Annotated in this window: 45 protein-coding genes, 1 pseudogene and 1 riboswitch (2 of these 47 cut by a window edge); of the genes and pseudogenes, 28 read left to right on the forward strand and 18 right to left on the reverse strand. The window is 37.3% G+C overall.

What is annotated here, in order from left to right:
• Positions 1 to 238 carry the beginning of a sensor histidine kinase gene (locus tag ACXACQ_RS17025; protein ID WP_474977169.1) on the reverse strand. The gene continues 554 nt to the left of window position 1, outside the view, so only the first 238 of its 792 coding nucleotides appear in the window; it begins with the start codon at positions 236 to 238; the stop codon falls past the left edge of the window.
• Positions 239 to 838: 600 nt separating this feature from the next.
• On the opposite strand from ACXACQ_RS17025, the gene ACXACQ_RS17030 reads away from it, so the two are divergent.
• The 5 genes from ACXACQ_RS17030 to ACXACQ_RS17050 all read left to right on the forward strand — a co-directional run bounded on the left by ACXACQ_RS17030 (position 839) and on the right by ACXACQ_RS17050 (position 10,255).
• A complete protein-coding gene (locus ACXACQ_RS17030) occupies positions 839 to 1,384 on the forward strand; it encodes an RNA polymerase sigma factor (RefSeq protein ID WP_474977170.1) in 546 nt (181 codons plus the stop codon).
• 121 nt (positions 1,385 to 1,505) lie between these two features.
• Positions 1,506 to 2,627 carry a FecR family protein gene (locus tag ACXACQ_RS17035; protein ID WP_474977171.1) on the forward strand — a complete coding sequence of 374 codons (1,122 nt, stop codon included), beginning with the start codon at positions 1,506 to 1,508 and terminating at the stop codon, positions 2,625 to 2,627.
• A gap of 177 nt (positions 2,628 to 2,804) precedes the next feature.
• Complete coding sequence (locus tag ACXACQ_RS17040; protein ID WP_474977172.1) at positions 2,805 to 6,308, forward strand: SusC/RagA family TonB-linked outer membrane protein; 3,504 nt, start codon at positions 2,805 to 2,807, stop codon at positions 6,306 to 6,308.
• Between the two features lie 67 nt (positions 6,309 to 6,375).
• Entirely contained in the window at positions 6,376 to 7,728 is a 1,353-nt protein-coding gene (locus tag ACXACQ_RS17045) for a RagB/SusD family nutrient uptake outer membrane protein (protein ID WP_474977173.1), read from the forward strand.
• Positions 7,729 to 7,744: 16 nt separating this feature from the next.
• Positions 7,745 to 10,255 carry a zinc-dependent metalloprotease gene (locus tag ACXACQ_RS17050; RefSeq protein WP_474977174.1) on the forward strand — a complete coding sequence of 837 codons (2,511 nt, stop codon included), beginning with the start codon at positions 7,745 to 7,747 and terminating at the stop codon, positions 10,253 to 10,255.
• Positions 10,256 to 10,407: 152 nt separating this feature from the next.
• Here ACXACQ_RS17050 and ACXACQ_RS17055 read toward each other — a convergent pair whose 3' ends face one another.
• The gene (locus ACXACQ_RS17055) at positions 10,408 to 11,388 is read right to left on the reverse strand and encodes a helix-turn-helix domain-containing protein (protein WP_474977175.1); all 981 of its coding nucleotides are present in this window, start codon (positions 11,386 to 11,388) and stop codon (positions 10,408 to 10,410) included.
• Between the two features lie 127 nt (positions 11,389 to 11,515).
• On the opposite strand from ACXACQ_RS17055, the gene ACXACQ_RS17060 reads away from it, so the two are divergent.
• From ACXACQ_RS17060 to ACXACQ_RS17090, 7 genes are all read left to right on the forward strand, one after another.
• The gene (locus ACXACQ_RS17060) at positions 11,516 to 13,903 is read left to right on the forward strand and encodes a TonB-dependent receptor (protein WP_474977176.1); all 2,388 of its coding nucleotides are present in this window, start codon (positions 11,516 to 11,518) and stop codon (positions 13,901 to 13,903) included.
• Between the two features lie 25 nt (positions 13,904 to 13,928).
• Positions 13,929 to 15,221, forward strand: a complete 1,293-nt coding sequence (locus tag ACXACQ_RS17065; RefSeq protein WP_474977177.1) for a DUF4374 domain-containing protein — start codon at positions 13,929 to 13,931, stop codon at positions 15,219 to 15,221.
• Positions 15,222 to 15,333: 112 nt separating this feature from the next.
• Complete coding sequence (locus ACXACQ_RS17070; protein WP_474977178.1) at positions 15,334 to 16,845, forward strand: ankyrin repeat domain-containing protein; 1,512 nt, start codon at positions 15,334 to 15,336, stop codon at positions 16,843 to 16,845.
• A gap of 7 nt (positions 16,846 to 16,852) precedes the next feature.
• On the forward strand, positions 16,853 to 17,338 hold the full coding sequence (locus ACXACQ_RS17075; RefSeq protein WP_474977179.1) for a DUF2271 domain-containing protein: 486 nt from the start codon (positions 16,853 to 16,855) through the stop codon (positions 17,336 to 17,338).
• Positions 17,339 to 17,370: 32 nt separating this feature from the next.
• Positions 17,371 to 19,575 carry a PepSY domain-containing protein gene (locus ACXACQ_RS17080; protein WP_474977180.1) on the forward strand — a complete coding sequence of 735 codons (2,205 nt, stop codon included), beginning with the start codon at positions 17,371 to 17,373 and terminating at the stop codon, positions 19,573 to 19,575.
• The gene (locus ACXACQ_RS17085) at positions 19,575 to 20,411 is read left to right on the forward strand and encodes an alpha/beta hydrolase (protein WP_474977181.1); all 837 of its coding nucleotides are present in this window, start codon (positions 19,575 to 19,577) and stop codon (positions 20,409 to 20,411) included. The genes ACXACQ_RS17080 and ACXACQ_RS17085 overlap by 1 nt, the downstream gene beginning before the upstream one ends.
• Positions 20,412 to 20,617: 206 nt before the next feature.
• The gene (locus tag ACXACQ_RS17090) at positions 20,618 to 23,482 is read left to right on the forward strand and encodes an eCIS core domain-containing protein (RefSeq protein ID WP_474977182.1); all 2,865 of its coding nucleotides are present in this window, start codon (positions 20,618 to 20,620) and stop codon (positions 23,480 to 23,482) included.
• A gap of 87 nt (positions 23,483 to 23,569) precedes the next feature.
• On the opposite strand, the gene ACXACQ_RS17095 is transcribed toward ACXACQ_RS17090, so the two are convergent.
• Complete coding sequence (locus ACXACQ_RS17095) at positions 23,570 to 24,202, reverse strand: DUF1349 domain-containing protein (RefSeq protein ID WP_474977183.1); 633 nt, start codon at positions 24,200 to 24,202, stop codon at positions 23,570 to 23,572.
• Positions 24,203 to 24,392: 190 nt separating this feature from the next.
• Between ACXACQ_RS17095 and ACXACQ_RS17100 the strand changes: the two genes are divergently transcribed.
• On the forward strand, positions 24,393 to 25,154 hold the full coding sequence (locus ACXACQ_RS17100; protein WP_474977184.1) for a response regulator transcription factor: 762 nt from the start codon (positions 24,393 to 24,395) through the stop codon (positions 25,152 to 25,154).
• Positions 25,155 to 25,348: 194 nt separating this feature from the next.
• Here ACXACQ_RS17100 and ACXACQ_RS17105 read toward each other — a convergent pair whose 3' ends face one another.
• Positions 25,349 to 25,594 carry a hypothetical protein gene (locus ACXACQ_RS17105; RefSeq protein WP_474977185.1) on the reverse strand — a complete coding sequence of 82 codons (246 nt, stop codon included), beginning with the start codon at positions 25,592 to 25,594 and terminating at the stop codon, positions 25,349 to 25,351.
• Between the two features lie 447 nt (positions 25,595 to 26,041).
• Here ACXACQ_RS17105 and ACXACQ_RS17110 point away from each other — a divergent pair, with 447 nt between their 5' ends.
• The 11 genes from ACXACQ_RS17110 to ACXACQ_RS17160 all read left to right on the forward strand — a co-directional run bounded on the left by ACXACQ_RS17110 (position 26,042) and on the right by ACXACQ_RS17160 (position 38,796).
• Entirely contained in the window at positions 26,042 to 26,710 is a 669-nt protein-coding gene (locus ACXACQ_RS17110) for a class I SAM-dependent methyltransferase (protein WP_474977186.1), read from the forward strand.
• A gap of 205 nt (positions 26,711 to 26,915) precedes the next feature.
• Positions 26,916 to 27,710 carry an alpha/beta hydrolase gene (locus ACXACQ_RS17115; RefSeq protein ID WP_474977187.1) on the forward strand — a complete coding sequence of 265 codons (795 nt, stop codon included), beginning with the start codon at positions 26,916 to 26,918 and terminating at the stop codon, positions 27,708 to 27,710.
• On the forward strand, positions 27,694 to 28,278 hold the full coding sequence (locus ACXACQ_RS17120; RefSeq protein ID WP_474977188.1) for a hypothetical protein: 585 nt from the start codon (positions 27,694 to 27,696) through the stop codon (positions 28,276 to 28,278). Before ACXACQ_RS17115 ends, ACXACQ_RS17120 begins: the two co-directional genes overlap by 17 nt.
• A 128-nt stretch (positions 28,279 to 28,406) precedes the next feature.
• Positions 28,407 to 29,312: an SDR family NAD(P)-dependent oxidoreductase gene (locus tag ACXACQ_RS17125; protein ID WP_474977189.1), complete on the forward strand. Its 906-nt coding sequence runs from the start codon at positions 28,407 to 28,409 to the stop codon at positions 29,310 to 29,312.
• Between the two features lie 33 nt (positions 29,313 to 29,345).
• A complete protein-coding gene (locus ACXACQ_RS17130) occupies positions 29,346 to 30,137 on the forward strand; it encodes a helix-turn-helix domain-containing protein (RefSeq protein ID WP_474977190.1) in 792 nt (263 codons plus the stop codon).
• 156 nt (positions 30,138 to 30,293) lie between these two features.
• The gene (locus ACXACQ_RS17135; protein WP_474977191.1) at positions 30,294 to 30,860 is read left to right on the forward strand and encodes a Crp/Fnr family transcriptional regulator; all 567 of its coding nucleotides are present in this window, start codon (positions 30,294 to 30,296) and stop codon (positions 30,858 to 30,860) included.
• Between the two features lie 94 nt (positions 30,861 to 30,954).
• Positions 30,955 to 31,344 (forward strand): RidA family protein, encoded by a 390-nt coding sequence (locus ACXACQ_RS17140; RefSeq protein WP_474977192.1) that lies wholly within the window; start codon positions 30,955 to 30,957, stop codon positions 31,342 to 31,344.
• A 306-nt stretch (positions 31,345 to 31,650) separates the two neighbouring features.
• Positions 31,651 to 35,496, forward strand: coding sequence for a carbohydrate-binding protein (locus ACXACQ_RS17145; protein WP_474977193.1), 3,846 nt, complete (start codon positions 31,651 to 31,653; stop codon positions 35,494 to 35,496).
• 403 nt (positions 35,497 to 35,899) lie between these two features.
• The gene (locus tag ACXACQ_RS17150) at positions 35,900 to 36,754 is read left to right on the forward strand and encodes a DUF4349 domain-containing protein (RefSeq protein WP_474977194.1); all 855 of its coding nucleotides are present in this window, start codon (positions 35,900 to 35,902) and stop codon (positions 36,752 to 36,754) included.
• Between the two features lie 174 nt (positions 36,755 to 36,928).
• Complete coding sequence (locus ACXACQ_RS17155) at positions 36,929 to 37,756, forward strand: alpha/beta hydrolase (RefSeq protein WP_474977195.1); 828 nt, start codon at positions 36,929 to 36,931, stop codon at positions 37,754 to 37,756.
• A 77-nt stretch (positions 37,757 to 37,833) separates the two neighbouring features.
• On the forward strand, positions 37,834 to 38,796 hold the full coding sequence (locus tag ACXACQ_RS17160) for an alpha/beta fold hydrolase (RefSeq protein ID WP_474977196.1): 963 nt from the start codon (positions 37,834 to 37,836) through the stop codon (positions 38,794 to 38,796).
• A 368-nt stretch (positions 38,797 to 39,164) separates the two neighbouring features.
• On the opposite strand, the gene ACXACQ_RS17165 is transcribed toward ACXACQ_RS17160, so the two are convergent.
• The 14 genes and pseudogenes from ACXACQ_RS17165 to ACXACQ_RS17230 all read right to left on the reverse strand — a co-directional run bounded on the left by ACXACQ_RS17165 (position 39,165) and on the right by ACXACQ_RS17230 (position 53,916).
• Positions 39,165 to 40,514 carry a DUF3526 domain-containing protein gene (locus tag ACXACQ_RS17165; RefSeq protein WP_474977197.1) on the reverse strand — a complete coding sequence of 450 codons (1,350 nt, stop codon included), beginning with the start codon at positions 40,512 to 40,514 and terminating at the stop codon, positions 39,165 to 39,167.
• Entirely contained in the window at positions 40,511 to 41,953 is a 1,443-nt protein-coding gene (locus ACXACQ_RS17170; protein WP_474977198.1) for an ABC transporter permease, read from the reverse strand. The genes ACXACQ_RS17165 and ACXACQ_RS17170 overlap by 4 nt, the downstream gene beginning before the upstream one ends.
• Positions 41,954 to 41,956: 3 nt before the next feature.
• On the reverse strand, positions 41,957 to 44,455 hold the full coding sequence (locus tag ACXACQ_RS17175) for a TonB-dependent siderophore receptor (RefSeq protein WP_474977199.1): 2,499 nt from the start codon (positions 44,453 to 44,455) through the stop codon (positions 41,957 to 41,959).
• A 4-nt stretch (positions 44,456 to 44,459) separates the two neighbouring features.
• Positions 44,460 to 45,152, reverse strand: a complete 693-nt coding sequence (locus ACXACQ_RS17180; protein ID WP_474977200.1) for an ABC transporter ATP-binding protein — start codon at positions 45,150 to 45,152, stop codon at positions 44,460 to 44,462.
• A gap of 95 nt (positions 45,153 to 45,247) precedes the next feature.
• Entirely contained in the window at positions 45,248 to 45,571 is a 324-nt protein-coding gene (locus tag ACXACQ_RS17185) for a hypothetical protein (RefSeq protein WP_474977201.1), read from the reverse strand.
• A 107-nt stretch (positions 45,572 to 45,678) separates the two neighbouring features.
• Positions 45,679 to 46,449, reverse strand: coding sequence for a DJ-1/PfpI family protein (locus ACXACQ_RS17190; RefSeq protein WP_474977202.1), 771 nt, complete (start codon positions 46,447 to 46,449; stop codon positions 45,679 to 45,681).
• Positions 46,450 to 46,504: 55 nt separating this feature from the next.
• Positions 46,505 to 47,533, reverse strand: a complete 1,029-nt coding sequence (locus ACXACQ_RS17195) for a cytochrome-c peroxidase (protein WP_474977203.1) — start codon at positions 47,531 to 47,533, stop codon at positions 46,505 to 46,507.
• Between the two features lie 19 nt (positions 47,534 to 47,552).
• Positions 47,553 to 48,356: an MbnP family protein gene (locus ACXACQ_RS17200; RefSeq protein ID WP_474977204.1), complete on the reverse strand. Its 804-nt coding sequence runs from the start codon at positions 48,354 to 48,356 to the stop codon at positions 47,553 to 47,555.
• 113 nt (positions 48,357 to 48,469) lie between these two features.
• A complete protein-coding gene (locus ACXACQ_RS17205; protein ID WP_474977205.1) occupies positions 48,470 to 48,769 on the reverse strand; it encodes a hypothetical protein in 300 nt (99 codons plus the stop codon).
• A 177-nt stretch (positions 48,770 to 48,946) separates the two neighbouring features.
• Positions 48,947 to 49,075, reverse strand: a pseudogene (locus tag ACXACQ_RS17210) (hypothetical protein); the annotation flags it as partial.
• Between the two features lie 205 nt (positions 49,076 to 49,280).
• Entirely contained in the window at positions 49,281 to 49,688 is a 408-nt protein-coding gene (locus ACXACQ_RS17215) for an acyl-CoA thioesterase (protein ID WP_474977206.1), read from the reverse strand.
• Positions 49,689 to 49,695: 7 nt separating this feature from the next.
• Entirely contained in the window at positions 49,696 to 49,935 is a 240-nt protein-coding gene (locus ACXACQ_RS17220; protein ID WP_474977207.1) for a cysteine-rich CWC family protein, read from the reverse strand.
• A gap of 132 nt (positions 49,936 to 50,067) precedes the next feature.
• Positions 50,068 to 51,561 (reverse strand): PepSY domain-containing protein, encoded by a 1,494-nt coding sequence (locus ACXACQ_RS17225; RefSeq protein WP_474977208.1) that lies wholly within the window; start codon positions 51,559 to 51,561, stop codon positions 50,068 to 50,070.
• A complete protein-coding gene (locus tag ACXACQ_RS17230; RefSeq protein ID WP_474977209.1) occupies positions 51,562 to 53,916 on the reverse strand; it encodes a TonB-dependent siderophore receptor in 2,355 nt (784 codons plus the stop codon). It abuts the gene before it with no gap.
• A gap of 252 nt (positions 53,917 to 54,168) precedes the next feature.
• A riboswitch (cobalamin riboswitch) is annotated at positions 54,169 to 54,354 on the reverse strand.
• A gap of 377 nt (positions 54,355 to 54,731) precedes the next feature.
• On the opposite strand from ACXACQ_RS17230, the gene ACXACQ_RS17235 reads away from it, so the two are divergent.
• From ACXACQ_RS17235 to ACXACQ_RS17250, 4 genes are all read left to right on the forward strand, one after another.
• On the forward strand, positions 54,732 to 55,706 hold the full coding sequence (locus ACXACQ_RS17235) for a dipeptidase (RefSeq protein ID WP_474977210.1): 975 nt from the start codon (positions 54,732 to 54,734) through the stop codon (positions 55,704 to 55,706).
• An 80-nt stretch (positions 55,707 to 55,786) separates the two neighbouring features.
• Positions 55,787 to 56,491, forward strand: a complete 705-nt coding sequence (locus ACXACQ_RS17240) for a hypothetical protein (RefSeq protein WP_474977211.1) — start codon at positions 55,787 to 55,789, stop codon at positions 56,489 to 56,491.
• 1 nt (position 56,492) lies between these two features.
• Positions 56,493 to 57,362 (forward strand): hypothetical protein, encoded by an 870-nt coding sequence (locus tag ACXACQ_RS17245; RefSeq protein ID WP_474977212.1) that lies wholly within the window; start codon positions 56,493 to 56,495, stop codon positions 57,360 to 57,362.
• Between the two features lie 187 nt (positions 57,363 to 57,549).
• Positions 57,550 to 57,671: the 5' portion of an oxidoreductase gene (locus ACXACQ_RS17250; RefSeq protein WP_474977213.1), read on the forward strand. The gene runs 688 nt beyond the window's last position; 122 of the gene's 810 nt are visible here — the first part of the coding sequence; it begins with the start codon at positions 57,550 to 57,552; the stop codon falls past the right edge of the window.

Here is a 57,671-nt window from a genome sequence, read left to right on the forward strand (position 1 = left end):
GAGATGCTATCTGTGCGGTGAACTTTTCTCCTTCAGTCTCTTTAAGCCTTTGATTTACTGCCAACAAGGTAGATGTAACAATAGAAACAATCAACATTAATAGTCCATTTATTTTAATAACTGGTTGCACTGTAGCCAACAAAGGGCTGGATTCGGCCAGCTGATGAGGACTGAACCCCGTAAATGAAATAATAAAGCCTGACACAGAGAATACTAGCAAGATCGATAATGCCAGCAATACAAAGTATGTTTTATATTTTTTCGCAAATAAAAACCTGGGTATGAGTATGAAATAATTGAAATAGAAAATAATAATAAGTACAACACTAAGCATTAATGGAGGGAAGAAAGAAAGGACATCAGCATTAGGAAGTATAGAATGGTATACTTGCCGGGTTAAAAAAAAAGGGACCATCAAGAGTAAACACCATCCCAGAATATGTATCTTAATTATTAATAAGTTCTTTTTCACCGCTATATCTCGTTATTCTACAAATCAAAAATCTAAAATTAATTTCAGCAAACAAACGCGATGTAATTGATGATTTTGTAGAGGAAATATAGGCATGATACATAGTGTTAATCAAAGCCAGCACCATAGTTCCATCACATTAGCTAGGGCTTAATTGGTTATTTTTTGCCACTAAAATTTTATTTTAATTATTGGTATTGAAATTATTATTTTGCTGATAATGAATCACTTTATATTTTCACTTTCTGACTTTCACTGTATTTTAATTAATTTAATAAGCTGTTTATGAGATAGTTTGCGTAATTCCATATTATCGTATTGTTAAATAATTTTACTAATTTTAAGCGTTGATAGAGGCTTATTTTATTGAAAGAGAATTTACTTTTAGCGAAGATAGCGGAGAGAGATAAGGTTGCTTTCCATAGTTTGTTCGACATCTTTTATAAGGAGTTGGTAACATACGCCTATAAGCATCTCTACGATCAGGCTGAAAGTGAGGATTTGGTACAGGAAGTGTACATATACATTTGGGAAAATGCTACCAAACTACAGGTGCATACCAATATGAGAAGTTATATGTATACGATGGTTCGCAATAGATGCATCAATAAATTAAAAAGCCTATCGGTAGTAGATTATGATCATGCTATAGATCTCAATAGCATTTTTGATGACATAGCCGTTTTTCCTGCCTTTGAAGAGAATGAAGAAGATATTTATAGTTTAGTAATGGCTGTCATCAACACTTTCCCTGAAAAAATGAGGGAAATTTTCCTTCTTAGAGTAAAGCATAATTACAAATACCAACAGATTGCCGAGCATAGTGGCGTTTCTGTAAATACAGTAAAAACACAGCTCAAGCGTGCCAAAGAAAAGATCAACAAGATGGTTTTTTCCTCTTTCTTCTTCTGATTTAACTGCGTTAAGACAATTTATTTCCTTTCTTTTTAGAAAAAAGTAAAATTTCTTGTCACCCATTTTTCCTCTTTAGTTGTCATACCCACAAACGACTACTATACACTACATCTGAAAGATGGATTTTAAACTAATAATTAGGAAAATAGAAGGGCGGTTGTCTGCTGAGGAGCAAAGGATATTTGATCGTTGGTATGATGAATCGGAAGATCACCGGAAGTACTTTCAAAAGGTGAGTTCTGGTTATGATAAGCCAGTCCCACCAATAGATAAAGGCAAAGCTTGGTTCAAGCTACAGCAGGAGATTACAGTACCTCCGAAGCCTAGCCATAAATGGAGATATAGTGTGGCAGCCAGCCTCATACTTTTGGCTATGGCGGGTCTTACCTTTTTTATAATTCAAAAAGATAGTACAAATAAGGTAACAGAAAAAATCATTGCCGCTGGTACCGATAAGGCTATACTTACACTGGCAGATGGTACAGAAATAGACTTGCAAAACGGACAGCCATATAGTGCCCACGGTGTTACCAGTAATGGAGAGTCTATAAAATATGCAGGTCAGGCTCAGAAGTTAGAATATAACTATCTCACTATACCCAGAGGAGGTGAATTTTACTTGGAGTTATCTGATAGTACCAAGGTCTGGTTAAATGCTGATAGCCGCATAAAATACCCCACAGCTTTTATTGCAGGACAGCCCCGTAGAGTAGAACTAGTATATGGAGAAGCTTATTTTGATGTTTCTCCGAGTGCACAAAATCATGGAGACCATTTTATAGTAGCTACAGGAGCTCAGGAAGTAGAAGTGCTGGGTACGGAGTTTAATATCAGGGCTTACAAAGAAGAAGGGAATACCATTACCACGTTGGTAGAAGGGCATGTGGAGCTTGATGCGGAAGGCAAGAAAACAGATATGCACCCCAAAGATCAGGTGACTTTTAATTACAAAGACAAGGTATTCAACAAGAAGGTGGTAGCAGTTCATGATTATATATCATGGAAAGATGGCTTTTTTAGTTTTAATGAAAGCACCTTGGAAAGTATAACGGAAAACCTAAATAGGTGGTACGATGTACAAATTGTATTTGAAGATGAGGAGGTGAAAAATATAAAATTTAATGGAGTATTTAGCCGCGATTTAGGGCTTAACAAGATTTTAAATCTACTGGCAAAAACGAGTAATATAACTTATGAAATAAACAACAACCAAATAGAATTAAAGAAAAAAGGGGAATAAGTTCAGATCTCTTACCATACAAAACTTTTCCCCTTTGATTAATTATATCATAACTAATCTTAATTATTCAAATTTATGAAAATTAAATTTACCGGTTCCCTTTTTGCCCTGGCAAAAAGAGTGGTGCCCCCTAAGGTGGGTTCCGTATTTTTATTAGTTTGCACCTGTGTCTTTAGTTTGGCAATTAAAGTTTCAGCTCAGGATGCTAACATATCAATACCCGAAACCAGGCAGTATTCTACTACCCAGGTCTTCGATCTTATCAAGAAACAGACGAATTATACATTTGTTTACAGATCTGATCTTTTTAACGGTCAGCCATCAGTAAATATTTCAGAAGGTTACATTAAAACTGCTGATTTACTGAAGCTAAGCCTTGGAGATAAATTCTCCTATGAGTACTCGGCAGAGGATAACAGCATTGTAATTACACCTAGGCCTGCGGACAAAGAAAACCTACAATCAGGAGCTAGTCATAATCAGGTACACCAAGTATCTGGTGTAGTTGGCGAAGAGTCGGGAGAAACCCTTGCAGGAGTATCTGTGATTATTCAAGGGGAGGGAAGAGGTACCATTACAGACGCGAATGGACGCTATACTTTAAATGCGCCCTCAAACAAAAACCTTATCTACTCTTTTTTAGGGTATGAAAGGGTAGAATTACCCGTAGGTAATCGTACAGAGATGAACGTTACACTCAAAGAGAGTCTCACCACACTAAGTGAGGTAACGGTTGTTTCTACAGGGTATCAAAAAATAGATCCTAATAAAGTGACAGGCTCTTACGAACTTATCAGTTCTGTGGATTTACAGGAAAGCCCCTCGATAGACATTATCGATAGGTTACAAGGTAAAGTGCCAGGCGTAAGATTCGATGCAGTTAACAATACCGTTTCTATAAGAGGACCTAACACATTCTATACAAGCTCTGCACCACTTATTGTAATTGATGGTTTTCCGGCTATTGATCAGAGTTTAAGTGCAACCCCAGGAACTGATTTTAATAATATTGGTAAAACATCCAATAACTCAGTGTTAAGTACCTTCAACATTAATGATATTGAGAGTATTTCATTTTTAAAAGATGCCTCTGCGGCCTCTATCTGGGGATCGAGAGCGGCAAATGGCGTAATTGTGATTACTACAAAAAAAGGAAAGAAAAACTCTGCTCCGGTATTTAACTTCAGCGCTACGGCCACGTATGCTAAGCCTTCAAATCTGGATGATTTGAATAGAATGAGCAGTAAAGAATATATCGATTTTGAAACCGAGCTATTTGACAATAACTTTTTCCCTGATCCTTATTCTGCCTGGAGATATCAAAATGGTAGTCAGGCATCTAATTATATGTTTCAGGCGCAAAGAGGTGAAATAACTGAGGCAGAACTAGATGCTCGGATAAATGAATTATCTCAAGTTAATAATAATGATCAGATAGAAGAGTATTTATTACAGCCAAGTGTTACCCAGCAGTACAACCTATCAATTAACGGAGGTTCCGATAATAGTACATACTATGTATCAGGAAATTACTCTTCTAATAGACCTTCTTTTAAAAGTAATTGGTCTGAGCAATATGCCATTACAGCTAATTATAATACTTCCTTTTTTAACGACAAGGTCTCATTACAGACGGGTATTAACCATACCTACTCTACAGACGAAGTAAACACAGGTGCAATTGCCTCAATTTCAGAAGGACCTTTTGGATTACGACCTTACGACTTACTTGTAGATGAAAATGGAAATGCCATAGACAGAGATATTCTTTTTACCTCCGATGTAATAGAAGATTTTGAATCACAAGGCTATCTGCCTTGGAGCTATAATTCTATAGACGAGCTTGATAACTCCAGCTCCACATTTAACAAAAACAGAACTAGGATTAATGCTATGCTCAGTGGTGATATCACTTCTTGGGCCAAGTTATCCGTTTCTGGTATGCTACAAAGAAATTCAACAGAAGTAGTAGAATATTATGATGAAGATAGCTATGAAATGAGAAGCCTTATTAACGAAGGTACCACTATTAATGAGGCCACAGGGCAGTTAGTGTATGGGGTACCTGTAGGTGGTAGATATGAAGCTGGTAATACATTTACTTCTGATTATACAATGAGAGCTCAGTTGGACATTGACAAAAACTGGAACAACATCCATCAACTGACAGCAATAGCTGGTACTGAAATAAGACAATCTAAAGGCCGTGGTTATAATATGGTAAGATACGGATACGATAAAGAATCTTCTACCACCGTAGTGGTTAATCCTACCACACCTTATGCCACCATTTATGGTAGTACCGCCACGCTAACAGGTTTTGATAGATCCATTTACAGATCTATTAACAGATACTTATCATACTATGGCAATGCCAGCTATAGCTATTTACAAAAGTATTTTATCAGTGGAAGTATTCGTTTTGATGATACTAACATGATAGGGGTAGATAAAAGAAACAGAGCTATTCCTTTATGGTCCACTGGTCTTAGATGGAATGCTAAAGCAGAAGACTTCTTGATCAATGTGAATTGGCTTAGTCTGTTAAATGTAAGGACATCTTATGGTACAGGAGGCTCATCTCCGGCCAACAATACAGGTGTTTTAAGAACATTGTATACCGTAGGTGGTACAGATTATTACAGTGGGCTTCCATATGGTTATATAGGATCTCCCGGTAATAGGGATTTTGGTTGGGAAACCACCAAAACATTAAATGCAGGTTTCGAAATAGGAGTTTTTGATTCTCGCATTAACTTAAGTTTTGATATTTACAAAAAATGGTCTAAAGGCATACTTGCTAATGTACCCTACAATGGTACTTACGGATGGACTAACCTCACCTACAACACAGGAGACATGGAAAGTAATGGATATGAATTGGCAATTAACGCATATCCTATAAAAACAAGAGACTTTTCATGGTTAACTAACTTCAATATTTCATACAATACCAATGAAGTTACGGATAGCCGATTTGATGATAACGTGGCATTAGCTGAGAATTTTATTTCATCGGGCAATCCTGTAGATAATTTAATGGTTTATAAATGGGCAGGCTTAGATGAAACTGGTCAATCGCAAGTTTATGATGAGGACGGCAACATAGTACCTTCTACAGATTTTGAAGTAACGGGCAATGACTTGGTATACGCAGGCCGTACTACCCCTACACATTTTGGAGGTTTCACTAACACCTTTAGGTATAAAAACCTGAGTCTATTGGTAAGAATTACATATGACATGGGCCATAAAGCATTGAAAAGAGATATCAGCACATCATATTACCCTACCTCAGGCTATTTTTCCGACTTTCTTGGCACCAGTAAAAAGCTAACTGAGAGATGGAGAGAGGAAGGCGATGAAGCATTTACTGATGTACCGGGTATTTTGAATAGCAATACAAATAGTATTAATAGATACAAACAAGCAGATATTAATGTGATTGACGCTGATAATATTCGTTTAGCTCAAGTTTCACTTTCTTATATACTTCCATCTGCAGCGATCGCTAAAATCAAGTATATCAGATCAGCCACCATTACTGCATCAGCGAATAACCTAGGACCGATTTGGGTGAAAAATGATGAAGGTATAGATCCTCTATATATTTTTCAGGGATCATATTCAAGTTTAGCTCCTGCAGCTAACTACTCGCTAGGATTAAATATTTCATTTTAAAGCCATGTAGAAAGAGGTGTGTGTCTTAGGACATTCATTATGGCTAATTAAAATTAAAAATATACACATGAAAAGAATAATATACAGTCTGGCACTTTTAGCCGCACTTACCGTAAGTGGGTGTCGCGATTACGTAGAGGTTGAAGACCCTACTCAGCGGGAATTGAAGTATACAGAAGATTACCAATACTTAATGAATTATACGTCAAGGTTAGAGGGGGCTTGTCAAGCTCCGCTTGTAGCTTCTGACGATGTAGAATTTGTAGGAGAGCCTATTCAGAATAGTCTTACTGAGGTAATCGCATCTATTTATAAATGGGCAGAGAATATATATGCTGAAGATCAGCAAGATAATGATTGGCAGGCATTATATCAGCAGCTATACACTATCAACTCTGTAACAGATGGAGTTATGAGCAGCGAAGGAGGCACAGATGAAGAAAAACAGCAAATATTAGCACAGGCCAAAGTACACAGAGCGTTTGCCTATTTCTGTCTTGTAAATATGTACGCCAAGCAGTACAATGTGAGTACAGCCGCTACAGATTTAGGCGTGCCTTTGTTAACCAAACCAGACTTGTTTGCATCATTAGAAAGAGCATCTGTGCAGGCAGTGTATGACCAGATCTTCACAGACATGGAAGAGGCATTAGAAGTGTTGCCTGATTTTCAGGAGAATTCATTTTTGCCAGGCAGAGCTGGAACATTGGCACTGATGGCCAGAGTTTATTTACAGATGAGTGACTATGATAATGCCTTAACTTATGCTAATGAGGCATTAGCATTGCAAAATACGCTAAATAACCTGGCAGATTATGAAGCAGCTCCAACTACTTACCCTGTTAAGTATAGTGACCCTGAAATTATGTTATCGAAATCATTTAATGCCCCTCTTAGCGCAACTCCTGTCAATCATCAGCTTTTAGATTTATTTGAGGAAGGTGATCTTAGATATGAGTTATTTACCGCCCCTGCCAGCAACTTTTATTGGGAGTTTGAAGGTCGCGGTTATTGGAAACCTAGCCTTGTATACCAAGGAACCTATGCAGGTCCTTCTGTACCTGAAATGTTGTTAATAAGAGCGGAATGCCTAGCTCGTAACGGTAACGATAAAGAAGCGATTGATGCCCTTAATGAACTAAGGGTAGCCCGATTCGCACCGGAAGATTATGAAGACCTTCAGGTAGGTGAAAACACCTTACAAACCGTGCTGAATGAAAGAAGGCGCGAGCTTTTTTGCACAGGCCTGAGGTGGTTTGACCTTAAACGTTTGAATCAGGAGCCTCAATTTGCTATTACCATAGAACGTGAGTTCTTAGGAGAAAATTATGTGCTAGAGCCTAATAGCAATGAATACGTATTTCAGATAGCGCCAATTTATAGAAGGCAAAATGCTGAAATAGAAAAAAATCCCAGATAAATTTTAAGTCATATACATGTATAAATTGAAATATACTTTAGCATTATGTATCGTGCTGGCAGTTAGCACTTTGTCTATTGCGCAGAAAAAAGACAGTGCTAATAAGGATAAAGAGCAAGCAGCTAAGAAAGATTCTGCTAATACAGCCAAAACAGTAAAGATTAAAAAATTTGAAGATGTTATAAAGCCAGAAATGGAAAGAGGAGGGGGCTTTATCAAGACCTATATTGATAACGATAACTTCAAATATTTTTTTCAGATTCCTGATAGCATTTTTGGCAGAGACATATTGGTAGTAAATCGTATTGCTCAGGCATCTACAGATATGCGTAATGGACAGTTTGGACTAGTAGGAGATGAAATAGGGGAGTCTGTATACAGGTTTGAAAAAGGCCCTAGAGACAATGTGTTTATGAGAAGAATTTCTTTTAATGAATACAATGCAGATTCTACAAATGCCATGTATCAAAGTGTTTTAAAGAACAATGTGCAGGCCATTGTAAAAGCATTTCCTATTGCTGCTTTTGGCAAAGATTCATCTTCTGTAGTGCTGGATGTAACAGAGTTTTTAAACAGTGATAATAATGTGCTGTACTTTGAAAACCAAAAGCTAAAAGACCGTGCAGGAATGGGAGCACAGCAAAATGACAGAAGTTACGTCAAGTATGTGAGGTCTTACAGTTCTAACCTAGAAATAAGAGCTTTGAAGACTTATTCTGCAGGCATGAATCCTACCTCCACAGAATACACCGTGGAGCTTAACTCTTCTTTTGTATTACTTCCCAAAGAGCCTATGCGCCCAAGGTTGGTGGATGAAAGAGTGGGATATTTTGCCGTGGGCTATCGTGACTTTGGAGTGGAGCCTCAGGGGGTAGAAATAAGGAAGATGATTAAAAGGTGGAGGCTGGAGCCTAAAGCAGGAGATGAGGAAAAATACCTGGCCGGAGAGTTGGTGGAGCCTAAAAAGCCTATTGTTTTTTATATTGATCCTGCTACACCTAAAAAGTGGGTGCCATACCTTATTCAAGGTGTAAACGACTGGGAAAAAGCCTTTGAGGTAGTAGGATTTAAAAATGCGATTTATGCAAGAGAAGCTCCTAGTTATGAAGAAGATAGTACCTGGAGTTTAGATAATGCTAAATACTCTGCCATTATCTACAGGCCTTCTGAGATAGCTAACGCTATGGGACCAAGCATTTCTGATCCAAGAAGTGGTGAAATTATAGAAAGTCATATTTTTTGGTATCATAATGTGGCAAAGGTGCTGCACGATTGGTACATGGTACAGTGTGCAGCTATCGACCCTGAAGCCAGAAAACCAGAATTTGACGATCAGCTAATGGGTGAGCTCATCCGTTTTGTGTCCTCGCATGAGGTAGGCCATACCTTAGGTTTGCTTCATAACTTTGGAGCCAGCAGTACTACGCCCGTAGAGAAGCTGAGAGACAAAGAATGGCTAGATGAGCATGGACATACCACTTCTATAATGGATTATGCTCGTTTTAACTATGTAGCACAGCCAGAAGATAGCATAAGTAAAAATGGTATCTATCCTCGGATTAATGACTACGATAAATGGGCCCTGTACTGGGGCTATAAGTGGAGACCTGAGTTCAAAGATGAGGTAGAAGAACAAAAAGCTCTGGTTAAATTAGTCACCGATACTCTGGCTCAGAATAAAAGACTTTGGTTTGGAAATGAAATGGAACCCATGGATCCAAGAAGTCAAAACGAAGACCTTGGAGATGATGCCATGCTAGCCAGTGAATATGGCATTAAAAATCTAAAAAGGATAACACCGCACCTGCTAGAATGGAATACCACAGATTATAAAGGATTTACTGCTGCTTCAGATGCCTATGCGGCCGTTTATAGTCAGTATTTCAGATACATTTTACATGTTATGAAAAATGTAGGAGGAGTTTATCATGACGTGCGAGTAGGACTAAACACAGGGCCAGAGTATACTCACGTGGAATATGATAAGCAAAAACGTGCCATAGTTTTTTTGCATAAGCATGTTTTTGAAACACCCATGTGGCTTAATCAGAAGAACATCTTTGATAAGGTTCCTAATTCATTCGGCATAGAGATAGGTAACCTACAAAAGGATGTGATAGATGCCCTTATAAAAAGATTCAGAATATCTACAATGATGAATAACACCTTAGAAGACCCTAATCAATCTTATTCATTTAGTGAAATGCTGGGCGATATGAATAAAGGTATTTTCAGAGAGTTACATAATGGTGAAAGTGTAGATTTCTACAGAAGAAATTTGCAAAAAACGTACGTGAGCAGGCTTTTACTTCAAGTAACTACCGAAGAGAACCCAGGTTTAATAGTAGGTATGTTCCAGTATCAGCACTACTTATCGGATATGAAAGGCATGATAGTAGATGAACTAATGAAAGAGCTGAAAATGATAGACAAGGTAAAAAAGAGTAACAAGATAGATGATCTTACTCGTATTCACCTAGAACAAATGTCTATTGATATAAGAAAGAAATTAGACATTAATGATTAATTACTATTATTTATAAGAAAAGGTCGGCTTAGATTTTAAGTCGGCCTTTTTTTGTCATAAAAGTATCTTGCCTCACTATTACCCTTACACTACACACTGTAGTGAAGCGCTTAAACATCCTTACAACCTCGTATTATGAACTCAAAATAATCTTATTGTCGTGATTTCATTTGACTGGGCGATGCACCATAATATTTTTTAAAAGAAGTAATAAAATGCGGTATGCTGCCGTAGCCAAGCGTTGCTGCTATTTCATTAATCTTTTGGGTCTTCAGTAGCGCCAAAGCTTCTTTCATTTTTAAATCTATTATATGGCTTCTAATAGTCGACCCATATACTTTTTTAAAGCCTTTTTTTAACTGCGCTTCATTGAGCATAACTTCTCTAGCCAACTCTTTTATAGTAGGAGTTTCTCTAAAGTTAACTTCCATATAATAATGCGCACGTTTGATCTTATTTAGCGTATCCGAGCTTATATCGCTATAGGTAAGCTCATTCTCTTGCTCATAGCAATATAAGGTGAGTAAAAATTCCTTCAGCTTTAAATCCAGATAATGCGTTCTTTCCTTCAAGCGCCAGTCATACTTTACCATTTCACTAACTATATGATGAAGAGGAAAATTAATATAATAATTCATCTCCCCAATTAAAGGCTTATTGGCTTCTATCGCTTGATGAAACTTACTGTTGAGCAACCATACATCTCCTTTCATAAGGCTTTTGAAATAAGCGTATGAAAATACTATAATCGTATACTCTGTCTCTTCATTTTTTGGCATTAAGATATTTAGTCGAGAATCTTTTCCATAGCCTAGCTTAAGAAAACCAGGATGCGAGGAATGACTAAGCTGATCAGCAGTATCAGTTATGGTAGGATTTTTACCTTTTAGCAAGTAGATGATTTTTATATACTCACCGTCAATATTAAAAATATCTATAATGTCTTTATTGTGCTGAAAAGACGTTTGCACTATGCAAATCTCTGATGAATAGGTGAGGGTCGTGTTTATTTTAACTCCGTTCTTTTCTACTTTAATCTCTTGGGTCTGTAGCTGTTCCTTTACAGCTGCACTGTTCAAATCAATATCAAATAATGTAATATCTTCTGTTTTTATCTGCGACTTTATGAGCATAGTACCTTTTCCATAACTTTTTCATCCAAAACCGAATCAATTCCCACAGTATGTGAATTTAGATTTGCAATATTATTTAAAATTAGTCTAAATAAACTTAATCGCAATATAGTAAATTTTTATTCCTGTGAAAACCATCTTTCTGAGTACATTTTTTATCGTAATATGTTGTCTGCCAGCGTGGTCTCAAAAAGATGCTACAGTAAGCGGAGTGGTGTCATCTACCGAAGGAGAACCCATTGCAGATGCTTATATATTTTTAGATAAAACCAATATTTCTAGCGTAAGTACTGAAAAAGGTAAATATCAATTTAAAGTACCCCAAGGTGACTACACTATGATGTGCTCTGTACTAGGGTTCGAAAAGCAAATCATTCAGGTAAAAGTTACTTCAGGAGAAAGCGTAGTACATCATTTTAAATTAGTAAGGAAAGATCAGGTACTAGATGAGGTTGAAATTAAGGGCAAATCAATCATCCAAGAAGTAAAAGAATCAGCCTATAACGTAGCTACCATAGATTCAAAACCACTAGCCAACCGCACGGTTGACTTATCTGAAGCTATGGAAAAGACAGCAGGGGTAAAGATCAGAAGATCAGGCGGTGTTGGTTCTAACACATCAGTTATGCTCAATGGTTTCACGGGTAAGCACGTAAAAATATTCATTGACGGGGTACCTATGAACACTTATGGGTCTGCATTCCAAATTAACAATATACCCATTAACCTAGCAGAACGAATAGAAATATACAAAGGTGTGGTACCTGTAGAATTAGGAGCCGATGCCTTAGGCGGAGCCATTAATATCATCACCAAAAAAACATCTTCCACTTATTTGGATGCTTCGTATTCTTATGGATCATTTAACACTCATAAGTCTAATATTAACTTCGGCATTACCGGAAAAAAAGGCCTATCGCTAAGCGTAAATGCTTTCCAAAATTACTCTGATAACAACTATAAGATAAAAACACAACTATTGCAGCTAGAAGAAGAGGGCAAATCAGCTGTTTATACTGATGAAGAATATTGGTTCAGGCGTTTTCATGACACCTACCACAATGAGGCTATAGTAGGTAAAGTAGGTGTGCAAGGCAAAAGCTGGGCTGACCGATTGATGGCAGGATTCACCTATGCCCAAGAGTATAAAGAGGTACAAAATGGTAACCTAATGAAAAGGGCATATGGTGGTATAGTAAGAGAGTCTGACACTAAAGCCGCATCATTAGAATATTTTAAGAATAACCTCTTCACCAAAAACTTGGATTTAAAGCTGAGTGCCAACTACAGCCATGCCAGCAATAATAATGTAGATACACTAGCTCGTCTTTACAATTGGAAAGGAGAATACATGAATCAGGTGAAAAAAGGCGAATATCAGTATACACTATCCGAATACAACAACAACACAGGTGTGGTTACTGCTAACCTCAAGTATGCCATAGGTGACAAGCACCTGATATCCATCAACAACTTGTACAGCACTTTTACAAGAACAGCACGCAATGAGGTAGGTGAGGCTTCTATGTCAGCTGCTGACTCTATAAAAAAGGAAAACGTAAAAGATGTATTGGGTATTTCTTATCAATACAAGATAAACGAGAAATGGAGCGTTTCTGCCTTCCAAAAAAACTATTTTGTATCAGTTACAGGTCCAGTAGATACGGTTACTATTGCTTCTAACAGCTCACGTTACATATCTCAAAAAAGAACTTTCAACACCACCGGTTATGGACTTATCACTAACTACAAATTAAGACCTGCTGTTTTACTAAAACTGTCTTATGAAAAGACAGTAAGAGTACCCAATGCTACCGAATTATTTGGTGATGAACTCTTAGAAATAGGTACTGCTTCGCTAGATCCAGAAGTTAGTCAGAATATAAACTTCAATGTGGTATACAGTCCTGAATTGCCATCTGGCAAACATCAAGTATATGTAGATGCAGGCTTCATATACAGAAATACAAAGGATTTTATTAGAAGAATGATAGATACCGAAGTAGCATCTGCCAGCTATACCAACCATGGCAAGGTAAGAACATTAGGCTTGGATTTGGAAGCCCACTATGCTTACAGGAAAAAGCTCACACTAGGAGCTGCTGTTACCTACCAAAATATCATGAATATGGAGAAGTATGATGAGCTGGGCCGTGAATCTATCATTTACAAAGACCCAATGCCCAACAAACCTATATTCTTTATGAATGCCGACTTGGGGTACAAAATCAATAATTTCATAAAAGCAGGCAATACCCTCACATGCACCTATTATCTCAACTTTATGGATAAGTTTTATAGAAACTTTGAGAGTTTAGGCAGCAAAAGCAGCAAGTTATTTATTGATCAACAGCTATCTCATGATATAGGATTTACCTATGTAATGGCCAGTGGAAAATATAACCTCGGGTTTGAGGCCAGAAATATTACTAACGAAATGCTCTATGATAATTTCAGTCTTCAAAAACCGGGAAGAAGCTTCTCAATGAAGGCCAGATATTTTTTTAGCAAATAATAAATTTTAAACTTTCAATTTAACTATGCAAATATTTACAAACGAACTACGGAGGCGATTTGGAGCCTACGGATTATTAAGCCTGTTTGCTTTACTTATAATGGCCTGCAGTGATGATGATCCAGCTCCTGAGCAAATAGAAACTGGAGCCGAAACCTTCTTTTTATCTGCTTCTGGCACTGCTTCAGGCCAAGCCGCTGATTATATATTAAGCACTGATAGCTTGCAGTCCGGAGAGCTCAGCATTGCTGGTAATGGTATTGAGCTGTCATCTTCAGGTTATAGATGGATATTTAAAGATGATAATTCAGTAGCTGTAGGGTTAATTTACAATCAAGGAGACCCTGGTACTGGCTTGGCATATAAGCTAGACACTTCTGGCTTACAGAAAGTGGGGGAATTTCAAATTACCTCAAGGTTTACTTCATATGGTTTCTTTGAAAATTATGCTATTACTAGCGTTGGAGGTCAGGCTCTAGAAGGATCTGAAGATGAAGATGGAGCAGTTTTCAATTTCTTTGATACTGAAAATGGTATGTCTTTAAGTACAAAAGCCATACATACTCATGGTATTTTAGGTAACGACCAACAAGTAACTTTTTCTGGTATCGTAGATATGGGTAATGGCCAGTTCCTTACAGGAGCAGTAGCATCAGCACCTAAAGACCCTGAAGCCGGAGGCGGCAGTAGCACAGGAGAAGTGAGCTACCCCGATAGCTGCTGGGTAGTAGCCTTTGATGAGAACCTTGAAATTCAAAATATATACAGATCTGGCCAGTTGAGCTACTCTTCTGGTAGATTCCGTTCTCAGTACTATTCACAAATTAGCAAAGATGATGATGGTAATGTATACGTTTTCTCTGGTGCATATGAATCAACATCTACCAAGCCTGCGGGAGCTATCCGTATTAATGAAGGAGCTAGTACTTTTGACGACAGCTACTATTTTAATATAGAAGAAGAGTCTGGTGGCTACCACTTCAGAAATGTATGGCACATTACAGATGATTACTTCATGTTAGAATTTTATAACGAAAAAGAATTTACAACCAATACAGCGGCTACTCAATATGGCATTGTTAAAATGTCAACCAAAACATTTAGCTGGTTAGGTGGAGACATTCCTTCAAAAGAAACTATTGCTGATTACGGCCTACCTACATCATATGAAGGCAAACTGTATTTCCCTATTACCACTAACGATGGACAGTATCCAGCTATATATATGGTAGATCCGGCTACAGCTACTGCTACCAAAGGACTTACCGTTGTTTGTAACTCTTTAGAAGCTGTGGGCTTATTAAAAACTGATAACTAACATTTTTTATGGTGTTATTGCTCGCCTATGACGTTTACAACATCTTCATACTTATGATTTCCTCATAATACATAGGCGGCAATAGCCCATAAAATATTAATGATATAAAGCCATGCAAAAACTAATTTTAAGTGCTTTTTTAGTTCTTATTCTAGCTGTTACTAACCTAAAGGCTCAGGATAAAAACATATTCTTAGATAGAGCCTATTGGCAAGAAACTCCATCTTTAAACGATGTAAAAGATAAAATAAAAGCAGGTAATGATCCTGTTGCTTTCAACTCGTTTAAATTCAACGGCATTATGTATGCCTTACTTGCTGAAGTGCCTTCAGAGACTATAATTTATCTCATGGAGAATTATAGTAAAAACATTCATGAGCTTACTCACGATGGTAGAAATTACCTGCATTGGGCTGCTATGGGTGGCAAAATGGAAGTAATAAAATACTTGATAGATCATAAAGTAAAGGTTGATTTGGTGGATGACCACGGTTATACAGTCATCACATTTGCGGCTATTACTGCGCAGACAAATCCTGAAGTATATGATTACTTAATCGCTCATGGTGCTAATATTACTGACACCAACCACGAAGGAGCTAACTCATTACTATTGCTTACACCGCATCTTAAAGATGACGCCATGATTAATTATTTTGTAAGCAAAGGACTTAGCTTAAAAGATAAAGACAACGATGGCAATGGCGTGTTTTACTACACTGCCAAAACTGGCAATAAAGAGATGATGGACCTCCTGATAAAGAAAGGAGTTGACTATAAGAGCAAAAATAAAATAGGTGGTAATGCTATGATAGCAGCTAGCCAAGGTACCAGAAGAGGTACTAACGACCTTTCTGTATTTCAATACTTAGAGGCAAAAGGCATTAAGCCCAATGTAGTTACTAAAGAGGGAACCACACCACTGCACGCTGTAGCCGCCAAAGCTAAAGACATTGAAGTAGTAAAATACTTCTTAGATAAAGGAGTGAAAGCAGATCAGCAAGATGCTGAAGGCAATACAGCCTTAATAAATGCTGCTGCAAGAAATACCTTAGACATAGTAAAGCTTATCGAAAGCAAAAGCAAGGACATCAACCTACAAAACAAAGCCGGAGAAACAGCCCTTTTTGCAGCTGTTAAAGGAAACTCAACAGAGGTTGTGGATTTTCTAATCAGCGAGGGTGCTAAAACAAATCTCACAGACAAAGCCGAGAACAGCATAGGTCATTATTTAATAAGCTCATATAGAACCGGTGGCCGAGGTGGTGCTGACAACAGTGATTTTGATACAAAAGCAACTTTACTAAAGAAAAATGGCCTAGACCCCAAACAGAAACAAGCTAATGGAAATACACTGCTGCACTTGGCAGTAGAGAAAAATAGTCTTCCACTAGTGAAAAAGGTAGTGGCTATGGGAGTAAACATCAATGAAGCCAATAATGAAGGAACCACTCCGTTACAAATTGCTGCCATGAAAGCCACTGATACGTCTGTACTAAAATACTTGGTAGAACAGGGCGCTGACAAGAAGGTTAAAACCGATTTTGATGAATCTGTTTTTGACTTGGCAAGTGAAAACGAAGTTTTATCAGAAAATCAAACAGATATACAGTTCTTAAAATAAATAACACATGGTTAAGGTACTTAAAGTTATATGTTTACTCGTAATTAGTGTTGGTTTAGTAAGTTGGTCTTATGTGAAATCTACCTCAGATTCATATAAGTGTATGGTTCAGCTGATTAACTATGAAGGAGAGGCTGCATATGTAGCTGTCTCTTTAATCAACCCAGAAGGGAAATATGAAAAAACCCTGCATGTAATGGGTAAAGATGAGGAGTGGTACCCTGATCTGGCTAGTTGGTATACCTTTTTTGAAACCAATAGTGAGGTAGATGGGACCAGCAGTGCTAGCATTTCTGGAGGAGAGCGCAGGGTATGTGTATTGAATATAGACCAAGATAAGCTGGATGCAGGTTATAAAATACGCTTTGAAACCGCTGTAGAAGAACAAAAATATTATGAACAAGACCTTGAAATTCCTTTAACTAAGGAGGGGCTTCAGGGTAAGTTTGATGGTAAGGGGTATATCCGTTATATAAGAATTATACCCGGTTAATTGGGAAAGGACTTATTCTTTTTTAAATCATTATGATTATTTCTATATGGAGATACAGCCACTTGGTTTTGGCTGTATCTTCTTTTGTTTTTATCGTCATTGCCGCTATTACTGGCATTATACTTTCATTTGAACCTATCTCGTACCAACTTACAGACTACAAAGTAAGTGGTGCTGCACATATCTCTGTAGCCGAAGCACTGAAAGAGATTGACCATCAGTATGATGAAATTTTCAACCTCAAAGTAGACCAAAATGGCCTAGTAAGTGTATCAGCTATTGACAAAGAGGGCAATATGGGTAATTTCTATATTAATCCTTTCGATGGTAATAAAATAGGAGAGGTAGAAGATCAATTACCTCTATTCGAATTTGCCACCAGCTTGCACCGGTCCTTATTTCTTAAAAGCACTGGTCGCTTTTTTATAGGACTTTGTTCTTTTTGCCTTTTGCTGATCGCTATTACTGGAGTTATTCTTATTGTAAAAAGGCAGCAAGGCATAAGGTATTTTCTTAACAAAATCATAAGAGATAATTTTTATCAATACTATCACGTATACTTAGGCAGACTGGCGTTAATACCAATACTTATTATCAGTATTACAGGTTCATACCTGTTTTTACAGCGGTTTTCAATCATTCCTGAAGCCAGTCAACCTTCTTACGACCTGGATTATGAAAACTTAAAAGAAGAGCTCGCTATAAGCCCAACGCAATTCCCTATATTCCAATCTGTATCACTGGAAGAGCTTCGATCTTTAGAGTTTCCATTTTCACCCGATGTAGAAGATTATTACACCATAAAACTCCAAAATAAAGAATTGCTAATTAACCAATTTACTGGTGAAATATTAGCCGAGTCAGCTTACCCAATGGTCAGCCTCTTGGCCGACCTCAGCCTGATGCTGCACACCGGTAGAGGCAGCATCTGGTGGCCCGTAATTCTAGCATTATCAGCAGTAAGTATTTTGTTCTTCGTCTATTCGGGTTTTGTACTCACCTTTAAACGAAAAGCTGTAAAAATTAAAAACCATTTAAAGAAAGACCATTGTAAATACATCATCTTGGTAGGGTCAGAGACCGGAAGCACCATACCTTTTGCCATGCAACTGCATCAGCAGCTACTAGAAAATGGAGAGTTATCATACATAACAGAAATGAATAAATATGAGCACTTCAAAAGCATGGAGTACCTCATAATAATAACTTCTACCTATGGACAAGGAGAGGCTCCTGCCAATGCCAATAAGTTCATGCAGAGATTCCAACAGTATGCGCCCACGCATAGTGCCAAATACTCAGTGGTGGGATTTGGCTCATTAGCTTATCCAGACTATTGTCAGTTCGCTATCGAAGTAGATCAAATGCTGGCGCAGACTCAAACCACTAACCAATTGACTCCTCTGCATAATATTAACAACCGCTCATGGGAAGCCTTTAGACAATGGGCTCGTCATTTCGCAGAAGCCTCTAACCTGAGTATAGCTTTACCAGCTAAAAACCCTGTAGAACTAAAAGCTAAAAAGACATTATCATTTGAAGTTATAGATAAAACAGATGCTAAAACCAGCCCAGATGACACATTTTTGATAGAGCTGGCTTACAGTGCAAATGACATTAAATCTGGTGACTTGATTGGCATTTACCCTCCCGAAGAACATGAGCGCTTGTATTCTATGGCCGTTATGCCTCAGGGCAATATTTTACTAAGCGTAAAAAGACATAAGCTTGGAGTATGCTCTAATTATCTCAATGATTTAAACATTGGAGAAAAGATAGAAGGAACAATAATAAAAAATAAGAACTTCCATTTTCCTACAAAAGCCAAGCGCGTAATACTCATAGGTACCGGCACAGGTTTAGCTCCGTTTTTAGGAATGATGTCTCAAAATGCTAAACAGATAGAAACACATTTATACTGGGGAGCAAGAACTGAAAACTCCCTATTGCTTTACCAATCACATATCAATAACGCCTTAAAAGAAGGACGACTTAAAAGCTTTAAACCTGCCTACTCCAGAACTAACACCGCTAAAACATATGTACAAGACCTGATTTATAAAGATGAAGCCTTAGTAGCACTTACTTTAAAGGAAAAAGGTGTGATTATGATTTGTGGCTCCATTGCCATGCAAAGAGAAGTAACTAATGCCCTAGAAAATATATGCTTCAACTTTAATAAAAAGAAGCTAAGCTATTATCAAAATAAAGGGCAAATAAAAATTGACTGTTATTGATGATGAAATATTTAACTATTATAATTTTTTGCCTAGTTAGTCAATATAGCTTGGCCCAGTCTACCGATAGCCTTTTAACAGTGGGCAGCAGAAAAAACCTATATTCAGAGGTACTACAAGAAGAAAGAAGCTATTGGGTACACTTGCCTGATGATTATGCCACCAGCAGCCAAAGCTACCCGGTCATATACCTACTTGACGGTGAAATGAACTTCCTTCCAATGGTAGGAATCTGCTCATTTTTGCAAGGAGGCCGAAGATCATCTGTTCCTAATGCGATTATTATAGGCATAGAGAATACACACAGAACAAGAGACTTTACTCCTACAAAGGCCATCAGCAAGAAGGGAGCTGCCACGCTCACCAACAGTGGGGGTGCTGATAATTTTATTTCATTTTTAAAAAATGAGCTTATACCTGAAGTAGGTAAAAAGTATAGGGTAAATGATCAGCGGATATTGGTAGGGCACTCTTTTGGAGGACTACTAGCATTGCATACTTTAATGAGCCAACCAGAGGTTTTCTCAAAATATTTGGTGCTAGATCCCAGCCTATGGTGGGATGGAGGTATCTTACTGAAGAAAGCTCAACAAGAAGGCTTTAAAAATTCAAAGCTCACTTTATATTTAGCGAGAGCAGGTAAACGTCATGGACAAAATATTGAGGGGGAGGATGCCAAAAACCTACAACAACAACTTGTAGAATCATTACCCATAGAAAGTAACAACCTAACTATGAAATGGCATTTTGACAATTTTGAGAATGAAACCCATGGCAGTTTATTTCTTGTGGGAGCCAGCAAAGGATTGGTTTATCTTTTTAAAGAAGAACATTAAAGTAAAATTAATACCTAATACATTGCTCGTGTTTACACTAATACGCGAGCAATAAATTTATCTCCTATTCAACATGACAATTTAAATATTTATTAATACATTTAAATTCCCAAATTATTCAACCAGTCAAAGCACGGTAGAGTTTTCCCCAAACTTATTACTCCGCTCATGATATCCGAAGGCTAAGGCGCTAATTTTTATTAGATATGTCTAGTCATGTAGAAAAACAACAAGACAGTAATGTTAGGTTAAACACTAACATTACAAAAAAAGAACAAAAAACTCAAAGCCAAGGACTTAGATCTGCGTCAGCAGCTCAACAAACCGCCAATAAGAGCAGCTATGTTAGCCAATTGCAAGCCATGCAACAAATGGCCAATAGCAGCCCATACGTGACACAGCATAATGCCATTCAACGTAAGGCTAACAACAGCTCAGCTAGCCAAAAACACACACAACTACAGGCTTATGCTGATAAGCACACCAATAACCAATATCCAATAAAGCAAAGAGAAAACAACACCGGTTTACCTAATAACTTAAAAGCAAGAGTAGAAAACCTTTCAGGATACTCTATGGACGATGTGAAAGTACATTACAATTCTGATAAACCTGCACAATTGCAAGCCGATGCATATGCACAGGGTACGGATATTCACGTTGGGCCTGGTCAAGAAAAGCATTTGCCTCATGAGGCCTGGCATGTAGTGCAGCAGAAGCAAGGAAGAGTAAGCCCCACCATGCCAATGAAAAAAAATGGTGATGAAAATGGTGATGAAAATGATGATGGATTAGAGAAAGAAGCAGATGAAATGAGCAATCAGATGTCTCAAAACGCTGAAATTTCAACTCTTGAAGAACAAACTGAACAAGAAACTATAGACGGTGATGCCAATAGAAGTACAATAGATGAATTCCTCACATGGTTTGAAGGATCAAAACCCGAAAAAGATGATGACAAAGAATTTAATATCAAGCAATTTATAGAATTTCAAAAACGCCTTATTAATAATGAGGAAGATATAACTACTATGGGACCTGAGTTTGAATTTGCAAAAGTAAATCCTGGAGGCTTAGAGCCACTCCCCATACATGAGGAACTACTCAAATCTGCAGAACAAATAAATGATCTCCCATTCGTTTTTGAGACTGATGCAGGGAATGTCATTGAGGCAGCCTTTCCTCCATTTATTATTGGAAAAAAAAATGAAGACTTTGATGTAAAGGTTTGTCGTGCAATGAGAATTACAAGCCATATAGAAAAACACCTAAAAAGTTTAGGTGAAAACATAGCACAAAACAATGGGAACTTAAGTGATTTAAAAGCAGAAATTGAAAAAGATTTTGGTATTAATCTTCAGCCACAAAGCAAATATACCAAAGATAATTATGCGGATATGAAAGTTCTGCGTTTTACGAAAGGTATCGGATTATTCTCTAATGAGTTCATTACTAGTGATGAGGTAACAAACGCACAAATTAATATTACTATGGGGTTAGATGTGCTTGATAGTTTATTAAAGGGTGCTACTACCACTAACAGGGGACAAGATCATATGAAAAGAAAAGTAGCAACTACTCAATGGCTACAAAACAAACTCAATCCAGAAGACAAACATGTTGATATATTGGCATATTATATCAGCCAAATTCCGATGATGGCTTTGCAAAACCTAATGGTTAAATCTCGTAGTGTAAATTCAGGACGAGTTGACTTTAAGAAAGACACAGTCAATGCCACCCTACTATCAAAATTATCAAGCATTAAAGATTTCATGGGCTTTTGGGTAAAAGCAGGATTAAATGATATGATTAAAGTAGATAATGGCATTAACAATTTATTGAAAAGAATAGAAAAGAAACAATTAACTGAATTTTTATTGGAAGATGATAGCTTTAAAGATCTCAGCAAAACCTATATGCCGTCATTAGTAAATTTTGATAATGGAAGTGGAAATGTAAAAACTGAGTCCTATAAACAAATGGTGAATTCTATTATTGACGGCATGTATAATATGTCTGAAAATATCCAAGACTCAGAAGATACCAAAGCAGTTGATATTATGCCTGATAAGGCTAAAAGTCAGGATGAAAATTCGTATACAAAATATTTAAAAGGCGCGGATGATAAAAACCATGCAGCTCCCTTTATGACTCGCCCCGATACCCATGTTAGCATTCCTAAAGATCAATTTCTAGTTGAGGTAAGAGGCTTAAATAAGGGCGTACTAAGCAATGATAGTCTCCACAAATTCTATATGCCAGGTTTTAGAAAAAGCAATGATTGGCAAAATGATACATTTGTAAATTATGATGACCTATCTAAAAATAAAATAAAGGAGCAGGGCGGAGCCAAAACCTTTAAGTCTGCTGAAAATGACATTACGCTTAAATATACTACTAGTGATGGGATAACTATTCATTACGAGAATTCAGAAGAAGCTGATAAAAGATATCCTCGCGATATTATGCAACAATTAGACCCTGACAAGGTAATTATTCTTAATGAAAACGATCAGCTTTTCGAAGCACTGACTGTGCAGTTAGGCAAAGAAGGTGAAACCATAAGAATAAAAAAGAATCAGGTTGATAGGTTTATGCTTTCATTCAAAACATATATCCGTGCTGCACTCAGAAATAGAGCATATGATGCCCTTGGCGACCGAGATAGTAAGTATAAAGTTTTATGTACCAGCAATATTCTAAGAATAGAAGTATTGAGGAAAAAAGAGAATCGATGGAAACTAAGACTTCATAAAAAGGAAATAGATAGAAGCTATGTTGAAAAAATTAAAAAAGAAAGCGCTGATGGAAAGACTAAATTCTATTTCCCGAATAACAATCAAACCATTGAACTTGAATCAAACTCGGATGCAATAGATTTCGAAAAATTTATTGAAGATCGTTTAGCTCCGCCACAGGATGAAATTACAGAAGAAATTAAGGAGAGTGATAAAAATTCAATTAAGTACTTTACTAGTCCACTAGAATTTAATGAAACGGAAGAGGAAATTGATAATATTGACGAAAATTCAATAGAGGACTTTAGCAGTATAGAGGAAGAAAGTTAATTATCCATAACAATACTAAAATTGGCCTCTATTACCATCAACAGAGGCCAATTTAAAATCATATTTATAATTAGTCCGTTTCAAACATCACTGGTGTTTTTCTAACCATTCTAATCTTCTTTGGTCGGGCAGATGTTTCACTTCAAAGTTCTCAAACTTTGCTTTAAAGCCATCTCCATCTGGGCTTGCGGCCATGAGCCCCACCATCACAGGCGTGTTATCTTTAAGGTGCGCATTTCTCATCATGGTATAAGTCTTATCATCATAAGAGCAGAAAATTTCTACTGCATCTAGCCGCCTAACCGCCTTTATCCAAATAAACTTGGGTTTGTCATTTAATGCTATTACACTCCAATCACTGGTATGATGAGTAACCACAGTACTTAAATTGTACTTACCATCTACGTATTCAATACCAAACTTAATGTAGTTTTCATGGTCTATACGCAGCATTAATCCCATTTGATCAAACCTAGATTTATACTCGCCAGTTATCTTTGCTTTTACTTCAAACTCACCTCCATATGTGCCATAGTAAAATGGAGCATCATCAACAGTGAAACCATAATGCGAAATGCGCCAATAATCACTTTGTGGTGTCACGGACATGATAAGGGCATTGTCTTTAATTTCCCATTCTTGAGGCTCATTAAACCAGGTCATTTTTTCTAGCCGCTGCGCCACATTATTTTGAAATGAGCCGGCCGTTAGTACCAGCATTGTTATAAGTGTTAATATTCTAATCATAAGTTTTATAATTGGTGGTAAATAAGCCGCACATACTATGTCATATGTCGGGCATCTAAACTTTAAATGAAACATATTTCATGCATGAATAACCATTAAAATGATAACTTCACAAAGCTAAATGCAGCACAAATGGCATTCAATAGTTATAAATAACCATATAATGAACATCAAAGCCAAGCTTGATAAAGTACTTCTTGGGCAATCTTTTGAGTCTACAAATGAGTCTACAACACTACTTAAATATAAATTAGTGGCCCAACACTATGCAGAAGTGGAAAATGCCATAGCTGTGCTTTCAGACCTAAAAACAAACCAGAGTTCAATTTATTACGGTGGCCTAAGCTCTATAATATTCGAAAATAGCAACGCCTTGCAAGGTGAGATTTCATCCATATGGGAAGACGAAATACTCAATAGAATGCACCCAGATGATTTGAAGAAAAAGCAGGCCTTGGAATATTACTTTTTCCATTATTTAAAAGATGTACCTACAGATGAAAGCCCGAACTACTATACGGCCATTAACCTGAGAATAAAGAATAAGACCGGAGATTACATAAAAATTTTACATAGAATGTTTTATGCTACCGAAGGTGATAACGTAAGACTGGCTTTGTGTATTTATAATGCCTCGGGCAAAAGTTTAAATACACTTATTCATGAAAAAGGAGTGATCATTAATTCTATAAATGGTACAACACTCCACTACAATGAACTCAGCAAAAACGACATACTTTCTTCGCGTGAGAAGGAAGTTCTTCTGCTTATTTCGCACGGAAAAATGAGTAAACAAATAGCAGACGCATTGAGTATTAGCCTAAATACAGTGAATAGACACCGCCAGAATATTCTGCAAAAGCTCAATGTTAAAAATTCAACAGAAGCTTATCGGTTAGCCCAAGCATTGGAATTGATAGAGTAGGAGGGGAATGGATTGTCAAGACAGTAATTACTTCTTAATATTAGTACCTAACTGTTAATAAAACATTATAATTCATACCGCGCCACCGCTGCATTGAGGCATAAGTTATTATACATTAATAATAAATAATAACTATACAACAACAGTTATACTCCCCAGAGTCATACTTCATGGCTCTGAGGAAGCATACTCATTTAGATACTTTTAAATAACTCATCGAAGAGTTTGGCAGCGGCATCTGTAAATTCAAAATTTCCTCTTATATACTCCAGTGTTCGCTTCTCAGTATCTGTAACTGAATGCCCATCTTTAGCGGATTTAAATAAATCTTCCACTTCATCTTTTGAAAGCTTTCCTTCTCCTTTACCGGTTGTATGTGCCTTAGCTAATTCCATTAGCTCTTTTTCGTAGCTAACACCATCAATTGATATGTATGCCATACTTTAAATGTTTTTGTTTATTGTTTACTGAATTTAATTAATTTCTCCTTTAAAGACTATCTGATCTGCATAAAATTTTAAGATTAAATCAAAAAATATATTAGCTCCACCCATATAAATTACCCTTAGGTCAAAGACAATCACACGTATCGCAATGCTTACCTTTTTCCTACATCTTCCTATCAGGTTAGTTCTATATTTTAATTAATTTAATACCATGAAATGACGAGATCGCTATTTAAAATGTCATATATAATTTTTATTGTACATAAACCTTACTTCCTATAAATCATAAGTGATGAAATGAAATCTGATTACCGCTATAGTGGCGAATTTTCCCTCTTTGAATTTTCTGATAAGTATAATTTGAAACAACAAACCAATGCTGCTAAAAGCAGCCTATAATTATTGTATATCAATAGATTAAACATATAACCGCATAATAATATGGATACAGTAGAATTATTTGAAAACGAAAGGGCTACCGGCTATAATCAGTTTGTAGAAACCTGGATTCCGAATTATCATTATTTCTTAGACAGCTTACCACAGATTTTAAGCCCGATACCTGACAAGAATTTATTAGTAGTGGGCTGTGGCACTGGTAACGAAATGGAAAGATTTGTAAAAACAACTGAAAAATGGACAATTACAGGTGTAGATCCATCGCCAGAAATGATACAGCAGGCCAATGAAAAGCTTAAGAACTATGACAGTGTAACGCTAATTAATGGTTTAGTATCTGACTTACCACGTGATAAAACCTACAATGTGGCTACACTTTTATTGGTTTTGCATTTTCTTGACGACAACGGCAACAAGCTAGACTTACTCAAAGACATTGCCAACAGGTTGACATCAGGTGCGTCCTTTGTGATGTTGGATATAACGGGCAGTAAAAAGCAACTACAGGAAAACCTTCAAGTGCTTAAACTGCTTTTACCATCAACGCTCGAAGAAGGTGAAATTAATAACCGCCTAGAGCGCATAGAAACCGAACTTTTTGCTGTATCTGAAGGTAGGATAGAGGAGTTGCTACAGGAAGCCGGTTTTGAAAAACCAACTCGATTTTTCCAATCTTCTATTTACATGGGATGGTTGACTAAAAAGAAATGAGGCATTAAAACCATAATCCTCCGCGATAAAAGATACAACCTAAGTAGACAGTTCTCATTATCAGCCTCTTGCACCCTAACGATAATTCCGGTATCTTAATAAGAAGGTGCCTTCGCTATTTACCATATGGAGATGGATTTTGGGGCTGCTTACTATTTTATGCTAACCACATAAAGCTCGAATAAGAAACCAACAACTAGGCGAAATGAGAGTATTTTTATTGATAACCATTTGCGCATATTCACTTTGTAGTTGTGAAAAAGATGATTTAGATATTGTAGGTGAAACCGAAGAGTTTACAATCTACTCTTCAATTATAAATGACACCTATCCAATTTTTATTTACAAGCCAACTAATTATAATTCTACACTTTCCAATCAATTAATTATTGGTCTTGATGGCGAGTTCAGGTTTAACGAAATAGCCAACATCATATCTGAAAAATCAAAAAAAGGAATGCTGCCGCCTTGTATTTTTGTAGGTGTAGGAAATTCCGCTAAGAGAAACCGCGATTATACGCCTACCCAGTATGAACACGGAGAGGGAGGCGCTGCTAATTTTTACGCATTCTTAAAAAACGAACTCATACCTGAACTTGAATCTAAATACAGTATTGATAGCCTCAACACGAAAACTCTAATCGGAAACTCCTTTGGCGGGCTTTTCACCCATTTTGTAATGTTCCAAAACAGACGAGACAACCCCTTTAATAAATTTATAGCCATAGGATGTTCATTTTGGTTTGACTCAGGAGTAATTTTTAAATACGAAGAAAATTATTCATTGAATAACTCAGATTTGGACGTAGTGTACTATTCAGGCATGGGAACATTAGAAGGCGGTGTAAACCTGGGGTCTTTTGCAGAAATGCGTGAAAGACTAGAAAGCAGGGAATATCCTCATTTTTTAATGAACGCAGAGTTTATAGAAAAACATGGCCACTCCGGGGCGGCCAAGATTGGATTTAAAAATGGGCTAGACTATGTATTCAAAAATTAAAGTTTGCTGTGCCACTTTTATAATTTGTACTTTCTCTTTAACTGTTTTATATGCCCAAGAAGCAAAACAAAATAACAATACATACGAAATTGGGCTGATTGCTGCTGGAGATGAATCAATCTATTATGGTGCATACGGTAAATATACCATCCCTCTATCAGAAAGCAGAAACCATTTTATTGTGGGAGCGTCATTCACCAGTTACTTTGACTTTAAAGGTGAATCAACTAGTGAAGCGTATCTAAAAAATGATATAGATGCTAGACTGATACCTAATATTCTTGTTGGGTATGCCCTAAACTTTAGCCAATTTCAATTGAATTTTGAGGTTCCCTTGGGTATGAGTTTAGCCATTACGAAAGGCACATTAGTAAATGAAAAAATTGGCTTTGAACACGATTATTCCAACCATGAAGCATTTTTCAACTACGGTATTGCTTTAGCTCCCAAATATAGATTTACTACTGCTAGTCAAATTGGCCTATATGGATTTTTACCCTTGGTCAAAGACAAAGCTCAATCGGGATATCAGCTGGGCATTAACTATACTAAAGCTATTAAGCATTAAAATAAATTCACCTTATATGTCTTGGCTATCATTGTGAGCCATACAGACAAATAAATTGAGCTATACGCGCAAGTAGTAAATGTACCGTGACTTTACCTTTGTTACTCACCGATATAACATTAGAGTCAATGAAAGTAATAGTTATGACAGGAGCCACTTCAGGTATTGGAGCTGAAGCACTAAAGCACCTCATCCAACAACCCGATACATTAATAATTGTAGGAGCACGGGGCAAAAACCGCGCAGTACCAAAAGGCTGTGAAGTGCTGCCCCTCAACTTGTCGTCTTTAGAAAGTGTCCGTGCTTTCGCCAATAGTATAAAAAACAGATTAGCCAGTGCGCGTATTGATATATTAATTTTGAATGCAGGTGCCAATTTTGGCAATAATACAGACCGTACTGTTGATGATTTTGAACCCACATTTGCAACTAACCACCTCTCGCACTATTTATTGGCCCGTTTATTATTCCAAAACATGTCTGATCATGGTAAATTAATTTTTACCACTAGCGACACGCATGACCCTGCGCTATTCCCTTATGGGCCAAAAACCATAGATCCCAAGGCACTTGCCCAGCCAGCTACCCCTAAGGCTTCCAAAGGAATAAAAGCATATGCGGCCTCTAAACTTTGTAATATACTAACCGCAAGATACTTTGCAGAACATGACCAAATAATTGCAAAAGACATTACAGTCATAGCTTATAACCCAGGCGCAACCACAGGCACCTCATTAGGAGGAAATCAGTCCGCTCTGATGAAGTTTATTATGATGGTAATTCTTTTACCTTTGATGCGGTTTATCAGTCTTTTTAAAGCTCAGTTTTATGTAGGTAATGCAGAGCGTGCTGGCGAAGCGCTTGCCGAGCTCTCATTAGGAAAAGTACTAATGCCAACGGGTAAAGTATATGCTTCACTAGTAAAAAAGAAAATTACTTTCCCAAATCCATCAAAACTAGCACAAACTGATGAAGCAAAAGATTCATTGTGGAAAGAAAGTGCCCGAATGGTAGGGTTGCCTATTAAATTTTAAAGATTGTAACTTTAATCGATTGAAAATTAAAATATGGAGGCTGCAAAATTATTTTATTCTGTAATAACCGAAAAAGAGCGAGAAAAAGATGATTTTCTTGCCGATACCATATTTACATTTCAAATCTCCGGCAAGTTGATTTTAGAAACTTCGGATGAAAGAATTTCTACACAAACCGGAGATATGACACTGATTAGGAAAAATCAATTTGTGAAAGTAACAAAGTCGCCATTTGAAGGAGAAGCTTATAGAACTATAATTATCGCATTCAATGATGAGGTACTAAGAAATTATGCGCTTAAAAATAGTATAGAGATAAAGCAAAAGTATACAGGCAAACGGAACATATTTATTACTCCTAATGCATACCTCAAAGGATTTTTCGCTTCTGTTATGCCATATGGAGAAAGACCTAACCAAGTAATAACCTCAAAATTGGGTCTATTAAAGGTAGAAGAAGCCATACAGCTACTATTACAAACACAGCCTGAGTTAGATCAGTTTCTTTTTGATTTTACCGAACCTCATAAAATTGATTTAGAGAAATTCATGCTCATGAATTATCAGTTTAACGTTCCTATTGAGAAGTTTGCTCAGCTATCAGGAAGAAGCCTTGCTGGTTTTAAGCGTGATTTTCAGCATACCTTTGGTACTTCTCCAAGAAAGTGGTTACAGTACAAACGTTTAAATGAAGCCTATCATCAAATTAAACAAGGCAATAAAACACCCTCAGATATATATCTAAATTTGGGTTTTGAAAGCCTGTCGCACTTCTCTAATTCTTTTAAAAAGAGATTTGGACTTAGCCCTACCCAGTTAAAATAACTTCATCGCTTTGTCCATACCTCTAGCTATCGCGGTTCTACACTGATAGAGCGTGGCCTCTGAAATTATTTTGGTATCTTAACCTCAAATTATTTAGGCATCAACCTCCATGCCTTCAGTAAATTAGTACATTCTTCATACGCCTTACTAACCATCATGTTAAACAAATTCGAAAGACACATAAGAGAAATTATCACGTTAGAAGAAGAAGAATTTCCGGCAATAGCCGCATACTTTTCAGCTCAAAAATATAAAAAAGGAGAGCTGCTAATCAGGCAAGGAGACAAGGTACAGCATACCTTCTTTGTGGTTAAAGGTCTACTGAAATTAACTTTTATAGATAAGTCTGGAAAGGAACACATTTTATCTTTTGCTCAAGAAGATTGGTGGGAATCTGACTATGCCGCATTTTTTAACGGTACCTCCGCCACTATGTCGCTGAAATGTCTGGAAGATACAGAGGTGTTAAGCATCAGTCTGAAGAATGTTCATCAACTGTATAGCTCATTTCCAAAAATGGAACATTTTTTTCTTCATAAAGCTAACAACGGACATATAGCCTCACAACAGCGCATCTTATCGCTGCTAAGTTCTAGTGCAGAAGAACGCTACAACCAGCTTTTAAGACTATACCCTACACTTCCGCACAGGGTATCAAAAACACAGCTGGCTGCTTACCTTGGCGTTTCTAGAGAAACGCTTAGTCGCTTGTATCAGTCATAGGCTTAGCCAATATATGATTTTTAAATAGTGATTTAGGTCACAAGTGCACGGCTTCGGTAAGCTATAGTTTTGTAAAAATTAAAAACGATAGCAAATGGAAAAGAGAATGATTAACCCTTGGACTTGGCAGCAGCAGCGTAGCTACCATCAAGCGATTGAAGTAACCAATGCAACGGGAACACTTTATGTTTCTGGCCAAACAGCCATTGATGATGATGGTATATCTAGCACTGAAGACATGAAAGTGCAGCTCCCATTAGCCATAAAAAATTTAGAGCGCGTAGTGGAAGAAGCGGGGTATGACTGTAAGAATATTGTAAGACTTAACATTTACACCACTTCGTCTGAGGAACTATGGCCGCATTTTAATGTACTTCAAGAATGGATAGACAAACACGGCATGCAACAAGCTGTAACACTACTGGAAGTAGTCAGTTTGTTTGAAACACTAAAAGTAGAACTTGAGGCCACTGTAGTAAAATAAAACCATGGAAGTAAGAAAAAGCTCGTTAGAGCTTTTTCATTAATTAAACAACAATATTATTAAAAGTAGAATTTACCCTTAATAATTTCACTACACCCAGATAATCAATAACTTAAGATAAACAAAAGATAAATTACTGCATCTTAAAATTTTAAAGTTAAATATGTGTTGCTTAAAGAATTGGGATTTGTAATATTGGTGACTTTACCCACTTTGGTATACTACTAAAGTAATGTTTACAGGTGTGTGCCACTATGAATTGGCTATTAGCACACCAGAAACAAATAACCAATAAACCCTAAACCAATGACACATCTTAATTTACAGGCCAGAGCTATATGCTCATGGCACTTGAGGCACCTGAAATGGCTATGCCTATTACTTATCATCTTCAATTTTAGTGCACCTGTTTCGGCACAATTCATTGTAGAAAACTTAACGCCCAACAACACCATAAAAGAAGGCCTTTCGTTAGCCCAAGCTGCTGATGGGCGAATTTTCATTGCCGAAAGGGCTGGAGTGGTCAAAGTGTATCAAGGAGGAAACACCAGCACGGTTTTCACCGTGAGCACCACTACAGACAGCGAACAAGGCCTATTAGGAGTTACACTTCACCCTGATTTCTTGAACAATGGCTATATGTATGTTTTTTACACCCGAGATGACAAGTATTTGCACATCATTGAGCGTATACAGCTAGACAGTAACAATCAAGAAATTAGCCGACAGCAGATCTTGACCCTAGACCCTATACAGGGTGGTTTCCACAATGGTGGCGACTTGAAATTCTTCAACGGATATCTATTTATCACGGTAGGTGACAGCCAAAATAGTGGTAACTCACAAAACCTAGATACTTATCGTGGTAAAATTTTAAGGGTAACAGAAAATGGTGCTCCAGCACCTGGCAACCCATTCTATGGATCTGGAAGTATTCAAAAGCAAAGCATTTGGGCTTATGGCTTTAGGAACCCTTGGCGTTTGGTTCCTAATGTAAAAGCTAATAAACTATTTGTATTAGATGTAGGCACATCATGGGAAGAAATCAATGATATCTCTGACCCAGCTCCATTATACAACTATGCGTGGGGGCACCCGCAAGGTGGAGATGGCATTCAGACCGAAACGGAACTATTTAACAACCCAATTTTCACCTTTCAAACCGGAAGTATAGGTAATGCATTGACCAATGGAGTTCTTTATAATCCTGACGTATCTCGTTATCCATCTTATTTGTATAATCAGTTTATTTTTAAAGATTATTTAAGAAACGAGATCCGCTATTTCGACTGGACACAAAACAACCCTCCGTCTACTTCATTTTATGATTCACCTCACAGAACTGCCTTAGGGATGATTCTGGGTAATGATGGATATATCTATTATTGCGATTATGGTAATAATGGTAATTTAATAAGGTTAAAATACGGAGAAGAAGATGCTCCTGAAATCATAAATAATCCATTAGCCCAAACGGCAATAGAAGGGGAGTCCGTAACATTTAGCGTAGATGTATCTGGTGCAACACCTATAAATTACCAATGGCAATTTAATCAGCAAGACATTGCAGGTGCTAATGCCAGCACTTTCACTATAGAGGAGGTTGCCATGTCCGATGCTGGCGAATACCGTTGTCTTGTTTCTAATAGCGCAGGCAATGCTGTAAGTAACAGTGCCACACTTACGGTCAATGAGTTTAACAATCACCCTGAGGTGGAAATAACGGCTCCTATAACATCTCTCACATGGGATGCTGAAGACAACATTTATTTCGAAGCTACTGCCACAGATGTGGAAGATGGTGTTTTACCTGCAAGTGCCTTTGCTTGGAGCATTGACCTGTTTCACGAAGATATACCCGGAGCTGGCCACTCACACCCGGGAGCCAGCCCACAAGGTGTTAAGTCTGGCAATTTTATAGCCTCTAGCCAAGGAGAAAAAACTCCTAATATCTGGTACAGGTTTAAAGTTACTGTTACTGATAGTGATGGTTTATCTACCACTACTTATGTAGATGTTCATCCTAATTTGGTAACTATTACAGCTACTACATTACCTGAGGGGCTTACTATAGAGCTGAATCAAAAACCTGGTATTTCTCCCCATGTTCAACAGACAGCTGTAAATGCCAACCTTCAGGTTCTCAATGCACCTACGCCACAGTTTATAGGCAACACTAGGTATGACTTCGACCATTGGGAGCATGGTGGTGAAGCCAATCAAACTTTTACAGCTCCGGCTAATGATGTTACTTTTACCGCTGTTTATACCGCTTCTGATGTTAGTCAGCAGCCATATGAAGGGGTAGTGGCTCAAATCCCAGGCTTAATAGAAGCTGAAAACTATGATGAAGGTGTTGGTACATATTATGACATAAATAAAGGTGGAGATGATACCTATCGCACAGGTGATGGCGTGGGCACAGAGGCATGTAGTGAAGGCGGTTATAATATTGGCTGGGTAGTAGCAGGAGAGTGGTTGGAGTACACAACCAATGTAAATCAGGAAGGTAGCTATTCTATTAACTTCAGGGTAGCTTCACCTTATGATAATAGACAGCTACACGTAGAGGTAGATGGCGTTGATGTAACTGGCACGGTACCTATGCCTAACACAGGAGGTTTTCAGGCATGGCAGACAGCTCAAATTTCTAATATTTACCTAACTGAAGGAGTACATATCATAGGCATTCATTTTGAAGCTAACGATATCAATTTCAATGCGTTTGAATTTATATACGATGGAGACTCTGGCAGTGCCCCTATAGCAGATTTTGAAGCCAGCACACAGCAAGCATGCTTAGGTACTTCAGTAACTTTCACCTCCGTTTCTTTAGGGCAGATAGATAATTATAGTTGGAACTTTGGAGCAGATGCTACTCCGGCCACAGCCACTGGCCAAGGCCCACATACAGTAGTATTCAATTCCGGAACTGGTATTAAATCTGTACAATTAACTGTGAGCAATGCTGCAGGCAACAACACTAAAATAGGCTCCATCCAAGTAGACAGTTGTAGTTCAGCACAAACGCCCTATGGAGGATCCCCAGCGATTATTCCTGGCAGGGTGGAAGTAGAGGAATATGACATGGATGGGGAAGGAATTGCCTATCATGACCTGAGTGCTGGCAATGCTGGCGGCAGCTATAGAACTGATGATGTAGATATTCAACCCACTGCCGGCAGTAATTTCAATATAGGATGGGTAGAAGCAGGCGAATGGCTAGAGTATACTGTAAATGTAACCGCACATGATGAGTATGACATCACCTTCGCGGTAAGCACTCCGTATGACGGCAAAACTTTACACCTAGAGCAGAATGGAGAGAATATAACAGGAGCAGTAAATGTGCCCAATACTGGCGGTTTTCAAAATTGGCAAACTGTTACTATCAGCGATATTCATTTGCATGAAGATATTACTGAATTAAGATTAGTACTCGAAACGAGTGATGTAAACGTTGATTATATAGATTTTCACCCCACCATAAGCAACAATGACACTACAGAACAGCCTGCTGAAGATGGTGAATTAGCTACTCTACAAGCGGAAGATGCCACAGTGGTAGGAGCAACTATAAACAACAACCAAAGTGGATATAATGGCGCTGGGTTTGTTGACTATGCAAACGCCATTGGGGATTACATTCAGTGGGAGCTATCTCTTTTAGCTGATGAATCAACGACTTTGCATTTTGATTATGCGCTATTAGGAGGCAACCGGCCTTTAGAAGTAATTGTTAATGGTACTTCTCTTGGTACAAAAGATTTTATCGCTACCGGTAGCTGGGGTGTTTGGCAATCGGTAGATGTAGAGGCTCAATTAGAAGCTGGATTAAATACTATTCATTTATTAGCTGTGGGCTCTAGCGGGCCTAACGTAGATCAGTTGAGGATTACACGTGCGGTAAATACAACAGCTCGTTTAAATAATGAAAGTTTAATTCCTCAGCAGAATATCACAGCTTACCCTAATCCAACTCAGTCAGAATTCAGATTATCTGAAGATGCAAATTGGAAATTATATAACATGATGGGAGAGTTGGTTATCAGTGGAAGTGGCCAATTTATAGATGTGAGCTTGCAGCCAGCGGGGATATATTATATTGACATTAATAATGGAAGTGAGAAGCTTAGAGTGATAAAGTATTAAATTATAATTAAGAAATGAAGACGCCCTTGGTAAATCTTTACCAAGGGCTTTTTTGTTTCCGATAATTGCATCAACAGCAAAACCCTTTACCATTATTATTTAATTATATGTTCAATAAATTTAATTATGACTTTTATAAATATATATTTGAGGGTTTATTAATTTTTAATTTCTAATAAGAATAAAATTTTCATCGTTTATGCCGGCCGCTGTTCTAGAAAATGTGAGCCAGCTGATGTTTCTGATGATGGTTGGCCTAGATACTTAACGGAAAAACTGATTAAATAAGTTTTAATAATATATGAGCACCATTGCGTGGGACTAACAATTACTACCTTATTAAATATCAAATCCTTTTTTCTAATTAACTCTACCATTTATTTTTAGTCATAAAGATTGTAATATGAAGACACTGGTTAAACTTATAATTTTATCTTTTGCCATTATAGCATGCAACAGCGGCCATAATGAAAATGGAATAGCTACTAACGGAGGTAGTGATCAACTAGAGGACTTGCTATATATCCCTTCTGCAGATCAAGCTGTGCCCGAAGGCTCTGCACCCTCCAAAAATGACATCAGCAAGAAAGTAATTAAAACAGGGACAATTGACTTTGAGACAAAAGAAATAAATGAGGCCTACAAAAAAATCAGTGCTTTACTGCCTACTTATGGAGCATATATAGAAGAAGAAAATCAGTCGAAAACATCACAACGCATCACTTATTACTTAACCATACGAGTGCCTTCAAATGGTTATGATACATTGCTATCAAAATTATCGAGCATTGCAATAAAGGCCGATAACAAATCTTCAAAGATAGAAGATGTTACTGAACAGTATTACGACCTCAAATCGAGAATTAAAAATAAACAAGCACTAGAACAACGATACATAGACCTGCTAGATAAAGCTACCGAAATAAAGGATATCCTGGCAATAGAGCAAAATCTCAACGAGATCCGTACTGATATTGAAAGACTACAAGGCCAATTCAGGTACCTCAGCAAGCAAGTGAGCCTCAGCACCATCAGACTTACCTTTTATGAAGTGCTTCCATATGTTTACAATTCAGATAACAGAACTGGTTTTGGCACAAGATTGCTTAATGCTTTAAGCATAGGCTGGTATGGCTTTTTATCATTTCTAGTAGAGCTTACAGCAATTTGGCCATTTATAATACTATTAGGTATAGGTATTTATCTGTTTAGGAAATGGAGAGCCCATATAAAAAAGAAGAGAAGGAATAATGCATAACTCCTAAAATCAGCAGGCAATACTATTTGATGTATTTTCATCAAGAAAATTGACGTCCAAATTTTTGAATAGGATACAATGGCTGTTATCCTATTCATTATAATAATTTAGTATACACCGATATAAATTTGCTAACTTAAATACGTATAACACTCACTATACCTGAACCACAAAATGATACAAAAGATACAATTACTGGCCCTACTATTTATTCATAGTGTGCCCTTAGGGCAAAGTTTACCCCAAAAAATCAGCGAAACGGATTTTAATATAGGGAAATCCATTACCATTAAATCCACTGTATTGAACGAGAATAGAGTGCTTAATATTTACTTACCTTCAAGTTACTCTGAAGATAATGCCAAAAACTACCCTGTAATCTATTTGCTAGATGGCTCTAAAAATGAAGATTTTCTGCATATCGCTGGCATCGTCCAGTTTGCTTCTTTCTCGTGGATAAATATGATTCCGGAAAGTATAGTGGTAGGGATAGGCAACGTAGATCGCAAAAGAGATTTCACTTATCCTTCTAAAAACAAGCTTGACCAGCAAGAATTACCTACCTCCGGAGAATCAAAAAAATTTACATTATTCTTAGAGACAGAACTTCAACCTTTTATTGCTTCTAACTATAGAACTACACAGAATAAGACCTTGATAGGCCAGTCTTTAGGTGGCTTACTGGCTACAGAAATACTTTTAAAAAAGCCACAACTATTTGACAACTACATCATCGTAAGCCCTAGCTTATGGTGGGATGATGAAAAATTACTGGACTTGGAGCCAGCACCTTATACTACAAAAAAAATCATTTATGTAGCCGGAGGCAAAGAGGGAGAAATTATGGAACGAACGGCAAAGGAATTACACCAAAAACTGCTTGAGGTTAAAAAGGAAAATACGAAGGTTTTTTATGAGTTTTTAGAAGATAAAACCCACGGTGACGCCTTGCATATAGCGGTATACCATGCCTTCGATAAAATGAACCCATCGCAACCTTAATGATAAGTATTACTAACCCCTGACATAAGGCTGTCGTTGGGGTAACATACGTTTGTCTAAAATCTTAAAATAAGAATATGACAAACGTAATCAGCCCAATGCTGCAAAAAGCAGCATTCCCTACCTCTAAGTTAATTGCTGTAAATGGAATAACTTTAGAAGTCTTCGAAGCAGGACTTCAGCATAAAGGAAAGCCAATAGTGCTATGCCATGGCTTTCCTGAACATGCATACTCATGGCGCCATCAGATCCCTGTTTTGGTAGAAGCCGGCTTCCATGTTATTGTACCCAACCAACGTGGATATGGACGCTCATCATGTCCTCATGAGGTAACAGCTTATGACATTGTACAACTAACAAATGATCTAGTGGCTTTATTAGATCATTATGGGTACCAAGATGCCACGTTTGTAGGTCACGATTGGGGAGCTAATGTGGTATGGCACCTTGCTCTATTACATCCTACCCGTGTCAATAAAGTAATCAATTTGGCTTTACCGTATCAAGATAGGGGAGAGCAACCTTGGTTAGAAATAATGGAAGAGACATTTGGTCCTGACTTCTACTTCGTACACTTTAACAAACAGCCGGGCGTAGCAGATAAAATTTTAGAAGCCAACACAGCTCAGTTTTTCAATAACCTATTTAGGAAACATCTGGCTGCTTTACCACCTTGCCCCGGTATGTTAATGATTAACCTAGCCAATGACGCAAGTCCTGAAGGCACACCTCTGCTGCAGCAAGAAGAGTTATCTGTTTATGTCACAGCCTTTGAAGTCTCTGGTTTTACAGGAGCCATTAACTGGTATAGAAACATGGATCGTAATTGGCATATTATGCAAGGAATACAACCTTTAATAAACCAACCCACTTTAATGATATACGGTGAGCATGATACAATACCTCCATCTCCGACCCTTAAAGATTTTGCCCCTAACTTAGACGTATTCACCTTAAAATGTGGACACCATATTCAACAAGAGTTACCAGCAGAAACCAACAAGATAATACTACAATGGTTGAAGCAACATAATAACTAAAGCGGATTGGTAGAAAGTCATTATTAATATTCACCCATTGCTCAATTTGTAAATAACAAGCATGTGATAAAGAAAGAGGCAATAACTAACATTTTCATAAGCACATGACCTAAAATTACTCTTTAGATAAAAATGTGATTTATAATAAAATTAATCACTCCTTAACTATAAGATTGATATTCAAGAAGGTGTGCAAGATTTGATTGAGCAGAATTTTAGCTCTAAGTGATAGAAGTACTCCCATTGCTAATGGTTAACTGTTAGCAATGGGAGTAACATAAGTACAACTAAGGCCACAGTTATACTTATATAAAAAGCTTTTATTTACCACCTATAGAAGGGATAAATAAACACCACAACCGTTGATATTAGCTAAGCTTGTATACTACGAATGTACCACACAAAACTATAGCAATGCTAGTGATCAAAGGCAAAAGAAGCGTTGACCAACTCACCTCATGCTTAATACTAACATGCTCAGGCTTAAAACGCTGCCAATCCACCTGATCAGCCTTTTCGTTAGTGAAAATTTTAGGATAGAAATATAACCTTGTTTGCTCATGAAACTTATCTATATAATCTAAAAATTCCATATAATCGGTTAAACCAGAACCTGCCATGTCATTAAAAGCTAACTGAGCGTGTATGGAAGGAATAAATTGAGCATACTTACGACTTGCTTTCTCCCGTTCCATTATCTTTTCACGCATGCTATTACTAGTTTCTTGTGATTCCTGATCTCCCAAGTTTTGCATGGCATAATACCAAAGCCAACTAAAGCCTTCTTCAGAAGGGTATCCGTATGATGAAAATTGCGGATATTGGTTATAAAACTTGTTCATGGTTTCATCCTTATCAGTATCCCACTTTTCATGGTAACCATCACGTTGTTTTATCATAGTGGTAAAAGCTTCAGGCACCGGATACTTAGTAGCCACCATATTATTTAAAGCTGATGGAAGTAACACTACCAAAACCAACCAACTTGATAAAAGCGTTAAAGCATTAAAATTAGAATTGCGCTTAAATGAAACTATAAATCCACTTAAAGCAAACCAAAACACCAAGTACAACAGCCCTGTTATCACGTATTGGATAAATAAACCAGATAAAGGGATGCCAAGTATAAGTAGGGCCATTACAAGTAGTACTGCCATTACACCAGTAAGCAAACTGAACCTTACCGCCAGCTTGGCCATTAAAAAGCTAAAGTTAGATTTGGACATAACACTAACCATTCTCCAAGTACCCGCTTCTTCTTCTTCAGATCTTAGGTTATAGGTAAATGCTATTACTAATAGCGGAAACACATAAACCAGAATAAAGCTAAAATCCAAATTACCATATAAGAGCTTAGCGGGGTTAACCAAATCGGTGTCATATTTTTGTCCTTCTAATGCCAGCAATGTTACACTTTGCACACTAGGGTTAACATCTTTCTGACCTATAGAAAGGGCCGTAAGTGGATCTATATCATTTACCACCCCAAATTTCAAATAGTATAAAAGCAGGCCTATATCATCATTATGAAGCTCTACATTACGCCTGATGTGCTCATCCTGAACTTCCACTACCTCGGCCGCAGCATGCTTTTGTTCTTGTAAAAATTGCCTTCCTATAACTATGCTTATCACCCCCAGCACAAAGACTAATAACAACCCTATCTGGCAAGTTCTAGTTCTTAAAAACTGCCTAAACATTAATATATAGATACTCATATTGCTTTTGCTTTTTTAGACCACTCTCGGATGCCTAAAACAGCAAGCGACATCCAAAAAATAATCGAAATAATAGATATAGTTTCATTAGAAAGAGCCTCAGCAAAGGTTGCATGCTGATAATTAAAATCCTCGAAAGACTGCCACTTAGAACGGTCCACCACATGCTTTTTACCTTCTGAACCACTCACTTTTTTAGCACTGATGTATTTCATTTGCAAGCCATTCATAGCCTGCGCCATTTTATACCTATAGTCTTCCGCTTGTTTTTGAAAATCAACATAGCTCTCAAAGTCAGTTCCTGAAAGTGACATAGACATATTTTTAACTGCTAAATATGGGTTAATAAGAGCTAACCATTTTGTGAACTGATTTTGCTTTCTATACTGATCTAGTAACTCATTTTGATGTTTAGTATAGATATTAGCGCTTATCTTTTCACCCTGGCTCATTACAAAACCACCATAATTGAAAGGTAATTGGGTAATATCTTTAACCCCATGTGCCTGTAGTACAGAATCTTTCAAGGCACTAAAATGAGGATCATTAGGATCGTGGCTGTCGCCAAAGCTGATCACTTCTTTTTCTATGGCAGTTCTGAACTCTAGCTTAGTAGGTGTATCATAAAAATAAGCTCCTAAAGCCTGTGCTGTACGTGGCATTAATACCACCATCAATAGCCATAAGCCGAGCAGCTTTACTAATGCATTTTTTGATGAGCCACTGCTCACTGAGATCAAGATCGTAATCACACACAGAACAGCTATAAAGACTATATAGGTACTGGAGATTACCAAAAGCCTCAGCCAATCGTCACCATCGGTATGATCATCTAGTATTAGCAGCACTCCTGCGGTGATTACAAAAGGCAATAAAAAAACCGTAGCGATACTGAGCAAGCCTAAAATCCGCCCTAAAATAATCTCTTTCCAGCTGGCTCCCTGAGTAATAAGTATTTTTAAGGTACCATTCTCCTTATCAGCTACAATGGCCGCATACCCTATAAAAAATATGATAAGAGGCAAGATGGTTTGTAGTATCATAGCCATACTGAGCTCTCCGAAACGAAGTAACCCTGTAGAAAAGCCTGCATCCGAAAAGTTGACCATATTCTGCTTATGAGCCTCTAGGAAAACGGCATTTCCGGTATAGCTTTCTATACCAAAATCAAACATGCTTAAAGGGTGTTTAAGCCGAAAGGCAAATGAGCCAAAATGCGCCATACGGTGCGGGTGCTTATCTGGGTTAGCCTCCCAACTTGCACGTGCCATTTTCTGGTGCTCAGTTCTAAAGTGGTTCTGCTGATAATAGCTAATACCACTATAGCTAGCGTAGGAGAGGAGTACCGCTATAATTAACATTAGCAGATACACTGCTTTGGATTTAAATACGCTAATCCAAAATTGTCTGGCAATTAGAAGTAATATTGCTTGTCTCATTACTTAAAATTTATAAGTTACTGTTAGTAATGTATTTCTTGGTGTTCCAGGAAACAGTCTTGTGTAGTTGATGGCACCAAGCCAGTGCGTTTTATCCAAGACGTTGTTTACTTTAACCATTAGTTGAAGCTTGGAATTATCAGGTTGATAGTACACTGCAGCATCAAAAACAGTGAATGAAGGAACGATAAAATCACGGGTATACCATGGAATTCTGTCGCCACTATACTGCGCACCAAAGCCTACGCCCAGCCCCTTAAGCGGACTGTTACGACTAAAGTCATACCTCGCCCATAATGCGGCACTGTGTTCTGGGGTATTCTCTTTACGCTTACCCACAAGAGTCTCGTCAGTATCCTCCTTAATTTCAGCATGTATATAGCTGTAAGAGGCATTTATTCTCAAGTTTGGTAATAAATATCCTGACATATCCCATTCTATACCTCTACTTCTGTCCGCTCCGCGTTGTTCTAAAAAGTCAGGATCCTCAGTGGAAGGTACTAGAATATTTTCTTGATTAATCTCATATAGTGCCAAGTTCATGATTAAATCACCATTAAAGAAATTGGCCTTAGCACCTACCTCTTTAAGGTCACTAATAAGTGGATCAAACTGAGCTGCCGAATTTACTGCCCAGAAGAATGCTTGCGTACTCGGCATCACATCTACCGTATTGGATTGAGGCTGATACCCTTTTAAATAAGTAGCATACACATTAATTTTATTAGAAACAGCATAGCTTAACCCAACTCTTGGAATAAAAGCAGTGTTTTTATACGTTTGCTCATCTAATAATTTATAGTTAGTCACATCACTAAACCACTCATACCTTGCATTGAATAATGCTGTTAGCTTACCTACCTTCAGTTGCTCTTGCAGGTATACTGCATGTGTGGTAGATAAATTAGCGGGTATAGCATATACTGAATTAATGACGTATTCCTTAATATTCTTGATTGTATTAGACGGATTGCTGAGTATAAAATGTTCAACATTAGGTTGAGGCATTACTACACCATCAACTTCAATCATCTGATAATCAGCAGCGTTTTCTGGATCATAAGAATTAGTAGCAGTACCATCTTTTAGCAAATAACCTCTTGCGGCATTTTGACCACCTCCGTTGGTTCTTAACCAGCGGTGCAGATCATAGCCAGCAATTATCTGATGATCAAGAGTACCGGTTTTAGCACTGAACTTAAAATAAGCGTTTATATTATCTACATCCCAAAATTGCTGGCGCTCCGAATACCTCATCGCCACCAAATCATTGATAGGATTGCCTGCACTATCTACCGCAAACTTGTTTTCGGTACGGTGCTCTTGCAGATCTTCTCTCCAAGTTTGCTTCATGTAAGCACCATTAAAACTTACCTTATCAGAAAATTTCTTTGTAAGGGAAGTGGTCATTATCCACTGCTCTGACTTAAAATAGTCATTGGTGGCACCCATGTTTAGGTTTATGGGTGTGCTATTTAAACTAGTAACACCGGCTTCTGCTCCAAATATTGGTTGCCCTCTATCCAAATTACCTACATTGCTACTATAGATCATTTCTACATTTATAGCTGTATTCTCATCCGGAACGTAGCTAATAGAAGGAGAAATAAGTACAGCATTGTTGTTTACTAAGTCACGAAAAGACTCGGCTTTTTGAACTCCCGCGTTCAATCTATAGAGTATTTTACCCTCATCGTCTAAAGGACCGGTAAAATCCAAAGTACCTCTTAGCGTGCTAAAACTACCAACACTTAAGCTTACTTCTTTTCTATCTTCAGCCAGAGGCTTTTTTGTTACCATATTGATACTTCCGCCAGGATCTACACTGCTAAATGTGACCGCAGCAGGCCCTTTCAACACTTCAATACGCTCGATATTAGAAGTAATAGGCTGTAAGAAATAGTACTGTCTGGTTCGCATACCATTGAGAATTTGGCCTGACTCATTCTGGCTTATTCCTCTAATGTTAAAATGATTGTAAAAACTTGAGTTAGAAACCCCACTTACAGTTTTTACTGCATCGGCTAGTTGAAATGCTTGCGTATCATCAATAAACTCTTTAGTGATAGCCGCCAGTGCCTGGGGCAACTCCTGATTATTGATACCTGTTTTAGTTGCCGAAAATGAATAATCACTAGTATAGTTTTGCTGTACTCTACCTATGATCTCTACATTTTGCAACTCGTAACTTTTATCCTTTAATCTAATAGTGCCTAAGTCATAGCTTTCAGCATTGTTAAAATCATATGTTTGTCTGTGTACCTCAAACCCTAAGAAACTCAACTCTAATTCATAAGTTCCTCCTTCTTTAAGTACAATAGAAAATTGGCCTTCATTATCTGTAGCCACACCTTTTATTTTAAGCTCCTTCCTTAAAGAAACAGTAACACCCGTCAGTGCTTCTCCCTGCTGATCTTCGACCTTTCCACTTACTTCTATTTGAGCATAAGATTGAGTAAATAAGCCCATAAAGGCTATAAACAGTAAATGTTTAATCTTCATTTAATCAAATAGTTTTAAGATATAATTGTTGTAATTCTATAGCGCTAATACTTCCTGTTTTGGCAGCATGCACAAGTTGGCCTTCTTTCATAATACCAATGTTACTACCTACATTTACAGCATTAAAAATATCATGAGTGGCCATAAAAATGGATTTATTATCTGCCGCCAACTCACGGCATATGGAAGTAAACTCATCTGTAGCTTTTGGATCTAAACCAGAGGTAGGTTCGTCCATAAAAATCACTTGGGCATTTTTAGACAACGCTATGGCCACGCCCACCTTCTGACGCATACCTTTAGAATAAGAGCCCAATTTTTTATAATGGTCCTTTTCCTTTAAACCGGCTTTTAGCAACAAGTGGCGTAGCTCATCTTTTGAGTGTTTATGCCCAGAAAGACGACTAAAAAATTCCAAATTTTCAAGCCCATTCATGTTTCCATACAACTGCACCACCTCAGGAATATAGGCTATCAGGCTTTTGGTGTCTTTACCGGAGTTAACATCTATGCCATTGATTAATGCCTGCCCGCTAGTAGGCTTCAGCAATCCCAAAAACAGATTAATGGTGGTAGTTTTACCCGCGCCATTCTGGCCCAGCAAACAGTAAATTTCACCTGGTGCTACCGATAAATTTAAATTAATGAGCGCATCATGCTCACCATATTTTTTAGATAAGTTAATTGCTTCCAACATAGCTGGATAAATAATTAGATGTAAAAAATGTATATATGAACCCCTCTGTTAGCTGGATTCAATAGATTAGTTTATTTCAATATGTTTGTATACCCTTAGGTATAAGGAGGACCACGCAGCGGTAGGGTAACGGAGTAGAAATAGCTTATTGTGGTAAAATAAGGCTGCCATTCTGTATCCACAGATTCAAAAGCAGGCTCTGCAAACAACACCGGTAGTACATAATGCTGGTGCTGATAAACATGACAGAGCTCACAATCAACCCAACTTTGGTCATCAACTGAAAAGATGATTTCCTCTGTAAAGGTCCCGCTTTCTATAGATTGATGCTGAAAAAGGTGGAGAAAGAATACAAGCGGTAGCACCAGCAAATAGCCTGCTGCGGCACTACTCAATATTTGTATTCTACTCAATTTCATCTCGCAATGTTAGTTATAACATTGATTAAATGCAATTATGTTGCAATTAAATTGCTCCATACTCACCATGCCAAGCATATATAATCCAATGAGCATTTTGGTCCAAATTAAGGTCGCTGATATTTCATTCCATTAGGTGCTACCGGCCAGGGCTCTTTTTGGTGAAATGTATACTGCAATGCTCTACTGATCATGTTTTTTATTTTATCTCCACTGTGGAGAGATACAATATGCAATGCAGCATCGATGCCAGACGTTACACCAGAAGATGTTATTAAACTACCTTCATCAACAAACCGCACATCTTTCACCACTTCCACCTCAGGAAATAGACTAGCGTAATCATCAGCCACAAAAAAATGAGTTGTTGCCCTCTTGTGGTTGAGCTTACCTGTATTGGCCAGCAAATAAGAACCTGTACATATTGCCACGGTCTTGGCGTCAGCATTAGTATTACCCCAAGCATTAATGAAAGATTTTAATTTTAAATCAGTCATCAATGCATTGATGACCGGCATACTGGCACCAGGTATAATCAAATAATCTGCCGCAGGAGCATCTTCAAGGGTATAGTCAGCTTTTAGATGCAACAATTGGTTTTCTGTATTAATGTCTTTAGAATTTAACCCTATGGTAAAAATCTCATAACTGTTATTGGTAAGATTTTTAGCTTTAGAAAACACCTCCATAGGGCCTGCAAAGTCCTGAATTACCACATCTTGATATAGTAAAATGGCAATTTTAACTGTATCATGATGGGCTTGCTCCATGGACATTTTCATTAGTTTATCATGTGAGGGGCCATCTTGTGCATGCGATGGAATAATTACATTGAATAAGCTACTGCACATCAACAGCTTGATAAGTATTTGTTTCATTTTAAATATTTTTGGCCTTTATTAGGCATCGTTAAATCCTTGTAATGCTCATACATCAATATTTTATATCTACATCATTTAAAGTATGTAGAAATGCTATTATAGAGCGTTTTTGTTCTTTCGTAAATTGCATTCCATCCGCAGGAATGCTTATATCTAGCGTTGGGCTAACCACTATTCCTTCAGAATAATGGTTGATTACTTCTTCTAATGTACCCAACCTACCATCATGCATATAGGGGGCAGTATATGACAGGTTGCGCAACGATGGCGTTTTAAATTTTCCGTTATCCTGATCATTGAAAGTTATTCTTCCTCTGCCTAGCCCTTCCAACTCTGCTTCTCTGCTAAAAACGGAATCGAGTCCATTGTTATGAAAACTATAATCTGTAAAAAGATCAGTCTTATGACAAGGTGTGCAATGCTGGTGCACCAATTTTAATCCGTCTAACTCCTCCGCTGATAGTTCTACACCTTCATCTCTCACATACTGGTCATATTTAGCATTACCAGAAATAAGAGTTAGTTCAAACTGTGCTATAGCTCGAGCCACGTTCTGATAGGTTACCACACTATCTTCAAAAGCTTCTAAAAACAATGATTTATAGGTATCCTCTGATCGTAAGTAATCTACTATTTGAGCAATATCAGCATCCATTTCATTTTCATTGGTTAATGGACCAAACACCTGTGATTCCAGATTTTTAGCGCCACCATCCCAAAAGTAATTATTAGCCCAAGCCAAGTTGAAAAGGGCAGGAGAGTGCCTTAATAATGGTTTGCCACTAACGCCAGCCGTGGTTAACGCTTCTCCATCAGCAAAGGCCATTTCTGGCAGATGACAGGTAACACAAGCCACTTTTCCATTGCCTGATAGGTTAGTGTCAAAAAAGAGCATTTTACCTAAGGCTATACCTGCTGTGGTAGGCCGGTTCTCCTCATCAAGGGTTGGTGCTGGGAAATTTTTCGGTACTGGCAATTCAAAATCAGGTGAAGGTATGGGATCCATAACTTCATCTGATTCAGAATTACACCCCATCATCACCATGATAATAATGATGGGGATAATCTTATCGAAACGCATGTCTCAATGCTTCAACCGATTACTTCAAACTGTATGATAAACTATAATTATTGGCCAGTTGTGCCATATTTGTAGGCGTGGTAGCATTAATTATGAATACACCATCTTCATCCTTCTCCAAATTGGAAACAGACAAGCCCTCAAACAACTTATTTACATCACATTGAATATTGATGAAGGCATCAGCACTATCGCCTATTTTGAGAGGCTGAGACAATTCCATTTCTACAATTTTATACAGCTCGTTAGTACCAGTATCAAATTTAAAGGACACGGTATCGCTGTTTACAACTAATTCTCCATCGGCACGGCTAAACAAATAACTGGTATGCCACATCCAACTGCTGTTAGACATGTTTTGCAGCAGGCTTAACTCTCCGGCTGATCTGCTCAAATTATCATTGTAATATGCATCTACACCAATGGCAAATTGTATCTTATTGTAAACCCCTGGTGCTACAACCGCTATGTTGATTTGTTCTCTTATAGTATCGGGCAGCACTACATTACTATGAGCTACCTCGCCTTGAGCATGTTCAATCAAAAAATATGAATTAGGAATAGCCACTTGCTGGTCAGCCGTGTCTGTAAGTATTATATTAGACAACCAATACCTCAATTGGCTGAACATTACTTTTTCTCCATTTACATTAGTATATGTTTTGCCCAGCTCAAAATCCTCATTATCAAAAACATGGTTTACATTGAGACTCAATGATCCGGGATAAACAGGCACCTCTTTTTCTATAACCTGACTATCATCATCATTACAAGAGATTAAAAATAAAGCAAAGGCAAATAGGAGTATATATGAATATTTCATTTTGTATAAATAGTAGTATAACTGTATTGAAAAATTTAAATAAAAGCATGTATTGACCTTTCTCAATAAATCATATTGATAGCCAATTCAACTAAAACTAATAATGTAGTATACTACTGCTGCGGAGGGTGAAAGATAAGGCAGTGTGATAAAAATGAATATAAATTGAAGTAAGGGACTTGTTCTATCTCAAATAAATCACCTCTTAAATCATCTATAATATTTATAAATTCACTTTTTGTGAATAACACTTCTTTGAAAGAGAAAGACACTTTTAAAGGATCTTTTGATTGCCTTTGAGTTTCTTTCAAAGACTTCACCAAAATACATGAACCTTTACAGATAGATATCTTCTCAAATCTGTTTTCACATAAATTGCTTGCAATATATTCTTGCTGAATTTTAAAGGCCATATAGGTAATCGGTGCCCTAAAGCACTGTATACTGACCAGAGTCAGCAGTAAAAAAGATATACCTAATTGTTTCAAATTCATAATGGGGGCTAAGCTAGGCATAATTTATCTTATCTCTTTAGAAAAAAAGACTTAATGCATGTTAAGGTAGAAAACCCTTTTCCTTAACATAGTTTATTAATAGTCAATTGCTACATTTTTATGTAGTCTCATTTCTCTGGCTGCATTGACCATCTCCATAAGTGCTTCTTTAGTCTCTTTCCACTGACGGGTTTTCAGGCCACAATCGGGATTCACCCACAACTGGCCCTTTTAATACACAACTAAGTGCAACCTATTCTGGTCTGATATAGAAAAAAATAAAGAACTTTAGGAGTAATGCTAATGATTATTTCTTTGATTAAAACCATTAGTGCTTGCCTAGTTTAACCCACAAAATATGTTTGTTCATAATGGGATTTATTACAATAATATTTGGAGAGTTAACTAGTACCAATAGGGCATTATGAAATCATAAAACATCAATAATTTCCTTCGGGATTACAGGTATAGCATTTTTATTATCATCAATAGCTACAAAAGTAAATTCTCCGTTTATTGCCTTGTAACGCTCTTCAGAATACATTTCTTCAACAAAAATATCTACATTCACTTTTAAACTGGTATTACCTACTTCAGACACTTCCGCAGCTATTTCTATGATAGTGCCCGCAGGTATTGGCCTTTTAAAATCAATTCTATTACTACTAATGGTCACCATTTTTTTTCGACTAAAACGTGTGGCAGTAATAAACGCTACCTCATCCATTAACTGCATGGCCTTTCCTCCAAACAAGGTATCATAATGATTGGTGGTATTAGGAAATACAGCATTAAAAACACTTGTTTTTGAAGAGTTGATTCTGTCTTCTATATTCATAATAAATCTATTTATAATTGTTACCCAACAGTTTTTCTAACTTCTTTTTGTGTTGCATTACATTGTATTCGGTACGCAGTGCTTTCATGCAGTTGGCACATAAGCAATCATCATACTTAGCATTAAAGAAATTACTATGCTCTATACTAATTTCTACAGTGTTACATTGGCAACGAGAAACATCACCTACCTTACATTCAAACTCTTGATTACAGCTAGGGCAGTATTTTTGTTCGTGTTTGTACATCTTGTAGTTATTAAGGTTATCATTACTTTTTATATAATAATATAATTGATTATTTCCTCAACACCTCCTCATGTACTTATTCTTTAATATTTACAATTATTAATACAATAGGTATTTTCTAGCACCAAGAAGTCAGGTATTAAATTTTCGATGTCCTTTACTGAACTTCCTCAGCAACCATTTATATGTTAGCATACAACCTGTAAAGCTGGCCGCAGTTCCTCCAATCAGTAATATAAACATGATCACATCCCACAAAGGCCGCTTGTTATATAAAAAAGGAAAATCAAGGCTATGCAGGCCATGGTATAACCACCGGTTGAGACGGCTAGCAGCCTCATATCTTTTTAATACTCTGGCTCTTATTGTATCTATATAATAAGTTGTTTCATTAGCATCGGCCATGCGCACCTTTAGTACAGGCAAAGGCAGTTTGTGGTGCTTGTCGTAATAATAAGCATCATACTGAGTTAACAGCTGCACTGCTGCTACCATATCTTTTGGGTGCAATAGTTTTATTTGCTCTACCAACTGTGGCTGAGAAAAGCCATTTGTATTACTACTATCAAATACATAACAACCATAAGAGCTATTTTTTAAAGTGTACACGCCATATGCAATGCCTGCAAATTGCTTATAACTAACACTCACTATGGACTGAGATTCAATATTCAACCTTTGAGTATACGTCTCAGGACTTATGTTTCCTCCCTGCCAAATACTAGAAGCCTCACTATTCAATGCCAGAGAAGGACTCCAACTCATGGGGTTCATAGAGAATAGGCCACTTAGAATCCATGTAAATACAAAAACACCAAAAACAAACCCTGTATAGTGGTGCCATTTAAACCAAACTTTTTTGTACGGTGTAAAGTCCAAAGCATTTTTTCTTCTTTTTTTTACCCGGACTATCCCCATAAAAATTCCTGCTAAGCACATCAGCACGCCCAAGCCACTCAACACTATAATGGTGTTGCTCCATAGTTCGCCATGTATCCGTAAATCCTTAAAATAAATCCAATGCGGAATAGCCCCCAACCAAGCCCAAAACTTATCTGTGCTATCAAGCTTTTGGAATATCTCTCCAGTCACAGATGATACATAAAATACAGTATTGTTATTTTCAGTATCATAAACTTTATAAGCGGGGAGGTAGGGCAAAAATCTAGTCCGGGGAATCCACTGATCTAATTCATTAATCACCTCAACAGGACCTAACCCACTTGAATTCCCGTTATAACGATGAACAATTTCACGAGCCTCAGTTGCCGTAATGCCGTTAAATGTATCTCCAGAATCAGCATAGTAGCACATTAAATTACCTTCAGTATTAGTGAAAATATAAACTGGTCTTGCATTTACATTAACCAACTTTAACTCTCTCCATACCTTTCCTTCAAGGTGATGTCTGTTCGCTATTTCTTCTGGTGTTTGTAAAGTACTGCTCAAGTTGATAGACTCAGTTTTTGCATTGTACTCTTCCTCGTTTAAATAAGGAAAACTTTTATACATCATTACAAAACCTGAAAGAAACCACATTAAGAAAAGTAGGCTGAGTGCAAACCCAAGATACCGGTGAATGATGTACATCCACCGGGTGATCTTCTTTACAATTTTACCTTTCATTTATTTTATATTGTAGGCTACTGTTACTAAGAAATTTCTAGTAGCACCAGGAAAGAATTGATTACCATAAATGGCATCGTGATAATAAGCTTGATCAGTTATGTTATTTACATTTAACCTAATTTGACCATTGCCATAATTATAAAACACACTACCATCTAAAGTATAGTAGCCCTCTAGCAGGTACGCGTTATTAGAGTTGGTGTAATTTTCACCTGTATAACTGAAACCGGCACTCAGTCCTGCACCTTTTAATACTCCACGTTGTATTTGATAATTAGCCCATACATTGGCTAAGTGATCAGGAGCATAAGCAATGTCATTACCAGCGATAGGGTTATCATCGTTATTGTCGTAGCCTCTTACCTTAGCCTTATTGAATGCATAGCCCGCAGTAAGCTGTAAACCATCCACAGGATTAGCTATAATTTCAAGCTCCACACCTTTGGAGTCTGCCACACCTATCTGTCGGTAAACTCCGCCACCAAGGCCTTCTACTATGTTTTTCTTTTTAATATAATATCCAGAAACGGTAAGCTTCATTACTGAATTGAGATTTATTCTACTGCCAAGTTCAGCCTGAAATCCCTTTTCAGGGTCAAATACTTCGCCATCACCTGTTATTGTTCTCGATGGTTTAAAATAGGTAGAATAGCCGCTATAAAAAGATACATTGCTCAATGGCTGATACACTAATCCTGCTCTATATGTAAATGCACTAGATGGAATATCTGTTCTTTCTCCTTTTTCGGTTACATTTCTACCTTCATCTACCTGATCGGTATAGTAGGTACCTCTAAAAATATCATATCTTAAACCTATTAAAGCTTTCCAATGATTGCCCAAGTTCAACCAGTCTTGTAGGTAAAGTCCATGTACAGTTTCGTCTTTACCCTGAAAATTGGTATCTCTATAACCTAAAAACCCTTGATTAAGAATAGGGTTGTTAATGGCTACTGTTGTGTTTTTACCTGGCCCGAAGATATCGCCCCTATAAGTTTTACGGTCTAGTATACTCACCGAGTAACCTGCCAATAGTTTATGCTGAATTTTAGATGTATTAACATCATAAGTCAACTCTAGCTGATTTTGTAAAGGCTTGGTTCTATGATTGAAATAAAAAGGGAATGACCTTATTAAGCTATCTTGGGTGGCATTAATCGTGAGCTCTTCTGTAGAGAAATAATCGATATCATCCCAGTAATATGACAGGTGATCTGTTAACTTTAAGTTCTCGTTGATCTCTTTTGTGTAACGAACCTGAAAATCATATCTAGTATTATTTAAAAAATCTTGGGGGTCATTATATCTTGTATCTCTATCCATACTGGGTACAAGACTACCATCACTAAGTACAGGTATACCCGTGTCTGTATCGTAGTGATCCTTATTCAAGCCTACTCGAATATCCAAAACATCATTCTTTTCAGACTTGTATCTAAATGCCGTGTAAAAATTATTAGTACTGGTGCCAAAATCTCTGTATCCCTCTGTTTCGGACATACCAAAGTCTACTCTGTAAGACCATCGGTCAGTTAAAGGACCTCCTGCACCTGCTCGCATTCTCTTAGTATCAAAACTGCCATAAGAGGCTGAAAAATTTGCTTCAAACTGATCTGTAGGCTGATTTCTCACAATATTAATAACGCCTCCTAAGGCCGAGTGTCCAAATAATACCGAAGCGGGTCCTTTTAATACTTCTATACGTGACACATTAGCCAAGTTAGTGCTGGGCGCACTGGTAGAAATAGTATGTCTTTCATCACGTACACCATCTACTAACAAAACAAAATTGTTAAAACCTCGTATTCTGAAGGTTTGAAACCCTCCGTACCTATTGATAGGCCTTACTCCAGGCGTACTTTTTACTGCATCACCAAGATTATCTACACCTCTTTGCATAAGCATATTTTTGTCTATGCTATTAGCTGTAATTGGCAAATACTTCAGCGGTACATCTATCTTGTTTAAGCTTTCACTCACCCATTCTCTATTGCCTACTACTTGCACTTCGTCAAGGTTAGTAGCTTCCTCTTGTAACACCACTGAAATTACCACGGTATTATCGTCTACAATTTCTAAAGGTAGAGTAGTAGTTTTATAGCCAATACTAGAAGCCACTAGCTCATAACTTCCTTTTTTTATTTTGGGTATGGTAAATTTTCCTTCTGCATTGGTGGTGGCTCCTATATTTGTGTTTTTTACCCACAAACTAACAAAGGCCAGTGGCACACCTTGCGAATCAGCCACTTTGCCAGCAGCGCTCTGGGATTGTACAGATAAATGCACAAAAGAAAATAATAAAACGCCAAGAAGCGTTTTCCAGATGGTAGGGTTTGGTTTTAATAAATTCATAAATGTATTAATAAGTTCGGTTTTCTTTAACCACAACTCATGCATCAACATTACTACACATGGAATTTAAACCACGTGCAATCACGGTAAGCTTGAGTCTGCTTTAATAAGTCATTTATAAACTCTACTTTGCATTGATAAGCGGATGGTAAGGTAGGTAGGAGCAGGCATGCCACGTCAAAAGCTTATACACAGAATACCCCTGACTTGCATGCATCAAATCCTGACTTTATACTTCAAATCGCGAAAGCAAAGCCATCTCGGAATAAGGCAGGTCTCCTGACTTATAACAGCTTTTATCATCCTTCCCATTATAATAACAGTGGATATAATTATAATAAAAGCCTTAAAGTTAATTACAGTTGCGCGACAGCTCCGGATTTACACCGGATTCCCTTTTAATACATGTAGCATGCAACCATATTCCGTTTGACGAAATTATATATGATCTAAGTCGCGAACTTAAGCATTAATTAGTTGATTGCCATTATTTAAAATTAAAACAATGCTTATAGTTATATGTAGAACAGACCAATTAAAAGTGAAACGGTTTATTCGGGAGTGATAACATAATAAGAAGCTACTTGCATTTATCAATTCATCACAATGGATATGAAATTAAGTACTGAAGAATTTTAGGTGCAAAATACACCACTGCTAAAACGACCAATACATTTAGCTCTTATTCAGGCTCAAACATACTCATCTATAACTAATGGATGGCTCTCTCTGGAATAATTTTGGTACCTTAACAGTCAAGTTCCATACCCAAACTAATGACAAAGCTACTCGCTTAGTCCTAGCCAGATTAAACTATGAAAAAAACAATTATAGACCTCCATTGCGATTTATTAATTCATTTAACAAGACCTAATACAAGTATTGATGATAAAGCTTTGGGCTGTTCTGTTCCATACTTACAACAAGGGAATGTAAAATTACAAGTAATGGCCATTTTTACTCCTACACAGCCCAATAGCCATAAAACAGGTATTGAACAGAGTGAAATTTTTCATAATTTATGTTTAAATGAAAACCAACTATATGCTATACAAAAGCATCATTTAACAGACCTCAATAACAGCGAAGGTATAGGCATGATCGCTTCTATAGAAAATGCTTCGGCTTTTTGTGATGAGAACATTACGTTAGGTGAAGGTTTTAATAACCTGGAAACAATCAAGCAGAATGTAGGGAGTCTATTTTATATTGGCCTTACACATCATTTAGAAAATAGATTTGGCGGTGGTAATTACACCTCAATTGGTTTAAAAAATGATGGAAAAGCTTTAATTGACTATTTAGATAACAAAAATATTGCAATAGATTTTTCTCATACAAGCGATCAGCTGGCTCATGATATTCTCAACTATATAGGCAAGCATAACATCAATGTGCCCATTATTGCCAGCCACTCAAATTATAGGTCTATTTTTGATCATCCTCGCAACCTACCCGATGAAATAGCCCAAGAAATAATTAATAAACAGGGCTTAATTGGAGTGAATTTCTTGAGGGCTTTTGTGAATAACGATGAACCTGAAGCTCTTTACGAACATATAGATTATGGCTTAAAGCTTGGCGCTGAAAATGCTATCAGCTATGGCGCAGATTTTTTCCACCACAAAAACCACCCCGACAAAACAAGAATCCCATTTTTTTTCAAAGAACATGAAAACGCTAGTTGCTATCAAGCAATAAGCTCTGCGGTAGAAGCCAAATTCGGCACTGAAATATGTGACCGCATAGCCTATAAAAATGCGGTTAATTTCTTGACGAAGTTATTGTAGCGATAAGTTTAAAAGACATTACATAGCTCTAAATTTAAAATTTGTAACTATAACAGTATCTATATTTCAACCAGTATGCTATGACTGTTTTCTCTTACCATTTGCTACAAATTCCTTTTTTTTCCGCTCTAAAAAGGATCTGCTTTAATCCTATTTCTAGCGATACCAAAGGACTGATCCATTCAGAATACATGACGGCTATGACCTTAGGGGCACCCATTTTTTCTCCTTCAAGGGTTTTAATAGGCGAAGTAGCTCTTTTCATGCAATGGGAAAATGAAGACGCACTAGAAAACTATTTGAAAGTGGATTCATTTGGAAAAATTCTATCGGAAGGGTGGCAAGTACGCTTATCTTTTGTGCGAGAATGGGGAAAATTTAGTGGGTTCAACATTCCAGAGCACAAAAACCATATAGAAAGCGCTAATTCTCCAGTGGTGGCCGTGACCATTGCCAGAATGAAACCTTTGGCAGTGCCTAGGTTTATCCATTGGGGAAGGCCAGTAGAAAAACTGGTTAGAGATCACCCGGGCACCACACTTTCACTTGCCTCTGTGAAATTTCCCAACACCGTATCTACCTTTTCTATATGGAAAACTGAAAAAGAAATGACAGATATGGTACGAGGCCACAGCCCAGTAGAAAAACCAAAAAGACATTCTAACGCCATGAAGGAAAGAGATAGAAAGGATTTTCATTTTGAATTTACCACATTAAGGTTTAAACCCATTGGGGAGTTTGGCCAGTGGAAAGGCCAATCAAATTTTGTTCCTAACGTTTCATAATATGGCCATAGCCTCCAAAAACCAAAGCATACAAGATTGGATAACGCAGCAATGGGTTATCCTTTTTGGAGAAAAGATACAATCCCCTATAGATCAATGGCTGTTAGGCCCCTTTGGAACAACAAATGGCATAGGAGTGAAATTTATAAAACAATTAGCTAAAGATGAAAATCTGTTCATTGCTCCGCAAAGGCAAGATCAGGGTTTAATTGAATCAATAGACCAACTCAATTTACCCGCTAATGAACTAGAGAAATTATCTCCTAAAGTCATTGATTTTTATCAAAACACATCCAATTATGATTTATCGCTTAAAGCAAAATGGAATCCTATTTTCAAAGTTTTCGGCATTTTAATTAAAAGAATCTTTAGCAATAGAATTGAACAGCTTAACGTACCAATTGACGACATAGAAAATGCATCAGGACTTACCAACGACATAATAAAATTACTAGATTCCAAAACCCAAGAAGTGCAACGAACCATTTGGTTTAGAAGCCTTAAATCAACGGGTCAGGTTGTATATTCAGGAGTGTATAGCGTTTGTACTATTTCAAATGGCCAAACTTGTATCAAAGCTGTATTTCCATTACCCAATGGCAATGCCACGGTCATTTTAAAGCCTGAGGTTGCAGATAATGGAGCACTTATATTAGATTCATCAGGGCGAAAAATTGGAGACAGTGGGTTTTACTTCACCCTTAGAGATTCAAAAGGTCAGTTATGGACTAAGTTTATCCGCTCTTTCAAAGACAAATTAGTTGTGACTAGCCAAAATAATAACATTACAGCTACACAAACATTAACTTTATGGAATATGAAAGTACTCCGATTTGACTATGATATAAAAAAACTCATCTCAGATGAATAACCTCACATAATTCCCGCCACACTAAAAAGGCTGTTGACATCTTTTCCCTAAAGCCATCATTCCCCAAGGGTAAGTGGCTAGTGAAAGGGATAATATTTGCTAGTGAAATTTGCTTTTTGTCAAATGGCAAATGATTTCAATTCTATAAGCATCAATTTTACCATTGTAAATTTAATCGTAATAAGTAATGGTAAAAACAGTATTAGTAACAGGCGCATCTGCAGGAATAGGCAAAGCTACCGCAATTTATTTAGCCCAAAACGGGTACAATGTATATGGAGCAGCTCGTAGAAAAGAAAAATTAAACGA

The organism is Fulvivirga sp. AWR4_260, from assembly GCF_056158185.1.

Bases quoted from the DNA above. Each gene is read 5' to 3' on its own strand.
- ACXACQ_RS17035 (WP_474977171.1), top strand. From the start codon at position 1,506: ATGGATTTTAAACTAATAATTAGGAAAATAGAAGGGCGGTTGTCTGCT.
- ACXACQ_RS17045 (WP_474977173.1), top strand. From the start codon at position 6,376: ATGAAAAGAATAATATACAGTCTGGCACTTTTAGCCGCACTTACCGTA.
- ACXACQ_RS17050 (WP_474977174.1), top strand. From the start codon at position 7,745: ATGTATAAATTGAAATATACTTTAGCATTATGTATCGTGCTGGCAGTT.
- ACXACQ_RS17055 (WP_474977175.1), bottom strand. From the start codon at position 11,388: ATGCTCATAAAGTCGCAGATAAAAACAGAAGATATTACATTATTTGAT.
- ACXACQ_RS17065 (WP_474977177.1), top strand. From the start codon at position 13,929: ATGCAAATATTTACAAACGAACTACGGAGGCGATTTGGAGCCTACGGA.
- ACXACQ_RS17070 (WP_474977178.1), top strand. From the start codon at position 15,334: ATGCAAAAACTAATTTTAAGTGCTTTTTTAGTTCTTATTCTAGCTGTT.
- ACXACQ_RS17075 (WP_474977179.1), top strand. From the start codon at position 16,853: ATGGTTAAGGTACTTAAAGTTATATGTTTACTCGTAATTAGTGTTGGT.
- ACXACQ_RS17080 (WP_474977180.1), top strand. From the start codon at position 17,371: ATGATTATTTCTATATGGAGATACAGCCACTTGGTTTTGGCTGTATCT.
- ACXACQ_RS17085 (WP_474977181.1), top strand. From the start codon at position 19,575: ATGATGAAATATTTAACTATTATAATTTTTTGCCTAGTTAGTCAATAT.
- ACXACQ_RS17090 (WP_474977182.1), top strand. From the start codon at position 20,618: ATGTCTAGTCATGTAGAAAAACAACAAGACAGTAATGTTAGGTTAAAC.
- ACXACQ_RS17095 (WP_474977183.1), bottom strand. From the start codon at position 24,202: ATGCTGGTACTAACGGCCGGCTCATTTCAAAATAATGTGGCGCAGCGG.
- ACXACQ_RS17100 (WP_474977184.1), top strand. From the start codon at position 24,393: ATGAACATCAAAGCCAAGCTTGATAAAGTACTTCTTGGGCAATCTTTT.
- ACXACQ_RS17105 (WP_474977185.1), bottom strand. From the start codon at position 25,594: ATGGCATACATATCAATTGATGGTGTTAGCTACGAAAAAGAGCTAATG.
- ACXACQ_RS17110 (WP_474977186.1), top strand. From the start codon at position 26,042: ATGGATACAGTAGAATTATTTGAAAACGAAAGGGCTACCGGCTATAAT.
- ACXACQ_RS17115 (WP_474977187.1), top strand. From the start codon at position 26,916: ATGAGAGTATTTTTATTGATAACCATTTGCGCATATTCACTTTGTAGT.
- ACXACQ_RS17120 (WP_474977188.1), top strand. From the start codon at position 27,694: ATGTATTCAAAAATTAAAGTTTGCTGTGCCACTTTTATAATTTGTACT.
- ACXACQ_RS17125 (WP_474977189.1), top strand. From the start codon at position 28,407: ATGAAAGTAATAGTTATGACAGGAGCCACTTCAGGTATTGGAGCTGAA.
- ACXACQ_RS17130 (WP_474977190.1), top strand. From the start codon at position 29,346: ATGGAGGCTGCAAAATTATTTTATTCTGTAATAACCGAAAAAGAGCGA.
- ACXACQ_RS17135 (WP_474977191.1), top strand. From the start codon at position 30,294: ATGTTAAACAAATTCGAAAGACACATAAGAGAAATTATCACGTTAGAA.
- ACXACQ_RS17140 (WP_474977192.1), top strand. From the start codon at position 30,955: ATGGAAAAGAGAATGATTAACCCTTGGACTTGGCAGCAGCAGCGTAGC.
- ACXACQ_RS17145 (WP_474977193.1), top strand. From the start codon at position 31,651: ATGACACATCTTAATTTACAGGCCAGAGCTATATGCTCATGGCACTTG.
- ACXACQ_RS17150 (WP_474977194.1), top strand. From the start codon at position 35,900: ATGAAGACACTGGTTAAACTTATAATTTTATCTTTTGCCATTATAGCA.
- ACXACQ_RS17155 (WP_474977195.1), top strand. From the start codon at position 36,929: ATGATACAAAAGATACAATTACTGGCCCTACTATTTATTCATAGTGTG.
- ACXACQ_RS17160 (WP_474977196.1), top strand. From the start codon at position 37,834: ATGACAAACGTAATCAGCCCAATGCTGCAAAAAGCAGCATTCCCTACC.
- ACXACQ_RS17165 (WP_474977197.1), bottom strand. From the start codon at position 40,514: ATGAGTATCTATATATTAATGTTTAGGCAGTTTTTAAGAACTAGAACT.
- ACXACQ_RS17170 (WP_474977198.1), bottom strand. From the start codon at position 41,953: ATGAGACAAGCAATATTACTTCTAATTGCCAGACAATTTTGGATTAGC.
- ACXACQ_RS17175 (WP_474977199.1), bottom strand. From the start codon at position 44,455: ATGAAGATTAAACATTTACTGTTTATAGCCTTTATGGGCTTATTTACT.
- ACXACQ_RS17180 (WP_474977200.1), bottom strand. From the start codon at position 45,152: ATGTTGGAAGCAATTAACTTATCTAAAAAATATGGTGAGCATGATGCG.
- ACXACQ_RS17185 (WP_474977201.1), bottom strand. From the start codon at position 45,571: ATGAAATTGAGTAGAATACAAATATTGAGTAGTGCCGCAGCAGGCTAT.
- ACXACQ_RS17190 (WP_474977202.1), bottom strand. From the start codon at position 46,449: ATGAAACAAATACTTATCAAGCTGTTGATGTGCAGTAGCTTATTCAAT.
- ACXACQ_RS17195 (WP_474977203.1), bottom strand. From the start codon at position 47,533: ATGCGTTTCGATAAGATTATCCCCATCATTATTATCATGGTGATGATG.
- ACXACQ_RS17200 (WP_474977204.1), bottom strand. From the start codon at position 48,356: ATGAAATATTCATATATACTCCTATTTGCCTTTGCTTTATTTTTAATC.
- ACXACQ_RS17205 (WP_474977205.1), bottom strand. From the start codon at position 48,769: ATGGCCTTTAAAATTCAGCAAGAATATATTGCAAGCAATTTATGTGAA.
- ACXACQ_RS17215 (WP_474977206.1), bottom strand. From the start codon at position 49,688: ATGAATATAGAAGACAGAATCAACTCTTCAAAAACAAGTGTTTTTAAT.
- ACXACQ_RS17220 (WP_474977207.1), bottom strand. From the start codon at position 49,935: ATGTACAAACACGAACAAAAATACTGCCCTAGCTGTAATCAAGAGTTT.
- ACXACQ_RS17225 (WP_474977208.1), bottom strand. From the start codon at position 51,561: ATGAAAGGTAAAATTGTAAAGAAGATCACCCGGTGGATGTACATCATT.
- ACXACQ_RS17230 (WP_474977209.1), bottom strand. From the start codon at position 53,916: ATGAATTTATTAAAACCAAACCCTACCATCTGGAAAACGCTTCTTGGC.
- ACXACQ_RS17235 (WP_474977210.1), top strand. From the start codon at position 54,732: ATGAAAAAAACAATTATAGACCTCCATTGCGATTTATTAATTCATTTA.
- ACXACQ_RS17240 (WP_474977211.1), top strand. From the start codon at position 55,787: ATGACTGTTTTCTCTTACCATTTGCTACAAATTCCTTTTTTTTCCGCT.
- ACXACQ_RS17245 (WP_474977212.1), top strand. From the start codon at position 56,493: ATGGCCATAGCCTCCAAAAACCAAAGCATACAAGATTGGATAACGCAG.